The sequence below is a fragment of the Youhaiella tibetensis genome (genome assembly GCF_008000755.1).
In the GTDB taxonomy this organism is placed as follows: domain Bacteria; phylum Pseudomonadota; class Alphaproteobacteria; order Rhizobiales; family Devosiaceae; genus Paradevosia; species Paradevosia tibetensis.
The window spans coordinates 2,420,357-2,478,027 of record NZ_CP041690.1; the positions used below are offsets into that span (position 1 = coordinate 2,420,357).

Annotated in this window: 49 protein-coding genes and 2 tRNA genes (2 of these 51 running past the window's edge); 19 read left to right on the top strand and 32 right to left on the bottom strand. The window is 63.2% G+C overall.

The window, feature by feature from the left end:
* On the bottom strand, nucleotides 1–348 hold the start of the coding sequence (gene cysN, locus FNA67_RS11695) for a sulfate adenylyltransferase subunit CysN (RefSeq protein WP_244616675.1). Its footprint begins 1,560 nt before the window's first position; 348 of the gene's 1,908 nt are visible here — the first part of the coding sequence; it begins with the start codon at nucleotides 346–348; the stop codon falls past the left edge of the window.
* Nucleotides 341–1,255, bottom strand: coding sequence for a sulfate adenylyltransferase subunit CysD (gene cysD, locus FNA67_RS22300; RefSeq protein ID WP_244616334.1), 915 nt, complete (start codon nucleotides 1,253–1,255; stop codon nucleotides 341–343). Before cysD ends, cysN begins: the two co-directional genes overlap by 8 nt.
* A gap of 197 nt (nucleotides 1,256–1,452) precedes the next feature.
* On the opposite strand from cysD, the gene FNA67_RS11705 reads away from it, so the two are divergent.
* The 4 genes from FNA67_RS11705 to FNA67_RS11720 all read left to right on the top strand — a co-directional run bounded on the left by FNA67_RS11705 (nucleotide 1,453) and on the right by FNA67_RS11720 (nucleotide 6,237).
* Entirely contained in the window at nucleotides 1,453–2,865 is a 1,413-nt protein-coding gene (locus tag FNA67_RS11705; protein WP_147656145.1) for a cryptochrome/photolyase family protein, read from the top strand.
* 150 nt (nucleotides 2,866–3,015) lie between these two features.
* Nucleotides 3,016–4,065 (top strand): cysteine synthase A, encoded by a 1,050-nt coding sequence (locus tag FNA67_RS11710; protein ID WP_147656146.1) that lies wholly within the window; start codon nucleotides 3,016–3,018, stop codon nucleotides 4,063–4,065.
* A complete protein-coding gene (gene cls, locus FNA67_RS11715; RefSeq protein ID WP_147656147.1) occupies nucleotides 4,065–5,510 on the top strand; it encodes a cardiolipin synthase in 1,446 nt (481 codons plus the stop codon). Before FNA67_RS11710 ends, cls begins: the two co-directional genes overlap by 1 nt.
* A gap of 13 nt (nucleotides 5,511–5,523) precedes the next feature.
* Complete coding sequence (locus FNA67_RS11720; RefSeq protein ID WP_147656148.1) at nucleotides 5,524–6,237, top strand: alanyl-tRNA editing protein; 714 nt, start codon at nucleotides 5,524–5,526, stop codon at nucleotides 6,235–6,237.
* 3 nt (nucleotides 6,238–6,240) lie between these two features.
* Here FNA67_RS11720 and FNA67_RS11725 read toward each other — a convergent pair whose 3' ends face one another.
* From FNA67_RS11725 to FNA67_RS11745, 5 genes are all read right to left on the bottom strand, one after another.
* Entirely contained in the window at nucleotides 6,241–7,383 is a 1,143-nt protein-coding gene (locus FNA67_RS11725; protein WP_147656149.1) for an amino acid ABC transporter substrate-binding protein, read from the bottom strand.
* A 17-nt stretch (nucleotides 7,384–7,400) separates the two neighbouring features.
* Nucleotides 7,401–8,198, bottom strand: coding sequence for an amino acid ABC transporter ATP-binding protein (locus FNA67_RS11730; RefSeq protein WP_049705283.1), 798 nt, complete (start codon nucleotides 8,196–8,198; stop codon nucleotides 7,401–7,403).
* A 5-nt stretch (nucleotides 8,199–8,203) separates the two neighbouring features.
* On the bottom strand, nucleotides 8,204–9,337 hold the full coding sequence (locus FNA67_RS11735) for an amino acid ABC transporter permease (RefSeq protein WP_147656150.1): 1,134 nt from the start codon (nucleotides 9,335–9,337) through the stop codon (nucleotides 8,204–8,206).
* A gap of 4 nt (nucleotides 9,338–9,341) precedes the next feature.
* Nucleotides 9,342–10,532 (bottom strand): amino acid ABC transporter permease, encoded by a 1,191-nt coding sequence (locus tag FNA67_RS11740; RefSeq protein ID WP_082202115.1) that lies wholly within the window; start codon nucleotides 10,530–10,532, stop codon nucleotides 9,342–9,344.
* Between the two features lie 107 nt (nucleotides 10,533–10,639).
* The gene (locus FNA67_RS11745) at nucleotides 10,640–11,656 is read right to left on the bottom strand and encodes an amino acid ABC transporter substrate-binding protein (RefSeq protein ID WP_049705285.1); all 1,017 of its coding nucleotides are present in this window, start codon (nucleotides 11,654–11,656) and stop codon (nucleotides 10,640–10,642) included.
* A gap of 224 nt (nucleotides 11,657–11,880) precedes the next feature.
* On the opposite strand from FNA67_RS11745, the gene metC reads away from it, so the two are divergent.
* Nucleotides 11,881–13,071, top strand: coding sequence for a cystathionine beta-lyase (gene metC, locus FNA67_RS11750; RefSeq protein ID WP_308499090.1), 1,191 nt, complete (start codon nucleotides 11,881–11,883; stop codon nucleotides 13,069–13,071).
* On the opposite strand, the gene FNA67_RS11755 is transcribed toward metC, so the two are convergent.
* The gene (locus FNA67_RS11755; protein ID WP_147656152.1) at nucleotides 13,053–13,808 is read right to left on the bottom strand and encodes a phosphatase PAP2 family protein; all 756 of its coding nucleotides are present in this window, start codon (nucleotides 13,806–13,808) and stop codon (nucleotides 13,053–13,055) included. The two genes, metC and FNA67_RS11755, sit on opposite strands and share 19 nt — an antisense overlap.
* A gap of 84 nt (nucleotides 13,809–13,892) precedes the next feature.
* On the opposite strand from FNA67_RS11755, the gene FNA67_RS11760 reads away from it, so the two are divergent.
* The 3 genes from FNA67_RS11760 to FNA67_RS11770 all read left to right on the top strand — a co-directional run bounded on the left by FNA67_RS11760 (nucleotide 13,893) and on the right by FNA67_RS11770 (nucleotide 15,317).
* Nucleotides 13,893–13,969, top strand: a tRNA-Pro gene (locus tag FNA67_RS11760).
* 25 nt (nucleotides 13,970–13,994) lie between these two features.
* Nucleotides 13,995–14,300 (top strand): ETC complex I subunit, encoded by a 306-nt coding sequence (locus tag FNA67_RS11765; RefSeq protein WP_049707992.1) that lies wholly within the window; start codon nucleotides 13,995–13,997, stop codon nucleotides 14,298–14,300.
* 141 nt (nucleotides 14,301–14,441) lie between these two features.
* A complete protein-coding gene (locus FNA67_RS11770; protein WP_147656153.1) occupies nucleotides 14,442–15,317 on the top strand; it encodes a TraB/GumN family protein in 876 nt (291 codons plus the stop codon).
* A gap of 57 nt (nucleotides 15,318–15,374) precedes the next feature.
* On the opposite strand, the gene FNA67_RS11775 is transcribed toward FNA67_RS11770, so the two are convergent.
* From FNA67_RS11775 to FNA67_RS11810, 8 genes are all read right to left on the bottom strand, one after another.
* On the bottom strand, nucleotides 15,375–16,520 hold the full coding sequence (locus FNA67_RS11775) for a Gfo/Idh/MocA family protein (protein WP_147656154.1): 1,146 nt from the start codon (nucleotides 16,518–16,520) through the stop codon (nucleotides 15,375–15,377).
* 9 nt (nucleotides 16,521–16,529) lie between these two features.
* Entirely contained in the window at nucleotides 16,530–17,582 is a 1,053-nt protein-coding gene (locus FNA67_RS11780) for a sugar phosphate isomerase/epimerase family protein (protein WP_049705289.1), read from the bottom strand.
* Nucleotides 17,583–17,720: 138 nt separating this feature from the next.
* Nucleotides 17,721–18,866 (bottom strand): Gfo/Idh/MocA family protein, encoded by a 1,146-nt coding sequence (locus FNA67_RS11785; protein ID WP_147656155.1) that lies wholly within the window; start codon nucleotides 18,864–18,866, stop codon nucleotides 17,721–17,723.
* 4 nt (nucleotides 18,867–18,870) lie between these two features.
* Nucleotides 18,871–19,620 carry a sugar phosphate isomerase/epimerase family protein gene (locus FNA67_RS11790; protein WP_147656156.1) on the bottom strand — a complete coding sequence of 250 codons (750 nt, stop codon included), beginning with the start codon at nucleotides 19,618–19,620 and terminating at the stop codon, nucleotides 18,871–18,873.
* A gap of 199 nt (nucleotides 19,621–19,819) precedes the next feature.
* Nucleotides 19,820–20,902, bottom strand: a complete 1,083-nt coding sequence (locus tag FNA67_RS11795; protein ID WP_049705292.1) for an ABC transporter ATP-binding protein — start codon at nucleotides 20,900–20,902, stop codon at nucleotides 19,820–19,822.
* Between the two features lie 3 nt (nucleotides 20,903–20,905).
* Nucleotides 20,906–21,808, bottom strand: coding sequence for a carbohydrate ABC transporter permease (locus FNA67_RS11800; protein WP_049705293.1), 903 nt, complete (start codon nucleotides 21,806–21,808; stop codon nucleotides 20,906–20,908).
* Nucleotides 21,805–22,749 (bottom strand): carbohydrate ABC transporter permease, encoded by a 945-nt coding sequence (locus tag FNA67_RS11805; RefSeq protein WP_244616335.1) that lies wholly within the window; start codon nucleotides 22,747–22,749, stop codon nucleotides 21,805–21,807. The genes FNA67_RS11800 and FNA67_RS11805 overlap by 4 nt, the downstream gene beginning before the upstream one ends.
* Before the next feature lie 69 nt (nucleotides 22,750–22,818).
* Complete coding sequence (locus tag FNA67_RS11810) at nucleotides 22,819–24,069, bottom strand: ABC transporter substrate-binding protein (RefSeq protein ID WP_049705294.1); 1,251 nt, start codon at nucleotides 24,067–24,069, stop codon at nucleotides 22,819–22,821.
* 122 nt (nucleotides 24,070–24,191) lie between these two features.
* Here FNA67_RS11810 and FNA67_RS11815 point away from each other — a divergent pair, with 122 nt between their 5' ends.
* Nucleotides 24,192–25,343 carry a LacI family DNA-binding transcriptional regulator gene (locus FNA67_RS11815; RefSeq protein WP_082202119.1) on the top strand — a complete coding sequence of 384 codons (1,152 nt, stop codon included), beginning with the start codon at nucleotides 24,192–24,194 and terminating at the stop codon, nucleotides 25,341–25,343.
* A gap of 51 nt (nucleotides 25,344–25,394) precedes the next feature.
* Nucleotides 25,395–25,471: transfer RNA gene (locus FNA67_RS11820), tRNA-Arg, on the top strand.
* Between the two features lie 401 nt (nucleotides 25,472–25,872).
* Here FNA67_RS11820 and FNA67_RS11825 read toward each other — a convergent pair.
* On the bottom strand, nucleotides 25,873–26,184 hold the full coding sequence (locus FNA67_RS11825) for a hypothetical protein (protein WP_147656157.1): 312 nt from the start codon (nucleotides 26,182–26,184) through the stop codon (nucleotides 25,873–25,875).
* Between the two features lie 114 nt (nucleotides 26,185–26,298).
* Nucleotides 26,299–26,763, bottom strand: coding sequence for a hypothetical protein (locus FNA67_RS11830; RefSeq protein WP_147656158.1), 465 nt, complete (start codon nucleotides 26,761–26,763; stop codon nucleotides 26,299–26,301).
* 223 nt (nucleotides 26,764–26,986) lie between these two features.
* On the opposite strand from FNA67_RS11830, the gene parE reads away from it, so the two are divergent.
* The 3 genes from parE to FNA67_RS11845 all read left to right on the top strand — a co-directional run bounded on the left by parE (nucleotide 26,987) and on the right by FNA67_RS11845 (nucleotide 31,784).
* Complete coding sequence (gene parE, locus FNA67_RS11835) at nucleotides 26,987–29,017, top strand: DNA topoisomerase IV subunit B (RefSeq protein ID WP_147656159.1); 2,031 nt, start codon at nucleotides 26,987–26,989, stop codon at nucleotides 29,015–29,017.
* A 154-nt stretch (nucleotides 29,018–29,171) separates the two neighbouring features.
* Nucleotides 29,172–30,554, top strand: a complete 1,383-nt coding sequence (locus tag FNA67_RS11840; RefSeq protein WP_049705369.1) for a DEAD/DEAH box helicase — start codon at nucleotides 29,172–29,174, stop codon at nucleotides 30,552–30,554.
* Nucleotides 30,555–30,710: 156 nt separating this feature from the next.
* The gene (locus FNA67_RS11845) at nucleotides 30,711–31,784 is read left to right on the top strand and encodes a GGDEF domain-containing protein (RefSeq protein ID WP_053167884.1); all 1,074 of its coding nucleotides are present in this window, start codon (nucleotides 30,711–30,713) and stop codon (nucleotides 31,782–31,784) included.
* A gap of 238 nt (nucleotides 31,785–32,022) precedes the next feature.
* Here the strand turns inward: FNA67_RS11845 and FNA67_RS11850 are convergent, their stop codons facing one another.
* From FNA67_RS11850 to FNA67_RS11890, 9 genes are all read right to left on the bottom strand, one after another.
* Entirely contained in the window at nucleotides 32,023–33,288 is a 1,266-nt protein-coding gene (locus FNA67_RS11850; protein ID WP_244616336.1) for a 3-phosphoshikimate 1-carboxyvinyltransferase, read from the bottom strand.
* A gap of 235 nt (nucleotides 33,289–33,523) precedes the next feature.
* Nucleotides 33,524–33,904: a HesB/IscA family protein gene (locus FNA67_RS11855; RefSeq protein ID WP_049705371.1), complete on the bottom strand. Its 381-nt coding sequence runs from the start codon at nucleotides 33,902–33,904 to the stop codon at nucleotides 33,524–33,526.
* A gap of 52 nt (nucleotides 33,905–33,956) precedes the next feature.
* Nucleotides 33,957–34,361 (bottom strand): SUF system Fe-S cluster assembly protein, encoded by a 405-nt coding sequence (locus FNA67_RS11860; protein WP_082202124.1) that lies wholly within the window; start codon nucleotides 34,359–34,361, stop codon nucleotides 33,957–33,959.
* A gap of 11 nt (nucleotides 34,362–34,372) precedes the next feature.
* Nucleotides 34,373–35,593: a cysteine desulfurase gene (locus tag FNA67_RS11865; RefSeq protein WP_147656160.1), complete on the bottom strand. Its 1,221-nt coding sequence runs from the start codon at nucleotides 35,591–35,593 to the stop codon at nucleotides 34,373–34,375.
* On the bottom strand, nucleotides 35,590–36,798 hold the full coding sequence (gene sufD, locus FNA67_RS11870; protein ID WP_147656161.1) for a Fe-S cluster assembly protein SufD: 1,209 nt from the start codon (nucleotides 36,796–36,798) through the stop codon (nucleotides 35,590–35,592). The genes FNA67_RS11865 and sufD overlap by 4 nt, the downstream gene beginning before the upstream one ends.
* A 5-nt stretch (nucleotides 36,799–36,803) precedes the next feature.
* Complete coding sequence (sufC, locus tag FNA67_RS11875; RefSeq protein ID WP_147658190.1) at nucleotides 36,804–37,556, bottom strand: Fe-S cluster assembly ATPase SufC; 753 nt, start codon at nucleotides 37,554–37,556, stop codon at nucleotides 36,804–36,806.
* 47 nt (nucleotides 37,557–37,603) lie between these two features.
* Nucleotides 37,604–38,101, bottom strand: a complete 498-nt coding sequence (locus FNA67_RS11880) for a cupin domain-containing protein (RefSeq protein ID WP_147656162.1) — start codon at nucleotides 38,099–38,101, stop codon at nucleotides 37,604–37,606.
* The gene (gene sufB / locus FNA67_RS11885; RefSeq protein WP_145976739.1) at nucleotides 38,101–39,621 is read right to left on the bottom strand and encodes a Fe-S cluster assembly protein SufB; all 1,521 of its coding nucleotides are present in this window, start codon (nucleotides 39,619–39,621) and stop codon (nucleotides 38,101–38,103) included. The genes FNA67_RS11880 and sufB overlap by 1 nt, the downstream gene beginning before the upstream one ends.
* A 24-nt stretch (nucleotides 39,622–39,645) precedes the next feature.
* Nucleotides 39,646–40,788, bottom strand: coding sequence for a cysteine desulfurase family protein (locus FNA67_RS11890; RefSeq protein ID WP_147656163.1), 1,143 nt, complete (start codon nucleotides 40,786–40,788; stop codon nucleotides 39,646–39,648).
* Nucleotides 40,789–41,037: 249 nt separating this feature from the next.
* Between FNA67_RS11890 and FNA67_RS11895 the strand changes: the two genes are divergently transcribed.
* On the top strand, nucleotides 41,038–41,700 hold the full coding sequence (locus FNA67_RS11895; RefSeq protein ID WP_049705375.1) for an alpha/beta hydrolase: 663 nt from the start codon (nucleotides 41,038–41,040) through the stop codon (nucleotides 41,698–41,700).
* 47 nt (nucleotides 41,701–41,747) lie between these two features.
* Entirely contained in the window at nucleotides 41,748–42,998 is a 1,251-nt protein-coding gene (gene tyrS, locus FNA67_RS11900; RefSeq protein ID WP_147656164.1) for a tyrosine--tRNA ligase, read from the top strand.
* A 50-nt stretch (nucleotides 42,999–43,048) separates the two neighbouring features.
* Here tyrS and FNA67_RS11905 read toward each other — a convergent pair whose 3' ends face one another.
* A complete protein-coding gene (locus FNA67_RS11905) occupies nucleotides 43,049–46,468 on the bottom strand; it encodes a DUF3971 domain-containing protein (RefSeq protein ID WP_147656165.1) in 3,420 nt (1,139 codons plus the stop codon).
* A gap of 210 nt (nucleotides 46,469–46,678) precedes the next feature.
* Between FNA67_RS11905 and FNA67_RS11910 the strand changes: the two genes are divergently transcribed.
* Together FNA67_RS11910 and FNA67_RS11915 are read left to right on the top strand one after the other, a co-directional pair.
* The gene (locus FNA67_RS11910) at nucleotides 46,679–47,158 is read left to right on the top strand and encodes a peroxiredoxin (protein ID WP_147656166.1); all 480 of its coding nucleotides are present in this window, start codon (nucleotides 46,679–46,681) and stop codon (nucleotides 47,156–47,158) included.
* Between the two features lie 70 nt (nucleotides 47,159–47,228).
* Nucleotides 47,229–48,383 (top strand): M23 family metallopeptidase, encoded by a 1,155-nt coding sequence (locus FNA67_RS11915; RefSeq protein ID WP_147656167.1) that lies wholly within the window; start codon nucleotides 47,229–47,231, stop codon nucleotides 48,381–48,383.
* Nucleotides 48,384–48,419: 36 nt separating this feature from the next.
* On the opposite strand, the gene prfB is transcribed toward FNA67_RS11915, so the two are convergent.
* From prfB to FNA67_RS11935, 4 genes are all read right to left on the bottom strand, one after another.
* A protein-coding gene (gene prfB / locus FNA67_RS11920; protein ID WP_145976740.1) for a peptide chain release factor 2 occupies nucleotides 48,420–49,533 on the bottom strand; the annotation gives its coding sequence in 2 pieces (ribosomal slippage) (nucleotides 48,420–49,463 and nucleotides 49,465–49,533; 1,113 coding nt in all).
* A 56-nt stretch (nucleotides 49,534–49,589) separates the two neighbouring features.
* Entirely contained in the window at nucleotides 49,590–50,087 is a 498-nt protein-coding gene (locus tag FNA67_RS11925; protein WP_147656168.1) for a peptide deformylase, read from the bottom strand.
* Nucleotides 50,088–52,517 carry a penicillin-binding protein 1A gene (locus tag FNA67_RS11930; RefSeq protein WP_049705381.1) on the bottom strand — a complete coding sequence of 810 codons (2,430 nt, stop codon included), beginning with the start codon at nucleotides 52,515–52,517 and terminating at the stop codon, nucleotides 50,088–50,090.
* 130 nt (nucleotides 52,518–52,647) lie between these two features.
* Nucleotides 52,648–53,889, bottom strand: coding sequence for an N-acetylmuramoyl-L-alanine amidase (locus FNA67_RS11935; protein ID WP_049705382.1), 1,242 nt, complete (start codon nucleotides 53,887–53,889; stop codon nucleotides 52,648–52,650).
* A 588-nt stretch (nucleotides 53,890–54,477) separates the two neighbouring features.
* On the opposite strand from FNA67_RS11935, the gene FNA67_RS11940 reads away from it, so the two are divergent.
* A complete protein-coding gene (locus tag FNA67_RS11940; protein ID WP_147656169.1) occupies nucleotides 54,478–57,174 on the top strand; it encodes an Rne/Rng family ribonuclease in 2,697 nt (898 codons plus the stop codon).
* A 122-nt stretch (nucleotides 57,175–57,296) separates the two neighbouring features.
* Nucleotides 57,297–57,671, top strand: the 5' portion of a protein-coding gene (locus tag FNA67_RS11945) for a helix-turn-helix transcriptional regulator (RefSeq protein WP_147656170.1). It continues 309 nt past the right edge of the window; the window shows 375 of its 684 coding nt (coding positions 1–375); the start codon lies at nucleotides 57,297–57,299; its stop codon lies off the right edge, out of view.

A 57,671-nucleotide genomic window follows, 5' to 3' on the forward strand; every position in this document is an offset into this window, starting at 1 on the left:
ATCGGCAACGATGAACTTGCGCTTGTCGGTCGAGAAGAACCGATAGGCGACATCGATGGTGATCCCCTGCTCTCGCTCGGCCGTCAATCCATCTACCAGGAGAGAGAAATCGATGCCTTCCTCGCCGGTGGTGCGATTGCGGCTTTCCTTGCGCAGGGAGGCGAGCTGGTCGTCCAGTATAAGTTGGCTGTCGTAGAGGAGCCGCCCGATCAACGTGGATTTACCGTCGTCCACGCTGCCGCACGTGAGGACGCGCAGTAGGCCCTTGTCGGTCTGCTGCTGCAGCCAAAGGTCGATATCGGTATCCGGAGTGGCCACGGCCTGGGCAAGCGTACTCAACTTAGAAATAGCCTTCCTGCTTCTTCTTTTCCATCGAACCGGCCTGGTCGCTATCGATGAGGCGGCCTTCGCGCTCGGAGGTTCGGCTGGCCTGCATTTCCATGATGATCGAAGGAAGATCGGCCGCATCGGACCGGATGGCGCCAGTGAGCGGATAACAGCCGAGGGTTCGGAAGCGCACCGTCTCCTGTCGCGGCGTCTCGTCTTTGAGGAGCGGATAGCGCTCGTCATCGACCATGATCAGCGTGCCCGCACGCTCCACCACGGGACGTGGCCGGGCGAAATAAAGCGGCACGATGGGGATTTGCTCGGAATAGATGTAGGTCCAGATATCGAGCTCGGTCCAATTCGAGAGCGGGAAGACGCGCATGCTCTCGCCTGGCGCCAGTCGCGTATTGAACACGCGCCAAAGCTCCGGCCGCTGGTTCTTGGGGTCCCAGGCATGCTGTGCGTTACGATGCGAAAAGATACGCTCCTTGGCGCGCGACTTCTCCTCGTCGCGGCGGGCACCGCCAATGGCGGCGTCGTACTGTCCCGCTGATAGAGCCTGGCGCAGCGCCTGCGTCTTCATGATGTCCGTATAGCGCGCAGATCCGTGGTCGAACGGATTGATGTTGTTGGCCACCCCATCCGGATTGGTGTGCACAACGAGCTCGAATCCATGCTCTTCAGCCATCCGATCACGGAACGCGATCATCTCGCGGAACTTCCACGTCGTATCGATATGCAAGAGCGGAAACGGGATGCGGCTGGGGTAGAAGGCCTTGCGGGCTAGGTGCAGGAGGACCGAAGAATCCTTGCCGATCGAATACATCATGACCGGCCGCTCGAAACTCGCCGCGACCTCGCGGAAGATCTCGATGCTCTCAGACTCAAGAGCCTGAAGATGGGTGAGCCGGGCGGTGGAGACGGTCATCTGTCGATATTTTCCGGTTGCGCGCCGCATCGAAATACGCCCATTCCTACGACGTCACAAGGGCGGGCACACCCGCGGAAGTCCCGGCTTCCGACACGTTTGCGCAGATTTGACGGACAGCGACCATCACGTCACCCGCGACGCTGGTCGGTAGGGATGCCCACCGCCGCGAGGCGCGAACAAAGGAAAACTATTTCATGGCCGATACCGCCATCGTCTGGTTCCGCAACGATCTGCGCGTGCGCGACAACCCGGCCCTGACTGCCGCCATCGCCGAATCCGCTAACGTGGTGGCCCTCTTCGTGCACGAGACCGACAAGGCCCTCCGCCCGATCGGCTCCGCCGCCAGATGGTGGCTCCACCGCAGCCTGCGCGCTCTCGCTCAGGACCTGGCCTCTCTCGGCATCCCCTTGCTTGAGGCGCACGGCGAAGCCAAGGCGTCCGTCTTGCGTGTCCTGCGGGAACACGACGCTCGGGCGCTCTTCTGGAATCGCCGTTATGGACCGGCGGCCCGGCAAATCGATTCCGACATCAAGGCCGAGGCGAGCAAGCACGCCGAAAAGGTGCAATCCTTCTCCGCAACGCTGCTGACCGAACCCTGGGAGCTTACCACCGGCCAGGGCAAGCCTTATTCGGTCTTCACCCCATTCTGGAAGTCGCTGCAACAGCAGCACATCGCGACGCCTCTACCCATGCCCCGCGGCCGCAAGGGCCCGCTCGGACGCGCAGCCCCGGTTGACGCTGACTATCGAGAGCCCACCTGGGCCAGCAAATTCGCTCGCTTCTGGGATGTCGGCGAAGACGCGGCACGGGAGCGTCTGTCGGACTTCCTCGAAGACGAACTGCCTAACTACAGCGAGGGACGCGACATACCTGCAAGGCCCCTCACCTCGCGCCTCTCGCCCCACCTGCGGTTCGGCGAGATCTCGCCTCGCCAGATATGGCATTCGGCTGCAGCCCTGGCACAAAAGGAACACCGGCTGGCCGCCCAGGTCGACAAGTTCCTCTCCGAGCTCGCCTGGAGGGACTTTTCATATTCCCTTCTCTACCACCGGGAGGACATCGCCAACGTCCCCATGCAGGAAAAGTACGCGGGCATGCCCTGGCGGATCGACGATAGCCAGTTCGAGGCGTGGAAACACGGCCGCACCGGCATCCCGATCATCGATGCGGGCATGCGCCAGCTCTGGGCTTCGGGCTGGATGCACAATCGGGTCCGCATGCTCGTCGCCTCGTTCCTCGCCAAGAACCTCCTCATCGATTGGCGGGTCGGCGAGCAATGGTTCTGGGACTGCTTGGTAGATGCCGACGACGCCAACAATCCGGCGAGCTGGCAGTGGGTGGCAGGTTCAGGCGCGGACGCCGCGCCCTACTTCCGGATCTTCAACCCGGTTACGCAAGCCGAACGCTTTGACGCCGCCGGCCAATACGTCCGTGAATGGATGCCGGAGCTGGCGCAATTGCCCGACAAATGGATACACAATCCCGCCGCCGCTCCCGGCGACGTCCTGCGCGCAGCCAAGGTTGAACTAGGCGTCGTCTATCCGCGGCCGATCGTGGACCTCGGCCTGTCGCGGCAACGCGCCCTGGATGCCCTGAAGCAGCTTTAGGTCTTTGATTTTTCGTCCAAAGGCGCGTTTGTAGCCCTTCTTTCCTTCGCTGAGGGAACAAACGGAAAGCCATGGCTTTTAGAAGGCTTGGGCCTTGTTTGGCTCACCGGGCATCCTTACCATCCCACCGTTCAATTACGGCAAAGCCATATGACCAAGCACAAAGATCTGATCGCTGCCATCGGCAACACGCCGCTCATTCGTCTCAACCGCGTATCGGAAATGACCGGCTGTGAAATCTGGGGCAAGGCGGAGTTCCTCAATCCGGGTCAATCGGTCAAGGACCGGGCGGCGCTCTACATCATCCAGGACGCGGTTCGCCGTGGGGCGCTCCGCCCGGGCGGCACGATCGTCGAAGGAACCGCAGGCAACACCGGGATCGGATTGACGCTCGTCGCCAACGCCCTGGGCTACAAGTCAGTGATCGTGATCCCCGACACGCAAAGCCAAGAGAAAAAGGACGCGCTGCGCCTTTACGGCGCCGAACTGATCGAGGTTCCGGCCAAGCCCTATAAGAACCCGAACAATTACATCAAGGTGTCCGGGCGCCTCGCCGAGCAACTGGACAAGGAACTCAAGGGCGGCGCGATCTGGGCAAACCAGTTCGACAACGTAGCGAACCGCCAGGCCCACGTCGAAACCACGGGCCCCGAAATTTACGACGCCTTTGACGGCAAGCTTGACGGCTTCATCTGCGCGGTGGGATCCGGCGGCACGCTCGGCGGCGTCGCCATGGCCCTCAACGAGCGCGACCGGAACATCAAGATCGGCCTCGCAGATCCCGAAGGAGCAGCGCTCTACAGCTACTATACGTCAGGGGAACTCAAGTCCTCCGGCAACTCAATAACCGAAGGCATCGGCCAGGGCCGCATCACGGCCAACCTCACGAACCTCAAGGTCGACATGCCCTTCCAAATCCCCGACTCAGAGGCCCTACCCTACGTCTTCGACCTCCTCGAATACGAAGGGCTGTGCCTGGGCGGATCGAGCGCCATCAATATTGCCGGGGCGGTGCGGATGGCCCGTGAACTGGGCCCGGGCAAGACCATCGTCACGGTCCTGTGCGACTACGGCAATCGCTATCAGTCCAAGCTCTTCAACCCCGCATTCCTGCGGGCGAAGGACCTGCCGGTCCCCGCATGGCTTGAACGCGAACCCACAATCGACATAGCCACGGTATTCGAACCGGTCGAAGCATAATGAGCGGAGCGCCGTTCGCGGTTCTCTTCGAGCACCTCGATATCGTCGCCTGGTTCCTGGCCGCCAACTTCCTGTTGGCGGCCATTTGCGCGATCCGCGAGGTGATGAACTCGCGCACTTCGCAGGGTTCGATCGCGTGGCTGCTGTCCCTGGTCATGCTGCCGTTTCCAACGGCCTTTCTTTACCTCATCTTCGGCTGGAAGCTCTTCGACGACTACACGACCGTCCAGACCCACAGCGGTCGCCGCGCTCGCGCCGAGCGCGCGGCGCAACTCAACATCACGGACCCGCTGACAACCGAGCAATGGCCGGTGCTCGCCAACGTGGCGCAGATGCCCTTCCTGAGCGGCAACCGCGCCGAGTTGCTGATCGACGGGCAGGCCACGTTCGACTCGATCTTCGCCGGCATACGGCGCGCCCGAGATTACATCCTGATCCAGTTCTACATCATTCGCGATGACAGGCTGGGCCAGCAACTGGCCGACCTACTGGTAGAGCGCGCTAGCGCCGGGGTCGCCGTGCGCATCATCTATGATGATGTCGGCAGCAACAGCCTCCCCATCCGCTACGTCCAGCGCCTCCGCGACGCGGGCGTACATGTGGCCACCTTCAACCAGCGCCATCCGTTCCTTCGCATCTACGGCCCAACCCGCATCAACTATCGCAGCCACAGGAAGGTGGTCTGCGTCGATGGCAAGGAGGCCTGGGTCGGCGGGCACAACGTGGGTGTCGAGTACCTCGGCGAGGACCCGCGTTTCGGCCACTGGCGCGACACCCACGTCCACGTTGCCGGACCTGCTGCGCTGGCCGTGGGCCTGGTTTTCCGGGAGGACTGGGAATGGGCGACCGGCCAGCGTCTGCCCGCAGCCCTGCCCGACCATGTCGATACGCCTGGCGACCAGCCTGTCCTCGTGATGCCCACGGGCCCCGCCGACAAGCTCGAGGGATGTGCGATCGCCTTCACCGAGGTGATTTCGAGGGCGCGCCGGCGCCTCTGGATCGTCAGCCCGTATTTCGTACCGGATCTCGATGTTCAGACCGCTCTTTACGCGGCGGCCCTGCGCGGCGTCGATGTCCGTGTCCTGCTGCCAAAGAAGCCCGATCATCTCTTGGTCTGGCTCGCTAGCAACTCGCACGCCGACGCCATGGTCGGGCACGGCATCTCCGTCTATCGCTATCTCGCCGGCTTCCTCCATGAGAAGGTCATCCTGGTGGACGACGAGATTGCGGGCGTCGGGACGGTGAACTTCGACAACCGCTCCTTCGCGATCAACTTTGAGTGTACCTTGTGGTTCACGCACCCCGACATGATCGCCGCAGTCGACAGGATGCTTGACGCCGACTTCGCCGCGTCGCACCAAACCAAGCCCGAGGACGTCCGCAACAAGCCCTGGATCCAGCGTTTCATCGGCCAGGCGGCGAGGCTGTTATCCCCGATTCTATGACTGGACGATCGAGATGACCCAATTCCTGTTCCGCGACGACGCCTACCTCAAGTCGGCTGAGGCCGTCGTGACCGAGGTCACGCCGGAGGGCGGGTTCACACTCGATCGCACGATCTTCTACGCCACCTCCGGCGGCCAGCCGGGCGATAACGGACACCTCGACCGCCCGGACGGATCGCGCATCGACATCGCCACCACCATCCATCCCGAGGGCGACAAGACGCGCATCCTCCACGTCCCTGCCGAAGGGCAACCCGCGTTGCAGGTAGGCGAGCCCGTTCACATCGCCCTTGACTGGGAGCGGCGCTACCGATTGATGCGGATGCATACCGCGCTGCACCTGCTCTCGGTCGCCTTCCCCTTCCCCGTCACCGGGGGATCGGTTGGCTCCGACAAGGGACGCCTGGATTTTGACATGCCTGAAGTCCCCGCCGACCTCGAGGCGATCGAGGCCCGGCTCAACGCTTTCGTTTCGGCCAACCATCCGGTCACCACCGAATGGATTACAGACGAGGAGATGGCGGCAAACCCCGGCCTCATCAAGACCATGAACGTTAAACCGCCCATGGGTCAGGGCCGCGTTCGCCTGGTTCGCATCGGCGATGTCGACCTGCAGCCATGCGGCGGCACCCATGTGGCCGCGACTGGCGAGATCGGTCCGTTGAAACTGGGCAAGATCGAGAAGAAGGGCTCGATCAACCGCCGGGTCAGCCTGCTCTTCGCCTGAGGGTCAGCGCACCGGCGGTGCGTAGAGCAGGCCGCCGTTGGTCCAAAGCGAGTTCTGTCCGCGCGAAAGCGACGCCCCCGTCTGGGGACCGAAGTTCCGCTCGTAGAGCTCCGAATAATTGCCAACCGCCGCGATGACGCGTGACATGAACTTGGGGTCGAGGCCAAGCGGTGTCCCGAAGTCCCCCTCCAGCCCCAGCAACCGCTTGATGGCGGGATTGTTGACGGTGGACATGGATTCGATGTTGCGCGAGGTAATGCCCAACTCTTCCGCCTCGATGATCGCGAACATGGTCCAGCGTACGAGCTCGAACCACTGGTCGTCGCCCTCGCGCACCACCGGCCCGATCATCTCCTTGGTAATGCGTTCGGGCAGGATGCGGTGGGTGGCAGGCTCCGGCAGGCTTCGGCGAATGGCATTGAGCCACCGGGCCGGTGCGGCCACGGCCTGGCATAGTCCCGAACGATAGGCGACGCCAAGATCCTCGAGATCCTGATAGAGGACCTCCGAATAACTCGCCTGGTTCTCGAAGAAGAAGTCCCGCACCGCGATCTGCTCGTCGCTGCCATCGATAAGGCAAACGCTGACGCCATCGAGTTCGTAAGCCGAAACTGCGCCAAGGCTCTGCGGCACCATGAAGGCTTCGCCGTCAAAGAACATCGTCGTGACGTAGCTGGCGCCGAACCCCGTATCGCGCTTGAGCGTCCAGGGCGCATTGCGCGACAGCATGTCGATTTCCCCGGTCTGAAGTTGGGCAAAGCGGCTGTCGCCGCCGAGCGCACGGAACTCGACCTTGTTGGGGTCGTTAAAAACCGCTGCAGCCACCGCTCGGCACAGGTCGACGTCGAACCCGGACCAGGCCCCATCATTCATCTGGGCAAACCCGGGTAACGAACGGCTGGCAGCGCAGATGAGGTGGCCGCGTTCACGCACGGTCTTGAGGGTAGGACCAGGATCGGCGGCAATTGCCAGACCAACCATCGACGCCGATAGCAACAGCGCGCCAAACAGGCGCGCTATGGCAATCCTCAGCTTTGTCCACACTCGAACCAAACAACGTCGGCCGATGGCCGCTCCTGACTTTCCGGCCATATTGGCACGGAGGTCCGGTGGGTCAAGGCGTAACGCCCTGGTCCCCACCGCCATTTGGTCCGTTTTACCCGCTAATGCAGGATCTGGCTCAGGAAGAGCTTGGTGCGCTCGTGCTGCGGATTGGAGAAGAACGCTTCGGGTTCATTCTGCTCGATGATTTGGCCCTGATCCATGAAGATGACCCGGTTCGCCACCTGCCGGGCAAAGCCCATCTCATGGGTGACACAGAGCATCGTCATGCCATCTTCGGCCAGCCCGACCATTACCTCGAGCACTTCCTTGATCATTTCCGGATCGAGCGCCGACGTCGGCTCGTCGAAGAGCATGATCTTGGGGTTCATGCACAGGGAGCGGGCGATCGCCACGCGCTGCTGCTGCCCGCCGGACAATTGCCCGGGGAACTTGTTGGCCTGCTCGGGAATCTTCACCCGCTCGAGATAGTGCATGGCGGTTTCCTCGGCCTGGGCCTTGGGAATGCCGCGCACCCAGATGGGAGCGAGAGTCAGGTTCTGCATGATGGTCAGGTGCGGGAAGAGGTTGAAGTGCTGGAACACCATACCCACCTCGCGCCGCACTTCATCGACGCGCTTGAGATCGGAGGTCAGTTCCACTCCGTTGACGATCACCTGCCCCGTCTGATGCTCCTCGAGGCGATTGATGCACCGGATGAGCGTCGACTTGCCCGACCCGGAGGGGCCGGCGATGACGATCCGCTCGCCTCGCATCACCTTAAGGTTGATGTCGCGCAGGACGTGGAACTCGCCGAACCATTTGTTCATGCCGATGATTTCGACCGCCACGTCCGTGTCGGACACGCTCATGTGGCTGCGATCGACCGGCTTTTCGACGGTCGTTTCGGAAAGGGACATGGGCTTTACCTCTTATGACCCGTGTCGAGCCGCCGCTCCATGTACTGGGAGTAGCGTGACATCGAGAAACAGAAAATCCAGAAGACGAAGGCGGCAAACACGTAGCCGGTGACGGCTTGTGTCGGAGACCCCCACTCGGTCAGCGAAGTCGAGGACTGCACGGCGCGCAGCAGGTCGAACAGGCCAACGATGTAGACGAGCGACGTATCCTTGAACAGGGCAATGAAGTTGTTCACGATCCCCGGGATCACGTGCTTGAGCGCCTGCGGCAGGATGATCAAACCCATCCGCTTCCAGTAGCTCAGGCCCAGGGCCGAGGCGGCTTCGGTTTGCCCGCGGGGAATGGCCTGAAGACCACCGCGCACGGTCTCGGCCAGATATGCCGAGGCGAAGAGCGTCACGCCCACCAGGGCCCGCAGCAGCTTATCGATGCTGGTGCCGACGGGCAGGAAAAGCGGCAGCATGACCGAAGCCATGAACAGCACCGTAATCAACGGCACAGCGCGCCACAACTCGATGAAGCAGACGCAGAGCGTCTTGATGATCGGCAGCTTCGATTGCCGCCCCAGGGCCAGCAGGATGCCGATGGGGATCGAGCAGGTAATTCCCACGATCGAGATGATGAGGGTGATCATCAGGCCACCCCACTTCTCCGTGGTGACCAAGGGCAGCCCGAACACGCCGCCGGTGAGCAGGTAGAAGCTCACGACTGGCAGCACGATGAAGAAGAGAGCGGCGTTGGTCCGCTTGAACGGCAGCCCGGGCCAGAGCAGCGGCACGAGCAGCAGCGCGGTTAGGGCAAAGACCAAGATCGGTCGCCAGTACTCTTCCTGCGGGTAGAAGCCGAACATGAAGAAGTCGAAACGGTCGGCGATATAGATCCAGCAGGCACCGACGTTCTCGAAACGGCAGGCCCCGCCCTTCAATCCCTCTGGATCGGAAAACACGGCATTGCCGATGAAGAAGTTGTAGAGCCCCGGGATGATCCACAGCACGAAGGCGACTGCGACCACGGTCAGGATGACATCGGACGGCGAGGCAAAGAGGTGCTTGCGCGCCCAGGCGATGGCGCCGAGGCCCTGGCTGGGTGGGCGTTCGGGCGCCAGGATTTCGGCGCGGACAAAGGTGGTATCGCTCATGGCCTCATCTCTCCACCAGCGCGACGCGCGCGTTGTACCAGTTCATGATCGCCGAGGTTGTAAGCGAAAGCGTGAGGTAGACCGCCATGGTCAGTGCAATCACCTCCACGGCGCGCCCCGTCTGGTTGAGCGTCGTTCCCGTGAAGACGTTGACCAGCTCCGGGAAGCCGATAGCGGCGCCGAGAGACGAGTTCTTGGTGAGATTGAGGTACTGGCTTGTCAGCGGAGGAATGATCACCCGCATCGCTTGTGGAATGACCACCAGCCGCAGCCGGTCGTTGTCACGCAACCCCAATGCCTCGGCGGCTTCCGTCTGGCCGCGATTTACAGCCAGGATGCCGGCACGCACGATCTCGGCGATGAAGGCGGCCGTATAGATCGAAAGCCCGAAGACCAGCGCCACGAACTCGGGCGGCAGCTCGATGCCCCCCACATAGTTGAATCCCTTGAGGACCGGAGAATCCCAATCGAGGTGAGCGCCACTGACGAACCAAACGATCGTCGGCAGGACGATGAAGACGCCGAGGAAGGTCAGGAACACCGGAAAGCGCTCGCCGGTCGCCTCCATGCGCTTGCGGGCCCATCCGCGCAGCACCAGCCCGAAGACGACGGCGATAAGGGCAGCGATGATCACCCACCAGAAGCGGGCATCGGGCAGTGGCTGGGGAACCCACAGGCCGCGCTGGTTGAGCACAAAAACATCGAAAAAGACGTGGCTCTGCTTGACCGCCGGCATCGTCTTGAGCACGGCGAAATACCAGAAGAAGAGCTGCAGCAGCAGCGGGATGTTGCGCACGACCTCGATGTAGATCGTCGCCATTCGTGCGATGATCCAGTTCGACGAGAGGCGTGCTATGCCCAGCACGAAGCCGATAACTGTGGCGAAGAATATGCCGATCACCGACACCAGCAGCGTGTTGGTGATGCCGACCAGGAACGCCTCCCAGTAGTAGGAGGCCCGATCGAACGGAAAGAGCGAGAAACTGACGTTGAAACCCGAGGTCTTCCAGAGGAAGTCGAAGCCCATCGTCTTGTTCTGGGCCGTCAGGTTCGCGACGGTGTTCTGGATGATCCAGAGGAAGAAGGCGATCACAGCGACGGTGACCACCACCTGGTAGAAGTAGCCGCGATAGCGCGGGTCGTTTAGAAGGTGTGTGCGAGGCGGATCGCTCCGCAGGGGCTCGATAGCAGCCATAGGCGCAAATGTCCTCTCTCGTCGGAATCGCGACAAGCGACGGGTAATTGTCCCATCAGACGCAAGAGCCCGGCCCCTCTAGGCGAGGGGCCGGGCCCAATTGCCGACTAGCGGATCGGAGGGGCGTACTGGATGCCGCCATCCTTCCAGAGAGCGTTCAGGCCGCGAGCGAGCCCGATCGGCGTATCGGGACCGACGTTGCGGTTGAACGATTCCCCGTAGTTGCCGATATTCTTGATGATCTGGTAGGCCCAGTCCTTGGTCAGGCCGATTGGCGTACCGAAGTCGCCTTCCACGCCGAGCAGGCGCTTGATCGACGGATTGTCCGAACCTAGCATTTCATCGACATTGGCCTGCGTGACGCCGAGTTCTTCGGCCTCGAGCAGAGCAAAATAGGTCCAGCGGTTGATATTGAACCAGAGGTCGTCACCCTGGCGCACCACCGGCCCAAGGGGTTCCTTGGAGATGATCTCGGGCAGGATGATGTAGTCGTCCGGGTTTGCGAACTTGGAGCGTTCGGCGGCAAGCGCCGAAGAGTCCGTCGTATAGACGTCGCAGCGGCCATCTTCGAAGGCCTTGACCACTTCGTCCTGGTCCACGAACACGATCGGTTTGTACTCGAGATTGTTGGTCGAGAAGAAGTCGGCCGCATTCAGTTCGGTCGTGGTGCCGGACTCGATGCAGATATTGGCGCCAGACAGGTCCAGGGCCGAGGCGATTCCATCGGCCTTTCGGACCATGAAGCCCTGGCCGTCGTAGAACATCGTGCCGATGAACTTGATGCCCAGTTGCGTGTCGCGGCTCATGGTCCAGGTCGTGGTGCGCGACAGGATATCGATTTCACCAGAGGACAGAGCCGTGAAACGCTCTTGGGAGGTCAGCGGTGTGTAACGAACCTTGGACGGATCGTTGAAGATGGCAGAGGCCACTGCGCGGCAGAAATCGACTTCCAGCCCGCTCCAGTTGTTGTTTGCGTCCGGCGCAGAAAAACCTGCAACGCCCCCGGTCACGCCGCATTGCACGTAACCCTTTGCCTTGACGTCGGAAAGAGTATCCGCATAGGCGGCAGTAGCCGTAACGCTTAGTACGGCCGCTACGGCGGCCGATACGATGTGTTTATGCATCTTTTTGCCTTTGTTTCCTGACCCTGTTCTTACCGTCAGAGCGGACGTTTTGCCCCATCCGCTCCTGTACGCACTGTCCACCTTTGAGGTTGGTTCAGATGCTGATAAGTATCGAAGAGGCATTTTCTGACCGCGTCAAGCGGAATGGCCGCTTTTGGACACACAAAGTGAGCAAACAACACTCACTTGGTGTGAGTGTCTTTTTTTTGTGCAGGAGTTCCCCGGTGATCCGGAAGACTGACAGCGCCTCCCCTAGCCCGGAAACCGTTGAAACCATTCTCACTCACGCAGGCCGACACCCCGACGACCACTTCGGGTTCGTCAACACCCCGGTTTTCCGCGGCTCTACTGTTCTGTTCAAAAATCTGGCGGCCCTGGAGACCGAGCAGCAGCCCTACGTCTACGGACGCGCCGGCAACCCCACGACTCGCCAGGTGGAAGAGCTCATCACCGAGCTCGAAGGTGCCTACGACACCCAGCTCGTGCCCTCCGGATTGGCCGCCATCACCGTCGCGCTGCTGAGCTGCCTTTCGACCGGTGATGAAGTTTTGATCACCGACAGCGCCTACAACCCGACGCGAAACTTCGCCCTGCAGTTCCTCGACCGCATGGGGATCACCCACCGATTCTACGATCCGCGCATCGGAGCGGGAATCGCCGATCTGATCGGCGAGAACACCAAGGCAATCTTCACCGAAAGCCCTGGCTCCATCACCTTCGAGATCCAGGATTTGCCGGCCATCGTTGCCGCGGCCAAGCCTCGGGGCGTCAAGGTACTGATCGACAACACCTGGGCGACCCCCCTCTTCCACTCTCCTCTCAAGCTTGGCGCCGATATCGTCATCCACACCGCCACCAAGATGTTCGTGGGGCATTCCGATGCCTTTGGGGGCACCATTTCGACCACCGCCGAGGCATGGCCGGATGTGGCCAAGACCCGCGCCCTTCTTGGCTTCTTCACCGGCGGTGACGAAGCCTTCCTCATCGCCCGCGGCCTGCGCACACTGGCGGTGCGCATGAAGGAGCATGAGCAGCGCGCCGTCGAGATGGCGACCTGGCTCGAAGGCCATCCCGCCGTTAGGCGCGTCATCCATCCGGCGCTGGAAAGCCACCCGGACCACGCTATCTTCAAGCGCGATTTCACCGGCTCCGGCAGCCTCTTCGCTGCCATCCTGCATCCCCAGCCGCACGAGAACCTGGCGGCATTCGTGGACAATATGGAGCTCTTCGGCATGGGCTATTCATGGGGCGGCTACGAAAGCCTGTGCATCCCGAGTAACCCCACCAAGATTCGGACGGCCACGACCTGGACCGAAGACGGCACGCTGATCCGCCTTCACATCGGCTTTGAGGGCATGAGCGACCTCAAGCGCGATCTCGAGGCGGGGCTCGACCGTTACCTCGGCAAGCGCTGAGGTGGTGGCAGCCCCGCGACCCGTCTGATGGCCATGAGCCGGCGCGGCGCGATCGCGCCGTTCTCGGCGATCGTGAACACCCACCGGCGCCGTGCAAAGAAGTAGCGCACTGCATAGGCGCCAAGCGTGCCCATGACCATGCCACCCAGCACGTCGGTCGGATAGTGCATCCCGACCACGACCCGCGAGACGCCGACAGCGAGGGCCAGCACTATCGCCGGCCAGAACAGGCGCGGCCAGAGAAAGCCGACCACGAACGCGAAGGCAAAGATCGTCGTCGAGTGCCCGGACGGAAAGCTCTGGAACTGCCAGTCCGCTGTGAAATTGTGGAACGCCAGCGGCCCGTTTTCGTCGAACACCACCGGTCTTGCCCGGCCGATGATGCGCTTGAGGATATTGGTGGCAAGCCCCGGCAGCGCCACGCCTGCAAAGACGAAGGCCCACAGCCCCGCCATTTGCCGCGCAGCCAGCTTCTGAGGACGTTCGCGCAAGGCAAGCGACATCGCCCCGAAGATGATGAAGAGGGCAAGCGAGGGCACCAGCACCCACTCGGAGAGCCCGAGACCGGTGAGACCGGCAAAGACGCCGGCATAGGGCTGCGGCCAGGCCTGCAGGCTTTCCGACACCAGATGGTCAAGCGGCGCCAGGAAGGCGATCAGCGCGACGAATGCAACGGCGAAATACGGCCAGTTGCGACGATTGAGCCCCAACGGCAATGGCTTGGACAGGTCGGTCATGGCCAGGATCAAAGCTATTTTGGATCGCGCGTCAACCGCCCTTGCCCTTTGCCCCAAGACCCTGTAACCGGATGGCACGATGTGCGGGGTATAGCTCAGCCTGGTAGAGCACCGGTTTTGGGAACCGGGGGTCGAGTGTTCGAATCACTCTGCCCCGACCATCGCGTTTCATTTGTCGAGGAACAGATGACGGCACGTATTTACCGCCCTGCCCCCAACGCCATGCAATCGGGGCGCGGAAAGTCCAAGCAGTGGGTGCTGGTGTTTGAGCCGGCAAGCCCGCGCGAAATCGAACCGCTCATGGGCTACACGTCCTCCGGCGATACGCGCACCCAGGTGCGTCTGGAGTTCGACACCCTCGAACTCGCCGAGGCCTACGCCCACCGCAATGGCATTGCCTACACCGTTCAGCCGGCGCACCAGGCAACGCCCAAGCGCAACAGTTACCCGGACAACTTCCGCTCCGACCGCAAGACGCCCTGGACGCATTGAGCGTCAGTCCCTTGCTTTAGATGACAAGCGCCGCGCATCCCGCGGCGCTTTTGTTTTGTCCCCTCGTTCATTGCGCCCTTGCCGCCCACGCGTGAGCCGATAAGGTGCAGCCAGTGGCTTTGCTTGGGGGAGAAAGCGCAAATGAACAAATGGCTTAGCGCAAGGGTTGCGCTCGTTGCAGCCTGTATGTGGGTGCTGTTCTCGGCAACGGCTTTCGCACTGCCTGCAATGTGGTTGGCCCACAAGGGCGATATCCGAATCTGGCTGTTCGGTTCAGTCCATCTGCTCCCGCCCGGCATCGAATGGCGCTCCGAGATCCTCGAGTCGGCGCTGCAAAACGCCGACGCCGTATACTTCGAGGCCATAGTTGATCTGGAAGATCCAGGAGCGGACGCCAGGGAGGCTATGGGCAAATACCTGGTCCCGAGCGGATCGCGGTTGCTCGACCTCCTCACGCCCGAAGAACGGGAACTGGTAGCCTGGGCGGCCAAGGAAGTTGGCGCCCCCGTGTCCGGCCTGAATATCTTCAGGCCTTGGGTCGCGGCGGAAGTTCTCACCACGTTCCTCGCCGCCCGACAGGGTTTTGATTTCGCTGCTGGCGTTGATGTCACCCTGCAGGGCGAAGTCTCGCGGAACAAGCTTCGGGCATTCGAGACGCTGGCAGACCAGTTCGCGTTTTTCGACGAGATACCCGACGACCAGCAGATCGCCTATCTTCTGAGTACCGCCAAGGGCATTCAGAAGACCCCCGACGCGCTCAAGGCAATCGTCGCCAACTGGGCCGCGGGCAAACCTGAAGAAATCGCCCACAATGTCGCGGACGATTTGGGGACGGGCGGAAGCACGGATGACATACTGCTCCATCGCCGTAACGCTCGCTGGCTTGAGGAGCTGAAGACTCTGCTCGGCGAGCCCGGCGACACCTTGGTCGTGGTCGGCGCCGCCCATCTCGCAGGGGACGGCAGCCTGTTGGACCTCCTGGAGGCAGAAGGTCTCACCATCGAGCGCGTGCAATAGAATTATGCGAAACGGCCGCGCACGTGGCGCGACCGTTAGCGTCAGGAATGGTCCGGATCAAACGTCCGACAGTTTCGTCCACTTGCCGTCGTTCTTGCTCGACTGCACCGCGGCAGTAATGAACTCCATGCCTTCCACGCCATCGGCCAGGCTCGGCAGAATACCAGCATAGGCCTTGCCATTGCCGCGGATCACCTCGGCGAACTGGCTGTAAAGCGTGGCAAACGCCTCGAGATAGCCCTCCGGGTGGCCGCCAGGGATGCGGACGTTCATGGCCGGCGCCACGTTCCCCGCGATCGAGCCGCCGCGCGTCAGCAACTGCCGGGGCTTGCCGAACTCGGCGTACCACATCTCGTTAGGGTTGGCCTGCACCCACTCGATACTACCCTTCTCCCCATAGACGCGCAGCTTGAGACCGTTCTCGTGTCCCACGGCCACCTGGCTCGCCCACAGCATGCCGCGGGCGCCGCCCTGGAAGCGCAGCAGGATCTGCACGTTGTCGTCGAGCTTGCGACCTTTGACGAAGCTCGTGAGGTCGGCAGAAAGCGCATCGAGCTTAAGTCCGGTCACGAAGCGGGCGAGGTTGTAGGCATGGGTGCCGATGTCGCCGATTGCTCCGCCGGCGCCCGAGCGCTTGGGGTCCGTGCGCCAATCCGCCTGCTTGGAGGATACTGCCTCCGTCAGCCAGTCCTGCGGGTACTCGACCTGGACGATACGGATCTTGCCGAGGGCACCCGACTTCACCAACTCACGCGCCTGCCGCACCAGCGGATAGCCCGTGTAGTTGTGGGTCAGGAGGAACTTCGCACCCTTCTTGGGCTTGATTGTCGCCAGTGCCCGCGCGTCTTCCAGAGTCGAGGTCAGCGGCTTGTCGCAGATCACATGGATGCCCGCTTCGAGGAAGGTCTTGGCCGGGCCGAAATGCATGTGATTGGGCGTGACGATCGAGACGGCCTGGATGCCGTCCTTACGAGCAGCCTCCTTGGCGGCCATCTCTTCGTAGCTCGTATAGATGCGGTCTTCGGCCAGGCGCAGGTTCTTGCCCGATTCAATCGCCACATCAGGGCGCGATGACAAGGCACCCGCCACCAGTTCGTAGTCATCGTCCAGGCGGGCGGCAATGCGGTGAACGTAGCCGATAAAGGCTCCCGTCCCGCCCCCAACCATACCCAGACGAATGCGTGGTTCGCCGTTCTCTGCCATGTTTCCCTCCTAAAGGCCCAACAGCTTGCGGTTGGCCGCCCTGTCGGTGCCGGCGCCCGCAAAGTCGTCGAAGGCCTTTTCTGTCACATTGATGATATGTGCGGCAATGAACGGTGCGCCCTCGGCGGCACCCTGCTCGGGGCTCTTGATGGCGCATTCCCATTCGAGCACCGCCCAGCCGGCAAAGTCGTACTGGGAGAGCTTTGAGAACACCGCTCCGAAATCGACCTGGCCATCGCCCAGCGAACGGAAGCGCCCTGCCCGGTTGACCCAGCTTTGGAAGCCGCCATAGACGCCCTGCCGGCCGGTCGGATTGAACTCGGCATCCTTGACGTGGAACATCTTGATCCGCTCGTGGTAGATGTCGATGTAGTCCAGGTAGTTGAGCTGCTGCAGCACGAAGTGGCTGGGATCGTAAAGCAGATTGGCGCGCGGATGGTTGTTCACGCGCTCAAGGAACATCTCGTAAGTAACGCCGTCGTGCAGATCCTCGCTCGGATGGATTTCATAGCAGACATCCACTCCCACTTCATCGAACGCATTGAGAATTGGCGTCCAGCGGCGCGCCAGTTCATCGAACGCCTCTTCGACCAGCCCTGCCGGGCGCTGTGGAAACGGATAGAGATATGGCCAGGCCAGCGCGCCCGAGAAAGTGGCGTGCTCGGTCAGACCAAGGTTCTGCGAGGCTTTTGCGGCGTGCAGCAGCGTTTGCACCGCCCATTCCTGGCGCGCCTTGGGGTTATTGTGCACCGAGGCCGGAGCGAAGCCGTCGAACAGCGTATCGTAAGCAGGATGGACCGCTACGAGCTGGCCCTGCAGGTGCGTTGAGAGTTCGGTGATCTTGAGGCCATGCTTTTCGACGGTCCCGCGAATCTCGTCGGCATACGCCTTCGAATTGGCCGCCTTCTCGACATCGATGAAGCTCGATACCCAGGTCGGTATCTGCACGCCCTTGTAACCCAGTTCCGCTGCCCAGCCGCAAATCGCGTCGAGCGAATTGAACGGCGCAGCATCGCCGGCGAATTGCGCCAGGAATATCCCCGGCCCCTTGATCGTCCGCATCCTAATCCTCCCTCGTGGCACGTACATCAAGGCTTCGGCCAAGTGTACGCGTGCCTATCAATGAGAACAGCCGGCGGTGATTTCCGCCAGCCGATTGTTGTTGTTCCGGCAATTTTCGCGCCCCCTTAGGGGAATTCGTCATGCCTTGAGCAGAAGCCTGGCTTCGTCCGGCCCGAGCGCCGCGGGACGCTCGCAATAGGTCGAAAGCGTCACCACTTTCCCTGTCTCGCCAGCCTCGAGGATCGAAAGCATCACGTCCACGGCATGGAGGGCCACGTCTAGCCCGCAGCGTGCCTGCTTGCCGGTTTCGATGGTAGCCATCATGTCGGCCAGCCCGGCGGCGCGATAGTTGGCGAAAGTCGGACCGTTCGGGCGCTCCCAATTGGGCTTTCCGAGCGGATGATCCCAGGGCGCCACCGTTTCCTTGACACCTTCCTTGTCCGCAATGATGAGATCGCCCGAGAAGAAGTTCGGGTCAGGCACGTAGAGCGAGCCTTCGGTGCCGTAGAGCTCAATATTGTGGTGGCCGTGGCTGAATACGTCCCAGCTCGCGCCCAACGTGATGATCGCGCCGTTGTGGAACTCCAGCACGGCATGAATGGTCGTGGGCGTACCAACCTTGATCCTGGTCCCACGCAAGGGCGAATCCGGGGTGGTGATCGTGCGCTCGGCATTTGCCGAACCTGTAAAGGCCGTAACGCGCTTGATCGGGCCAACGAGGCTGATGAGGTCGGTGATGTAGTACGGCCCCAGGTCGAGGATCGGGCCGCCGCCGGGCTGGAAGAAGAAATCCGGGTTCGGATGCCAATGTTCCATGCCCCGGCTCAGCACGTGCGTGGTGCCCGAAGCGATGCGCCCCACCTTGCCGCTGTCAATGATCTGGCGTGCCTGCTGATGGACGCCCCCCAGGAACGTATCGGGAGCAGAACCCACCTTGAGGCCCCGTTCGTCGGCCAGCTTCTTGAGCTGCTTGCCATCCTCGACGGAGAGGACGAAAGGTTTCTCCGAATAGGCGTGCTTACCCGCCGAAACGATATTCTTGGAAACCGAGTAGTGCGCCGCCGGAACCGTCAGGTTCACGATGACGTCGATTTCGCTGTTCTTGAGGAGTTCGTCGGGCGTCTGCGCCTGGACGTGGAAGGCATCCGCCTGGCGTTTCGCCGCCTCCGGCATGATGTCGGCGATGGCCCGGACGTCGAGGTTACGGAAGAGCGGCGCCAGCTTGAGATAGGCCGTCGAGATATTGCCGGCACCCATGATGCCGACGCCATATACCTTGCTCATCGGATCACGCCCACTTGCTGGCGGTTGCGATCGAGCGCGACGCGAAACGCTCGATATCGGAAGGATTATCGTGCTCGGCCACGAAATACTGCGCGGCCGTACGCGCCTTCACTTCCTTGATGAGGTTGTCCCAGCCGAGCGTGCCGAAGCCAACGTCCGCCCAGCCATCTTCATTGGCGTTCTCGCCTGCCGGCGCGATATCCTTGACGTGAACGGCGGTGATGCGCTTGCCGTACTTGTCGAACCAGGCGATAGGATCGGCCTTGCCGCGCACGATCCAGGCGACATCGGCCTCCCACTCCAGATTGGGGGCAGTCTCCAAAATCAGGTCGATGGGCAGGTGGCCGTTGGTGGTAGCGACGAACTCGAAGTCGTGGTTGTGCCAGCCGAATCCGTAACCTTCCCTGTTGAACACCTCGCCCAGCTTGCCGAGCGTCTCGGCCAACTCGATCCACTTGGAATCGTCTGCGCTACGATCTTGGGGCGCCAGGTAGGGGCAGAATATCTTCTTGACGCCGAGCTTCTCGGCAATCCTGAGCGCGTTGGACGTATCCTTGAGCTGGTCGAGTCCGAAATGGCCCGTCGGATGGGCCAGGCCATGCGCTTTCAGGCTCGCCGCGAGGCCGTCGACATCGGCGTAAAGACCGCCAAAACCTTCAACCTGCGTGTAGCCAAGGCGCTTGACCATGGCGAGGTTGTTCTCCAGCGGCGGGAAGTTGCGCGCACTGTAAAGCTGGAACGAGAAGTCCTTCATAACTGCCTCTTTGCGAAAGAACCGCGTGACCGGAGGGGAATGCACGCGGAGGTAACCTCAGGGGACGAGCGTCGTCATCTCGCACGGGCAGAAGAAACGCTCGTATGGTAAGAAGCGGCGGCCGCCGGTCGGCGCCTGTCGCGTGGGGGGCAAGCACAGACGCCCGCGGCGGCGGAGCGCCTGTGCCCTTGCCCCCAAACTAGATGCGTTCGCCGCTCTCGGCGTCGAACAGCGACCCGCGGGCGGGATCGAAGCCGATCGTCACCTTCTGTCCGGAGTGCAGCTCGACCTCCGCGGCGGCCCTGAACGTCACCGACTGGCCGCCGAGCTTCGTCCAGGCGATCGTGTCCGCGCCCATCGGCTCAACCAGCTCGATATCGACTTCCGTGCTGAACGGCAGAGCCCGGGCGGCCTCCCCGACGGTTACATGCTCAGGACGGATGCCCAGAACAGCCTTGCCCGTCCTCACAGTGCCATCTTCCCAGCCGTAGCCGCTGAGAGAAATCTTGGTGCCGCCGGTCTCGAAGGTGCCGTCGCTATCGACCTGACCGTTGAGGAAGTTCATCGACGGGCTGCCGATGAACCCGGCAACGAAAAGATTGACGGGCTTATTGTAGATCGCGTGCGGCGTATCGAACTGCTGGATGATGCCGTTGCGCATGATGGCGATGCGATCAGCCAGCGTCATGGCCTCGATCTGATCGTGCGTCACATAGATCATCGTGTTCTTCAGGCGCTGATGAAGGCGCTTGATCTCGACGCGCAGGTCCGAACGCAACTTCGCGTCCAGGTTCGAAAGTGGTTCGTCAAAGAGGAACACATCCACATCGCGTACCAGTGCACGCCCGATGGCGACGCGCTGACGCTGTCCGCCCGAAAGTTCGACGGGACGGCGCTTGAGGAGCGGCTGGATCTGCAGGATTTCCGAAGCGTGCTTCACGCGCGCCTCGATCTCCTCCTTCTTCACCCCGGCCACCCGCAGGCCGAAGGAGAGGTTCTTCTCCACGCTCATCTGCGGATAGAGCGCGTAGGACTGGAACACCATGCCGATGCCCCGGTCCTTGGGCTCGTCCCACGTGACGTTCTTGCCCGAGATGAAAATCTGGCCGTCCGAGATGTCGAGCAGACCGGCGATGCAGTTGAGCAGGGTCGACTTGCCGCAACCGGAGGGTCCGAGCAGCACGATGAACTCGCCTCGCCCGACTTCGAGGTTCAGCTTGTTCAGCACCGTGACGGCACCGTAGCTGAGCGACAGATCCTTGATATCTACACTGGTAGCCAATTGTCAGCCTTTCACGGCGCCGGCAGCGATACCGCGGACGAACCACTTGCCGGAAACGAAGTAAACGATCAGCGGAACAGCGCCCGTAAGCACGGTGGCCGCCATGTTGGTGCTGTATTCGACCGTGCCGGTCGAGGTGCGCACGATGTTGTTGAGCTGGACCGTCATCGGCATGTTCTCGCGCCCGGCAAAGACCAGCCCGAAGATGAAGTCGTTCCAGATGCCCGTGACCTGGAGGATCACCGCCACGATCGCGATCGGCACGGACATGGGCAGCATTACTGAAAAGAAGATGCGCCAGAACCCTGCCCCATCCACGCGCGCCGCCTTGAACAGTTCCACCGGCAGCGACGCGAAGAAGTTGCGGAACAGCAGCGTCAGGATCGGCATGCCGAAGATGGTGTGGACGATCACGATGCCGGGCAAGGTCCCGAAGAGGCCCACGCGGCTCAGCCCGAAGATGATCGGATAGACCAGCACCTGGAACGGCACGAAGGCGCCAAAGACCAGGATGGCGAACATGAACTCGGCGCCGCGGAAGCGCCAGAAGCTCAGCGCGTAGCCGTTGATCATCGCGATGACGATCGAGATGGGCACCGAGAGCACCGTGATCTTGACTGAATTGAAGAACCCGGGCGCCAGACCGGTACAGGCCACGCCCGTACAGGCCGAACTCCAAGCCTTCACCCAGTAGTCGAAGGTCGGCTGGGTCGGCAGCGCAAAGATGTTGCCGCCCCGGATCTCGTTCATCGACTTCATGGACGTCATGATCATGACGATCAGAGGGACGAGGAAGAAGAGCGCGGCGATGAGAAGAAAGGCGTAGATGCCGACGCGCGCTGCGGTAACCTGCTTGGGCCTGGGCCCCGAGGGCTCGATGCCAGCCTGCATTGCCAAGGAACTCATACGGTCCTCCCACGGCGCGAAACGCGCCAACGGTAGATCGCCTGGATAATGATCAGCGCGGCAATCGGGAGCAGCATGCAGGTCGCTGCCGCCATGCCGTGACCGACATTGCGAGAATTGATGTTGTCGATGACGTAGGTCGCCGGCATCTGGGTTGAGATGCCCGGGCCGCCGCCGGTCATGGCGATGACGATATCGAAGGTGCGCACGACATTGACGACGAGCAGCACCAGGGCCGTGGCCACCGCCCCGCGCATCATCGGAACGACGATGCTCAGGTAGGTGCGCCAGGTGGGGATGCCGTCGATGCGCGCCGCCTTCCAGATTTCCTCATCCACGCCGCGCAGGCCGGAGAGCAGGATCGCCATGGTCACACCCACCCCGTTCCAAACGCTGGCGACGACCATGCCGAGCAGCGCGGTATTGGAACTTGCCAGGGGCGCGAAGGTGAAGTCGGTGTAGCCGAGGCTGCGAACGAAGGCCTGGAAGCCCCAGTTCGGATCGAGCATGAGCTGCCAGACCAGACCGGTGATCACCGCCGAGAGCGCGAACGGGTAGAGAAATACCGTTCGGAACGCGTCTTCCCCGCGGACACGCTGGTCGATGGCCACCGCCAGCGCAAATCCCAGGCTCAGGCAAAGGGCGATATGGCCGAAGCCATAGAACCAGATGTTGATGACCGATTGCTGCCAGCGGGGCGTCGCCCACAGGATTTCATACTGACGCCAGCCAACGAAGTTGAAGCTGGGAAAGAGCTTGGAGTTGGTGAAAGAGAGCACCACCGTAAAGATGATGCCGACGACGAAGACGCCAATCGCCACGATCATCATGGGCAATGTCCCGATGATGGCCGAAAGCTTGCCGGCTAGTCGCCGGCGACCGGCTCTCGCTTTGAGCTGACGCTGTGTGAGCGCCTGCTCGGTCGCAACAGTCGTGGTCACGCGCTGATCCCCGCATGCAAAGACACAAGAAGAACGGCGGTCCGGATTACTCCGAACCGCCGCAACAAATCACTCGGCGTTCTTGAGCAGTTCGACGAACTGCGCCTGAGCGGCTTCCGGAGTGGTGTTTGCGTTGTAGATCAGGTCCGAGAAGATGGCGTTCTGGGCCGTAGCGAAGGCCTCGTTGCGCCACACGTTCTGGTCGGGAACAACGGCACCCGGCTGCTTGAGCACGTCGATCGCCTTCTTCATGCAATCGTTGGCCAGCGACAGGTCGACGTCGTCACGGATCGGGGCGGAACCCTTGGCCGTGTTGAACTTCGCCTGCACCTGCGGGTTGACCATCATCGAGGCCAGCGAGAGCTGGGCGCGCTCGACATCCGGGTCGCTCTGCTTGAAGAACACGAAGATGTCGCCGCCAATGCGGACGTTCTTGGCCTCAGGCAGCAGCGGCCCGAGCAGGCAGGCATAGTCCACGCCCGGCTTCTGGCCGGCAACCTGGAATTCGCCCTGGGCCCAGTCGCCCATGACCTGGAGAGCGGCTTCGCCCGAGATCACTAGCGAAGTGGTATCGGACCAGCTGCGGTTCGGCGAACCCGGGTCGGCATAGGTACCCAGGGTCTTGAGGTCGGTGAAGGCCTTGAGCACTTCCGGGCCACCGGCGAGATCGAGATCCTTGTCCTTCCAGATCTTCTCGACCTTCTCGGCACCGAGCTGGGCGAGGATGAGCTGGTTGGCCGCAAGGCTGACCTGCCAGCCGCCGCCGTCGCCACCGATGGCGAAAGGAATGACCCCGGCTTCCTTCAGCTTGGGAAGGTCGGCGGTGTATTCGTCCCAGGTCGAGGGAACTTCGAGGCCGGCCTTCTTGAAGGCGGCAACGGAGGCCCAGGCCCAGTTGTTCATGTGGATGTTGACCGGAACGCACCACCACTTGCCGTCGATCTTGCACGGAGCAACGGTCTCGGCAGGACGGATGAACTTGTCCCAACCTTCCTTCTCGGCAAGCGGCGTCAGATCGAGCAGCAGGCCGGCGGAAATGAGTTCTTCGTACTGACGGCCCGGGTTGAACTGGGCTGCGTCCGGCGGGTCTCCACCGAGGGCGCGCTGCATGATGGCGGCGCGAGCGGTTTCACCCAGGGCAATGGCGTTATCGACCCATTTGTCGCCGGTTTTGTCGAACTCGTTCGCAAAGACCGAAACGGCCGCCTGCTCGCCACCCGACGTCCACCAGTGGATGACTTCAACGTCCGCCGCCTGCGCGATCGAGACATTGCCCAGCACCGCGGCGGCCAGCAAGGCCACCGCCGAAATATTCTTCATAGTGTTTCCTCCCAACGGTCCTTGGAGCAAAACGCTCCACGACGACGGCCGCTGAAAACCTTCCTCAAGGCTCTCCAGCCGACCGAATGTAATCGATTGCAAGGCGCATCCTCTACCGCCTTGTGCAATCGATTGCACTACACTCAGACACTTCTTGCGCGGCTGTCAAGATCGTTTTAGACAAGTCCCATTCGCAATGGCGACGGGAGGAGCCGTTGGCCCCTCAGAAGCCACCCAAAAGCCCAACAATTCAAGATGTTGCACGCAAGGCCGGAGTTTCCGCGGCAACCGTGAGCCGCGCCCTCAGCGCGCCGGAAAAGGTCTCTGGCGACACGCGGGCCAAGGTTTCCGAGGCTGTCGAGGCGACGGGCTACACCATCAACCAGGCGGCCCGCTCGCTGCGCATGCGCGAGGCACGGACGATCCTGGTTGCGATCCCCAACATGGGCAACCCGTTCTACTCGACCATCATGGATGCGGTAGTCGGGGAGGCTGCCGAGCGCGGCTATGGCGTTCTCGTCGCCAATCGCCTGGGCAACGACCCGACCCAATGGCTGCGAGACTATTTTTCGTCCAACCGCGCCGATGGCCTCCTGCTTTTCGACGCCTCGCTCGAACTCGGCCACCTGCCCGAGCCGCCGCGGCAGCGTGGCGCCCTGCCCCTGGTACTCTCGTGCGACGAGATCATCGACGGCGGCTTCAACCTGGTGACCACCGACAATCGCGCCGCCGCAGAACGAGCCACCCGTCACCTGATCGAACTGGGGCACACCCGAATCGGTCAGATCGGCGGCAGGCAGGTCCATCAGTTCCCAAACGAGCGTACGCTCGGCTTCCAGGATGCGATGCGCAAGGCAGGCCTGACGACCCGGCCTGACTGGTATTTTCCGGGCGACCACACCATGGCCTGCGGTATCAGAGCGGCCGACAGCTACCTGGCGCTCGAGGATCGCCCCACGGCGCTGTTCTGCGCCAACGACGAATCCATGATCGGCTTTCTCTCGCGCAGCCGGGCCCATGGCATCGAGTGCCCGCGCGATATCTCCCTGATCGGGTTCGACGACATCAGCATTGCCGAAAATTACTGGCCACCGCTGACCACCATGCGCCAACCGCGCCACGAGTTGGGACGCGTCGCCACTGCGACGCTGCTCGACATCCTGGATGGCACGACCCGGCCCAATCAGGGCCTGCATGTGATCCTGCCGTCCCAGCTGATCATCCGGGGCAGCACCGCCGCCTGCTCTTCACACCGGAAAGCCGTCGGGCAGTAACTTTGTCTTTTGCCCAGGCAACGCTTGCGCTAAACGGGGTCGCGCCAGTGTGGTCCCGTAGCTCAGCTGGATAGAGCAGCAGCCTTCTAAGCTGTTGGTCGCAGGTTCGAGTCCTGCCGGGATCGCCAACCCTCCCTCTTCACCACGACGACAGACCGCCGAGCAAAGGATTTTGCCCGCCGGCTTGGTAACAGCTATGAGAAGTAAAACAGCAGCGAAACGCCAAGTATAACAAACTGACGCGGAGCACAGAGGTGGGCAAGCCGGTACGCGAGACTCAAAAATCCGGCTTGCAACCACCATCGATTGCTTCGCGATCTTCCGGCTTTTACAAACGCAGAACTACTGCCAGCCGCGAACGCCATACGGCAACTCCAGACACATGACCGTATGCATCGCTTTGTATCTGAGCAGGCTTAAAAAAGTGCTGCTGAGAAGCAAACAGAAGGTAAATGGGCGCGAAAACGGCCAAGATCAGGCCGCCGCGCCGAAGTGAAGCGAATGTGATGGCTGCTGGAACGCGGTGCAGCTAGGAGGCGCGACGCAGGCGCTTGGCGCTCACGATCTCGCCGCGGCAGCGGTTGTAATCGATGAGGTACACCCACTTGCCCTTGGTGGCGCGAACCTGGATGTGCCGATCGATTGGTGCGTTGAGGAAGATGTTGGTGAACCCCTCGGCGGCAACCCGCTGGCGAACCTGGTAGTCGGTGAGGCACAGGACCGGTGCGATCGGCCTTCCGAAACCCATGAACATGCCAAAATTATTGGCCTGGGCCGAAGTGGAACTGGCGGCGATCGCCAGCATGAAGAACGCTGCTGCAGTCAGGCTGTGAAGTTTCATGGCCTTCTTCCCCTCCTGGGCGCTTGATTGAAGACCCGCCACGGCGCCAAAGCAATAGGCGCCGGCCCGGATTTCTCCGGGCCGGGTTCCAGCAATAAAGATCGCGGCGGGATCTTAGTTGCCGAAATCGAACTGGAAGCCGAAGCCACCGCCAAAAGCCGGACGGATTGGTTGCACGCGGTCGACATAGCCCGTGCAGCGGTTGACGCGCATGGAATAGAGCCAGCGGCCATAGACACCGTTCACCTCGACCCGGTCACGACCGACATCGCGGCGGATGCGGACATTGTCGAAACCGTAGGAAGCAATGCCGCGCCGGATCTGGCGGTCGTTGAGGCAGAACCGCCCCGGGCGATGGTCGGGAACGATCACCCGCCCCTGGGGACCGAAAGTCTGGTTGCCGTTCCGGCCGCCGTCATTGCCCAGGTCGAGCTGGAAGGTCATGGCCGGACCGTTTCCGCCACCGGGGCCGTGACCGGCCGCCTGTGCCGGCAGCGCCGTCAGCGCACTGGCCCCGAGCGCCAGCGCCACGACGGCAGCACGGCTGGTGTTCTTGACTATGTTCAGGATCGGGGCCATTTGCTCTCTCCACTCACTTGGAAATTCACTGCGCCTCTTCGGCGTTGTGATCACCCTAGAGAGCTCGCGTTGAACGGAACCGGAATTGTCTGTTCATCTGCCGTTCAGCCAAGGCCTGCGCTGAACAAACTGTGGCCGGAAGCCACGGCGCGCCTGAGTTATGATAGGCGCTAAGATGTCCTGATTCGCGGGCGCCACATGCGCCCACCCCCGAAAGGTACATATGTCGCAAACTGACGATCTTTTCGGCGATACTCCGCCACCGGCTCCCGCTCCCGCCTCTCCTGCGCCCGCGGCTCAACAGCCCGCGCGCCCTGCCTCCGCGCCCGCGACGGGCAGCTACTCGGCGGCTGATATCGAGGTCCTGGAAGGACTTGAGCCCGTTCGGCGGCGCCCCGGCATGTATATCGGCGGCACAGATTCCAACGCCCTGCATCACCTCTTCGCCGAAGTGATCGACAACTGCATGGACGAGGCGATCGCCGGTCACGCCACCCGCATCGAAGTCGAGTTCGACGCCGAAGGCTTCGTGACCGTCATCGACAACGGCCGCGGCATTCCGGTCGAAGCGCACCCGAAATTCCCCAACCGCTCGACCCTCGAGATCATCATGACCACCCTCCACGCGGGTGGTAAGTTCGATTCCAAGGCCTACGAAACCTCCGGCGGCCTCCACGGCGTCGGCGTCTCGGTGGTCAACGCCCTCTCGGACGCGCTCATTATCGAAACGGTGCGCGACCAGCAGCTTTACCGCCAGTCCTTCTCTCGCGGGACGCCGACGAGCGGCGTCGAGAACGTCGGCCGCATAAACAACCGCCGCGGCACCTCGGTGCGCTTCCACCCGGACCCGGAAATCTTCGGCGGCCGCGCGCAGCTTTCCGCCCAGCGCCTCTTCAAGATGACGCGCGCCAAGGCCTATCTCTTCGGCGGCGTCGAGCTGCGCTGGTCCTGCGACGAGGCCCATGCAGCCGAGGACGTGCCGACCAAGGCGACGTTCCATTATCCGGGCGGCCTGCGCGACTTCATGGCTTCGCGCATCGAGGGCGAAACCCGCATCGTCGATGACATCTTCTCGGGGCAGGCCGGCAAACCGGGCAGCCACGGCGCCTGCGAATGGGCAATCGCCTGGTCGCTGGGCGACGGCTTCGTCTCGTCCTACTGCAACACGGTTCCCACCCCCGATGGCGGCACCCACGAGACCGGCCTGCGCACCGCGCTGCTGCGCGGCCTCAAGAGCTATGCCGAACTCACCAACAACAAGCGCGCCGCGATACTGACGTCCGAGGACGTGCTGGCCCATTGCAGCGCCATGCTGTCGGTCTTCGTCCGGGAGCCCGAATTCGTCGGGCAGACCAAGGACAAGCTGGCCTCCGGCGAAGCGACCCGCATCGTCGACAACGCGCTGCGCGACGCCTTCGACCATTGGCTGGCCGCCTCCCCGAACCAGGCGAGCAAGCTGCTCGACTGGGCGGTCGACCGCGCCGAGGAGCGGCTGCGCCGCCGCAAGGAAAAGGAAGTCGAGCGCGCCAGCGCCACCCGCAAGCTTCGCCTGCCGGGCAAGCTCGCCGACTGCACGCAGACCGCCGCCCAGGGCGCCGAACTCTTCATCGTGGAAGGCGACAGCGCCGGCGGCTCGGCCAAGCAGGCCCGCAGCCGCGCCAGCCAAGCCGTGCTGCCCCTGCGCGGCAAGATCCTCAATGTCGCCGGCGCCAGCCGCGACAAGCTCGCCGCCAACCAGCTGATCGCCGACATGATCCAGGCGCTCGGCTGCGGCACGCGCGATCGCTACCGCGAGGACGACCTGCGTTACGACAAGATCATCATCATGACCGACGCCGACGTCGACGGCGCCCACATCGCGTCGCTCCTGATCACTTTCTTCTTCCAGGAGATGCCGCAGCTCATCGACCACGGCCACCTTTACCTGGCCGTGCCTCCGCTCTACCGCATCACCCAGGGCGCCAAGACGCTTTACGCAAGAGACGACCTGCATAAGGAAGAATTGATCGCCAGTGAATTCACCGGCAGAGGCAAGATCGAAATCACCCGGTTCAAGGGCCTGGGCGAAATGCCGTTCGCGCATCTACGCGAAACAACCATGAACCCGGTTACTCGGACTTTATTGCAGGTCAAGGTCCTGCAAGATCGCGATGACACCCGATCTTCAGTGGATCGGCTCATGGGCAACAAGCCCGAGAGCAGGTTCGATTTCATTCAGGCCAATGCCGCTTTCGTTACCGATCTCGATATCTAGCGAGTGCAATCGGAAGCATTAAGGTTCCGCCTTGGAATCCCGTTGACTCGCAAGGTCTTTGCGTTATGGTCCCCGCCGTCGAGGACCACTCCGTCGGCCTGCGGTTCTGCTCCCTGCCGACATCCTTCCAACTTCTGAGTGGACGATTAGAGATTTGACGCAAGACTTTTCCGGGCTTGGCCTTAGCAGCAAGGTGACGGACGCTGTTGCCGCTGCCGGATATACCAAGCCCACCGACATCCAGGCGCAGGCCATCCCCCATGTCCTTGAAAAGAAGGACCTGATTGGCATTGCCCAAACCGGAACCGGCAAGACGGCATCGTTCGTCCTGCCCATGCTCACGCTTCTCGAAAGCGGCAGGGCACGCGCGCGCATGCCGCGAACCCTGATCCTTGAACCGACGCGCGAACTCGCAGCGCAGGTGCACGAGAATTTCGAGAAGTACGGCAAGAACCACCGGCTCTCCGTCGCCCTCCTCATCGGCGGCGTTTCCTTCGAAGAGCAGAACAAGAAGCTCGACCGCGGCGCCGATGTGCTGATCGCGACACCCGGCCGCCTGCTCGACCAGTTCGATCGCGGCCGCGTGCTGCTTACGGGCGTGGACATCCTCGTCATCGACGAAGCTGACCGCATGCTCGACATGGGTTTCATCCCCGATATCGAACGCATCATCTCGCTGCTGCCGCCGCGCCGCCAGACGCTGTTCTTCTCGGCCACGATGCCGCCGGAGATCCAGAAGCTGACTGCCCGCTTCCTGCGCGATCCGGTCAAGGTCGAAGTGGCTCGCCAGAACTCGACCGCCGAGACCATCGACCAGCGCCTGGTCAAGACCGGCAACAAGCCCGAAGACAAGCGCGAGACGCTGCGCCAGCAACTGCGCGCGGCCGAGAATCTCACCAACGCGATTATCTTCTCGAACCGCAAGCGCGACGTGGCGACTCTCGCCCGCTCGCTCCAGCGGCACGGCTTCTCGGTTGGCGCGCTGCATGGCGACATGGACCAGAAGAGCCGCATGGAAACGCTCGACCAGTTCAAGTCAAACAAGCTGACGCTGCTGGTTGCTTCGGACGTCGCCGCTCGCGGCCTCGACATTCCGGCGGTAAGCCACGTCTTCAACTTCGATGCGCCCACGCACGCCGAGGACTATGTCCACCGCATCGGCCGCACTGGCCGTGCGGGCCGCTCGGGCGTGGCGATCACCCTGGTGGCGCCATCCGATGCCAAGCACATCGACGCCATCACCAAGCTGATTCAGCGTGAGATTCCCTATGTGAGCGGCAAGCCTGCCGCCGCTGAGGAGACTCATGCCGAAGAGACCGCCAAGCCGTCGCGCTCGCGTCGCGGCAAGGCGGAAGCCAAGTCCAAACCAGACCACGGCGAACGCGCCGAGCAACCGGCCCCCGCGGAGCAGGCAGCCAAGCCCGCCCGCAAGGCAAAGACCCCTCGCCCGGACAAGGTTACTGGCATCGACGCCAGTTCGCCTTTCGGTGCAGACGGCCCGGTTCCGGCATTCCTCCTGCGCCCCACCGGCCGGTAATTAGTATTACTTCGAATACGCTTGGCGCCTTCATTTTAAGCGCCAAGACAGACTACTTGTGTAGACTAGTTTTAGGGGGCGTCTTTACGCCCCATTAAATAGATAGCGGAACAATGGGCGCTCTTTCAGGGAAAGCGTCCAGAAGGGCGAGGGGCCGTGTCTGAACAGGAATTCAAGCGCGCGTTTGGCTATGCCAACACTGCACTCGACCTGCTCCACCGCGGGCAGATTCCGCCCTACCCCCAATTCTATGAATTGCTCTACACTTACGCCACCGGCGTCAACCCTCTCCTGAACGCGCGGATCAACGCCATCTTCCAGGGCGGCGAAGCCCCTGACAGCGACCTGGCGGCCAAGCTCTACGACGAGTTTCTCAAGGCCCACGATGCCAACGAGCGCATCAACAGCGTTTCCGAGCGCATGTCGCATCGCATCGAGGCGGTGCACGATGCCATCGACGCGGCGATGGTGACGGCCAGTTCCTTTTCATCGACCCTCCAGACCGCCACCGGCGACCTGGAGGCCGAAATCTCGGCGGCCGAACTGCGCGCCATGGCCCAGCGCCTCCTCAAGGAGACGCGCCGCATGCAGGACACCAACCGCAAGCTCGAGCAGAAACTCGAGGCGGCGCGCGACGACCTCTCGGCGCTCCAGCGCGACCTCGACGAGGCGCGCAAGGAGTCCATGCTCGACCCCCTTACCAAGATCTTCAATCGCAAGTGCTTCGATGAGGGCCTGGTCAAGGCCATGAGCGAAGCCGCGACCTATGGCGAGCCGCTCTCGCTGGTGATGATCGACATCGACCAGTTCAAGCAGTTCAACGACACCTACGGCCACCAGACTGGCGACCAGGTACTCCGGCTCGTCGCCATGACGCTCAAATCCAACATCAAGGGCAAGGACCTCGCCGCCCGCTACGGCGGGGAAGAGTTCGCGGCTATCCTGCCCTCGACCGACTACGCGGCGGCCCTCCACGTGGCCGAGAACGTCCGCAAGGCCCTGCAGGCCAAGGAACTGCTCAAGCGCTCGACCAACGAAAAGCTGGGACGCATCACCGCTTCGTTCGGCGTCGCCAGCTATCGCCCCGGGGATACGCCATCCTCGCTCCTCGAGCGCGCCGACCGCTGCCTCTATGCCGCCAAGCATTCAGGCCGCAATTGCGTGGTCGGCGAGATCGGCCTCGCCGCCCCCGAGCATTCCGGCAAGCGCGATCCGCAAGAGGCTGCTTAGTCTGCGGCGTGACGGATAACCGCCACAGCGTTCGCGCGGATTCTCTGCGGCAAGATTTTTCTGTAAAGCATTGATATACAACGTGCTTTTGGCGATACGCCAGCCCGCCAATCGTTAAAATTTGACTCAAATTTCGGGGGGTCGAGCCGGACTTTGCTGGCACGGCTTGCCTATTCGGCAACAAAAAAGGCGCGCCGGAGCGCACCTCTTTTCTCTTTGCGAGGGGGCGAAACCAGCACTAGGCCGGGTCGACCTCGACATCGAGCGATCGCAGCGCATCCCAATAGCCCGGATAGGTCTTGCCGACGCAGTTCGGGTCCAGGATCGTGATGCCGTTGATCTTGAGCCCCGCCAGCGCAAAGCTCATGGCGATCCGATGGTCGGCATAGGTTTCGATGTCTGCCGGCAGCGTCTGGCCGGCGAGCGCGGGATCGGCAGCCACGATGAGATCGTCGCCATCCTCCGTACCCAGTCCCGGCCGGATGCGCGAGAGTTCGGTGGCGACCGCCGAGATGCGGTCGCATTCCTTGACCCGCAGGTTCGAGATGCCCACGAAACGGACCGGCTTGTTGTTGAAGGCCGCGAGCACGGCAAGCGTCGGCACGGCGTCCTGTATCTGGGAACCATCGATGACGGGCGGCAGATTGGGGAACATCGAGATGTAGCGGGCTGCCTCGGCGTCGGGCTGGGTGAAAGCGTCCATGGGCACGCCCAGGTCGATATCGCCGCCGGTGAGCGCGCTGGCCGCCCACAGATAGGTCGCAGCCGAGGCGTCGGGCTCGATGGCGAAGTCGGTGGCGTGGTAACCGGTGGGCAGGACGAACCAGGTGGCCTCATCCTTCTGGTCGACCTCGGCGCCAAAGGCCTTCATGGCGGCGACCGTGAGGTTCACGTAGCCCCGGGCGCCGATATCGGGGCCGGTGAGCGCGATCTCGATGGGGCCATCGCCGAGCGGGGCAGCCATCAGGAGCGCGGAAACATATTGGCTGGAAAGACCGGCATCGATCTCCACCCTGCCCGAGCCGAACGAACCGCGGCCCTGGATGGTGACGGGCGGGCAATCGGTGGGCGCGTTGGCGACGATGCCGAGCGAACGCAGGGCGGCCACCAGCGGGGCGATCGGGCGCTTGCGCATGTGCTCGTCGCCATCGACGATCACCGCGCCATCGACGGTCGCGGCGGCAGCGGTGAGGAAGCGCACGGCCGTGCCGGCATTGCCGAGGAACAACGGCTGGCTCGGCGCCTCGAGGCGGCCGGAACCGATGACTTCAAAGGTGGTCGCGTCCGGCTCGTTGACCTCGACGCCCATCTGCCGCAGCGCGGCGGACATCAGGATCGTGTCCTTGCTCTTGAGCGCACCGGTGAGGACCGAGCGGCCCTTGGCGAGGGCAGCGAGCAGCAGGGCGCGATTGGTGATGGACTTGGAGCCCGGCGGGGTGACGCGCCCGTAGAGCGGGCCCTGCGGCGGAACGATCCTCACCGCGCGCAAGCTGTTCGTCGTCACTTCGTTTCTCCCGATTTCCGTTTTGAAAAGCGCGCCGGACTATTGGCACATTTCGGGCAGGGCAGAAAGGGCCGAGGGTTGGGGGCCTCAACTCTTTGGACTTCCCCGGCGCAGGCCGGGGCACAGCAACGAACCCGGAGTCAGGTGAGAAATCCATCGGCCCCGGCTTTCGCCGGGGAAGAACGTCCAGAGGTCGGGAACAAACTGAGCCTGGGAGGCCTGGCCCCGCCCCAAATCAGACGTGAGCGCGAGCCTCGGCCAGGGCCTTGAGATCGGCGGGCTTGAGCTGGACGCTTTCGCCGCAACCGCATTCGCCGGTCTTGTTGGGATTGTCGAACGTGAACCCGGAGCTCATCTTGCTCTCCTTGTAGTCCATCACCGTTCCGAGGAGGAACAGCGTGGCCTTGGGCTCGACATAGACATCCACGCCCTTTTCGGCGACGTGGTCGTCGCCCGGCACGGGTTCCTTGAGGTAGTTCAGCGTATAGGCCATGCCGGCGCAGCCGGCGTTCTTGACGCCGACGCGCACGCCGATAACCGGCTCATCGCTGTCTTCCATGATTTCACGGATGCGCTCGGCAGCGGCATCGCTCAGGCTCATGATCTTGAAGGGCATTCAGTCACCATCCATCGTTAGATGACGATATAGCACGTCCGACGCGAAATGCCTACCACCAGTTGAGGGCGACCTGGGCTTCCTCGCTCATGCGGTCGGGCGTCCACGGCGGATCGAAGACCATGTTGACGGTCACGTCCTGGATGCCTTCCACGGCCCGGGCCGCATTTTCGACCCAGCCGGGCATCTCGCCGGCAACCGGGCAGCCCGGAGCGGTCAACGTCATGTCGATCGTGAGGTTCCGGTTGTCATCCAGATCGACCTTATAGACGAGGCCGAGTTCATAGATGTCGACCGGGATTTCCGGGTCGTAGACGGTCTTGAGAGCGCCGATCAGGTCGCCCGTGATCCGCGCGACCTCGTCCTCGGGCAAGCCGGCGCTGGTATGCACCGTCTCGATCCGCACCGGAGCCTCGCTGGCGTTCGCCTCGACCTTGGTTTCAGCTTCTTCAGTCATCGATTATCGCCTCAAGCGAAGAAAGTACGCGCTTTTTCGATGCCCTCAACCAGCGCATCGACATCGTCCTTGCCGTTATATAGGCCGAACGAGGCCCGGCATGTAGAGGTGACGCCAAATCTGTTGAGTAGCGGCATAGCGCAATGGGTCCCTGCCCGCACGGCGATGCCGTAGCGGTCGAGGATCGTCGAAATGTCGTGGGCGTGAGCGCCGTCGATGGCGAACGAGAAGATGCCGCCCTTGCCCGGCGCGGTGCCGATGAGACGCAGCGAGTTGATTCTCTGCAAGCGCTCCTGGGCGTAAGCCGTTAGTTCTGCTTCATGTTCCGCCACGGCATCGCGACCGAGAGCATCGACGTAGTCGATGGCCGCGCCAAGGCCGATGGCCTGGACGATAGGCGGGGTGCCGGCCTCGAAACGGTGCGGCGGCTCGTTATAGGTGATGCCGTCGACGGTCACCGTATCGATCATCTCGCCACCGCCCTGATAGGGCTGCATGTCCTTGAGCAGGTCGAACTTGCCGTAGAGAATGCCGATGCCGGTGGGGCCATAGAGCTTGTGGCCGGTGGCGACGTAGAAATCGACATCGAGGTCCTGCACGTCCACCTTGAGGTGAACGGCGCCCTGGCTCCCGTCGACCAGCACCGGAATGCCGCGGGCATGGGCGATCTCGATGACGTCCTTGATCGGCGTCACCGTGCCCAGCACGTTCGACATATGCGTCACCGCAACCATCCTGGTCTTGGGGGACAACGCCTTCTCGAAGGCATCGATATCGAAGCTGCCGTCGTCGCGGACATCGACGAACTTGAGCACCGCGCCCTTGCGCTCCCGATGGAAATGCCAGGGCACGATGTTGGAATGGTGCTCCATGATGGTGACGACGATCTCGTCACCCTCGGAAATGCGCGGGCCCGCGAAGGACGACGCGACGAGATTGATCGCTTCGGTCGCGGACTTGGTGAAGATGATCTCTTCGACCTTTTTCGCGTTCAGCAGGCGCCGGGCAGCCTCGCGGCCGCCCTCATAGGCCTCGGTGGCCCGGTTCGCGAGCGTGTGCAGCCCGCGATGGACGTTGGCGTATTCGTGCCGATGGGCATAGTCCATCCGGTCCAGCACCTGCACCGGCTTCTGCGCCGATGCACCGCTATCGAGATAAACCAGCCTTTGCCCGTGGATCTTCTCCGAAAGGATCGGAAAATCCGCTCGGACCTTTGCGAGGTCGAAGCTCATTTGCCCAGCAGCCAGCTATCCACGATCGCCTTGAGCGCCTCGTTGAGAGCCTCGTCCTCGATCGGATCGAGCAGTTCCTCGAGGAAGCCGCGGACCAGCATGGTCTCGGCCTCTTCCTTGGGGATACCGCGGCTGACGAGGTAGAACAGCCAGTCCTCGTCAAGCTTGCCGCAGGTCGAGCCGTGCCCGCAGACCACGTCGTCCGCATAGATTTCGAGCTCGGGCTTGGAGAGGATCTCGGCTTCGTCCGAGAGCATCAGGCCCTGCATCATCATCTTGGAATCGGTCTTCTGGGAATCCCGCTCCACCACGATCTTGCCCTGGAACACGGCGCGCGAACGCCCGCGGGCGATCTGCTTGTAGAGTTCCTTGCTGGCCGTATTGGGCACTTCGTGGTTGACGTTGAGCGTGATGTCCCCGTGCTGCCCATCATTGACGAGATTGAGCCCGGTGAAATCGGCATAAGCCCCCTCGCCCGCGAAGCGCGAGAAGATCTGGGTACGCTCGAGCGCGGCGCCGGCATGGATCACCAGCGAGCGCAGCTTGGCGTTTTCGCCGATCTGGTACTCGACGGTGGCAAAGTGGGTCGAAGCCTTGGCCGATAGATCCACCGTGATGTGGGTCACGTTGGCGTTCGCGCCGACATCGAGATAGGTCGCGTGGTTGGCGAGATGCGCTTCCTGGCTGCCCGAATAGGTCTCGATGATGGTCGCCGAGCCGTTGTCGGCCACGAAGATGCGAGCGGAGCTGGAAGCATGCGCAGCGGCACCCTCGGTGCGGCGATCGATCTGGATGACCGGATCGACCGAGCCGTCGAGGTTGAGCACCAGGCTTTCCTTGGCGAGCGCGGTGTTGAGCCGCACGATCACGTCGTCACGGGTGGTGAGCGCCGAGCCCTCGGCCTTGCCGACGATGACGCCGGCTGGAGCCGTGCCGTGCGCCTGCACCTGGCCGTTCGCGATCATGAGCTGGAAGGCGCCGGGAACTTCGAGCGCCGGAGCGCTGGCGGAAGTCGCGGCCCCGGCCAGCGGCGGAACGCTGCGCAGCAGGGTCTTGAGGTCGGTATAGTGATAGGTCTCGACGCGGCGCGTCGGCAGGCCTGCACCGGCCAGGCGCTCGGCCTGGTCAGCGGCGCCGGCAGCGTTGAGCTGCTCGATCAGTGTGTTTTCAGCCGGCCCGAGCCGGACGGGGAAAGCTACATTCATCTGGTTCAAGCCGCCGCGTCTTCGTCGAAATCGGCATAGCCCTTGGCTTCGAGCTCGAGCGCCAGTTCCTTGCCGCCGCTCTCGACGATCTTGCCGTCCGAGAAGACGTGCACGACATCGGGAACAATGTGGTTGAGCAGGCGCTGGTAGTGCGTGATGACGAGCATGGACCGCTCGGGCGAACGCAGCGCGTTGACGCCTTCCGAAACCACCTTGAGCGCATCGATGTCGAGCCCGGAATCGGTCTCGTCGAGGATGCACATCTTGGGCTGGAGCAGCGCCATCTGCAGAATTTCGGCGCGCTTCTTCTCGCCGCCCGAGAAACCGACATTGAGCGCACGCTTGAGCATGTCGCTGTCGATATGGAGGCGGCTGCCGGCTTCCTTGACGGCCTTCATGAACTCGGGCGTCGAAAGCTCGCCTTCGTCGCGCGCCTTGCGCTGCGCGTTCATAGCAGCCTTTAGGAAGGTCATGGTGGCGACGCCCGGAATTTCGATCGGGTACTGGAACGCCAGGAAAATGCCGGCGGCAGCGCGCTCGTCGGGCTCCATCTCGAGGATGTTCTCGCCATCGAGCAGGATTTCGCCGCTCGTGACTTCGTAGTCTTCCTTGCCGGCCAGCACGTACGAAAGCGTCGACTTGCCCGAGCCATTCCGGCCCATGATGGCATGCACTTCGCCCTTGGGCAGCACCAGGTTCACGCCCTTGAGGATTTCGCGCTCTTCGATGCGAACATGCAGATCGCGGATTTCAAGCATCGGGGTGGTCATTTCGGTCTCCAATGGTAGTCGCTGCGATCGGCGCCTCAGGCGCCAGGCTCGCCGTCCCAGTAGTCAAGATTGTGTTCGCCGGCGCGCCCGATGTGGCGTAACCGCTCCGTGCCAGCACGACTGCTGACCAGGAACTTGCCGGAATCCGGATATTCACAGACTTCCGTGGCAGCGACCGTTGATACACCCAGGTATCGCAACGCGTTGCTGCCTGTATTGATGATCTGGTGGGCAGTTTCACGCCCACCGGCCGGCGCGCCGAGCACGTCGCCCGCCTTGAATGCGTAGCTTGCCGGTCCGAACCGATATGTCCCTTCACCCTCAAGGATGATGAACATTTCCTCTTCCACGTGATGATTGTGAAACGGACAAGACGACATGCCGGCCGGCACTTCGTTGTATCGAATGCCGAGGCCGCTGAGCCCGAGAAGCGACGCGAACGACGCGTCACTCCCCCTGTAGAGGCTTCCTTCTTCAAAGGCCTCCAGGGCCAGGTCGCCAATGGAGGCAATCGGGCGGGCGGGATTGCTCATCATCCCACGCTGCCTTCGAGGCTGATCGAAATGAGCTTTTGCGTCTCGACCATGAATTCCATCGGCAGGTGCTGAAGCACGTCGCGCACGAAGCCGTTGACGATCAGCGCCACCGCTTCTTCTTCCGAAAGCCCGCGCTGCAGGCAGTAGAACATCTGGTCGTCCGAGATTTTCGAGGTGGTTGCCTCGTGCTCGAAGACCGTGGAAGCGTTCTTGCTCTCGATATAGGGCACGGTATGCGCGCCGCACCGGTCACCGATCAGCAGGCTGTCGCACTGCGTGAAGTTGCGGGCGTTCTTGGCCTTGGCATGCGCCGAGACCTGGCCGCGATAGGTGTTGTCCGAGAAGCCCGCCGCGATGCCCTTGGAAATGATCCGGCTCGTGGTGTTCTTGCCCAGGTGCAGCATCTTGGTGCCGCTGTCGACCTGCTGGTAGCCGTTGGAAATGGCGATCGAGTAAAACTCGCCGCTCGAACCGTCGCCGCGCAGGATACAGCTCGGATACTTCCAGGTGATGGCCGAGCCGGTCTCCACCTGCGTCCAGGAAATCTTGGAACGGTCGCCACGGCAATCGCCGCGCTTGGTGACGAAGTTATAGATACCGCCCTTGCCGTCCTTGTCGCCCGGATACCAGTTCTGGACCGTCGAATACTTGATCTCGGCATCGGTGAGGGCAACGAGCTCGACCACGGCGGCATGGAGCTGATTTTCGTCGCGCGAGGGCGCCGTGCAGCCCTCGAGATAGCTCACATAGGAGCCTTCGTCGGCGATGATCAGCGTGCGCTCGAACTGGCCGGTCTTCTTCTCGTTGATGCGGAAATAGGTCGACAGCTCCATCGGGCAGCGAACGCCCTTGGGGATGTAGACGAACGATCCGTCCGTGAAGACCGCCGAATTGAGCGTGGCGTAATAGTTGTCGGTCACCGGCACGACCGAGCCGAGGTACTGCTTGACGAGATCGGGATATTCGCGAACCGCCTCGGAGATCGAGCAAAAGATGATGCCGTGCTTGGCCAGTTCCTCGCGGAACGTGGTGACCACGGAAACCGAGTCGAACACCGCATCGACTGCCACGTTCGAGCCGAACGGGGTCTCGGCCGCACCCTCGACGCCAGCCAGGATCGCCTGCTCCTTGAGCGGGATACCGAGCTTTTCATAGGTGCGCAGCAATTCGGGATCGACTTCCGCCAGGCTCTTGGGGCCCGTCGTGCTCTTGGGAGCGGCGTAGTAGTGGATCTCCTGGAAGTCGATCTTGGGATAGTGAACCTTGGCCCAGTTCGGCTCGGCCATGGTCAGCCAGCGCCGATAGGCATCCAGGCGCCACTCCAGCATCCATTCCGGCTCGTTCTTCTTGGCCGAGATCAGGCGAACGATGTCTTCGTTGAGCCCCTTGGGCGCCAGATCGGTCTCGATCTCGGTCTCGAAGCCGTACTTGTACTTGTCGACGTCGAGAGCCAGGACCTTCTCGACCGTATCGTGGTCGATGTTTTCCTTGAGCGTCGGAATATCGAACGCAGCCATTGTTCTTCTCCTACCTGGCGGCCGCTACGCCGCCTGTCCCTGCCGGCGCCGGTGCCGGTCCAGGACCTGTTCAAATCCCGAGAGAAACGCCGAGACGTCCTCTTCGGTGGAATTCCATCCCAGGCTGGCGCGCAGCGCGCAGTCTGAAAGTTCGGGGGCAACACCCATCGCCGCCAGCACGTGGCTCGGCCCGACCTTGCCGGACGAACAGGCAGAGCCCGAGGAGACGGAAATCCCCATCAGGTCCAGACCCATCATCGCCACGGCGTTCTTGAGGCCGGGCACCGCAAAATCGACGACGTTACCCACTCGCTGAGCTTTTTCGCCGAATACGACAAGATCACCATTCAGCTCACGCAGTCTATACATGAGTTCGAATGTCAGCTTTGCAACCAGCGCGGCATCGTAGTGTTGGGCAAAGGCTTCGGCTGCCGCGCCGAACCCGGCAACCAGGCTAGCCGATTCCGTGCCGCCGCGCCGCCCCTGCTCCTGCCCGCCGCCCGGAATGAGCCGCACGGTATCGGCATGGCTCTTGACCAGCAGCGCGCCGATTCCGACCGGACCGCCGATCTTGTGGGCGCTCAGCGCCATCATGTCGGCCGGGCGCGCGGCAAAATCGAGATCGAGCTTTCCGAGAGCCTGTACAGCATCAATGAAGAGATAATGCGGCGTCGGGCCCACCAGCGCTTCGATCTTTGCGAGCGGCTGAACGACACCGGTCTCGTTGTTGACCGCATGGACGGCCACCAGCGCGATGCCATCCTGCTGCAAGGCAACCGCGATCTCATCGGTGCGGATAACGCCATCGGCATCGAGCCCGACCACCACTACCGGCAATCCGGTCGCTTCGGCGGCCTTGCCGACAGCGGCATGCTCACCCGCACTGATGACGATCCGCTCGACCTTGAGGGCTTTGGCTCCGCCGACGATGGCCTGGGTGATGGCCTCGGTCGCGGAACCAGTAAAGACGACCTGCTTGCGCTCGGCTCCGGCTAGCCTGGCGACCTGATCCCGGCCGGTTTCGATGAGGTTGCGCAACGCCCGGCCGTGGCCGTGAACGGAGGAAGGATTGCCGACCAGATCGAGCGCAGCAAGCATCGCCGCCCGCGCCTCCGGCAGCAGCGGAGCGGAGGCATTGTGGTCGAGGTAGATCGCCGATCGCGTCATCAAAGCCACATGTGGCGCCCGTGCGCCCGCTCCTAGCCGAAACAATTCTTGAAATCGGACGCTCACTTTCTCTACAAGGAGCGCTCGCGTGCCCTATATTAAGGGCGAAACCGAGTTTCGAACAATTCTAAACTGGTTTTTTCACGCATGTTTTAGGCAGCGCCTGCGCTTTCGTCAAGCCGCGCAGCCGGACCTGTCGTGGAGAATTCCGCACAAACCGGGCCACATAAGCTCACGGGAAACGAACACATGCCAGAAGTGATTTTCAACGGTCCGGAAGGACGCATCGAGGGCCGCTACCAGCCAGGTAAGGAACCGAACGCGCCTATCGCCATCGTGCTGCATCCGCACCCCGAATTCGGGGGCACGATGAACAACCAGATCGTCTACAACCTCTTCTACATGTTCGCCCAGCGCGGCTTCTCGGTCCTGCGCTTCAACTCGCGCGGCGTCGGCCGCTCGCAGGGCGTCTTCGACCACGGCATCGGCGAACTTTCCGATGCCGCCGCCGCCCTCGACTGGCTCCAGACCCTCAACCGCGAAAGCCGCGGCTGCTGGATCGCCGGCTTCTCGTTCGGCGCCTGGATCGGCATGCAGCTGCTGATGCGCCGTCCGGAAGTGGAAGGCTTCATCTCGGTGGCGCCGCCGGAAAACCTCTACGACTTCTCGTTCCTGGCCCCCTGCCCGTCTTCGGGCCTCATCATCCATGGCGACAAGGACCGCGTGGCTCCGCCCCAGTCGGTCCAGAAGCTGGTGGACAAGCTCAAGACGCAGAAGGGCATCACCATCGAGCAGCAGATCGTGGAAGGCGCCAACCATTTCTTCGAAGGCAAGATCGACGAGCTGACCGAACGTTCGGCCGAGTATCTCGACCGCCGCCGCGCCGAGATCGCCGCCGGCAAGGGCCGCTAAGGCCCTTCCTCTCCCCCTAGACCACCAGAACCATCAGAGCCTGAACCATGGCCTTCAAGTCCGACTTCCTGAACGTCCTCGACGAGCGCGGTTTCATCCACCAGATTTCCGATCCGGAAGGTCTGGATGCGCTGGCCCTCAAGGGGCCGATCACGGGCTATGTCGGCTATGACGCCACGGCGACGAGCCTGCATATCGGCAATCTCATCACCGCCACCATGCTCTACTGGATGCAGGCGACCGGGCACCGCCCGATCGCCCTGATGGGCGGCGGCACCTCGATGGTGGGCGACCCGTCCTTCCGCGACGACCAGCGCAAGCTCCTCACGGTCGAACAGATCGAAGAGAACATCGCCGGCATCAAGAAGATCTTCGCCAAGATCATGACGTTCGGCGACGGGCCGAACGACGCCATCATGGTCAACAACGCCGACTGGCTCCTCAAGCTCAACTATGTCGAGTTCCTGCGCGACGTTGGCCGGCACTTCTCGGTCAACCGCATGCTCAGCTTCGACAGCGTCAAGCTGCGCCTCGACCGCGAGCAGTCGTTGAGCTTCCTCGAGTTCAACTACATGATCATGCAGGGCTACGACTTCACCGAGCTCAACCGCCGCTACGGCACGGTGCTGCAGATGGGCGGCTCGGACCAGTGGGGCAACATCATCAACGGCGTGGACCTGAGCCACCGCATGGGCGGCCCTCAGCTCTACGCGCTGACCACGCCGCTCCTCACCAAGTCCTCGGGCGAAAAGATGGGCAAGTCCGCCTCGGGCGCCGTCTGGCTCAACCCCGAGAACTTCTCGCCCTATGACTTCTGGCAGTACTTCCGCAACACCGAAGACGCCGATGTCGGCCGCTTCCTCAAGATCTTCACCCGCCTGCCGCTGAGCGAGATCGCCAGGCTCGAGGCACTGGGCGGCAACGAGATCAACGAAGCCAAGAAGGTGCTGGCAACGGAAACCACCGCCATCGTCCATGGCCGCGCGGCAGCCGACGAGGCCGCTGAGACGGCCCGCGCTACCTTCGAGGCGGGCGCCATCGACCTGTCGCTGCCGACCGCCGAAGTCGCGCGCGGCGAGCTCAATGCCGGACTGGGCATCCAGGCGGCGCTGGTGGCGGCAGGCCTGGCCGCCTCGAACGGGGAAGCGCGCCGCCACATCACCTCGGGCGCCGTGCGCGTCAACGACGAGCTGGTCGAGGACGAGCGCGCCACCCTGGGCGAGAACAAGGTCCTGCCCGAAGGCGTCATCAAGCTCTCGGTCGGCAAGAAGCGCCACGCGCTGATCAGACCGGTCTGATCCCGATCACATGAATTGAGGAAGGCCCGGTCCAGCGACCGGGCCTTTTTCTATTCCCGCGGCAGTTCCTTGGCGCGGAATTCGAAGAGCGAGCGGAAGGCGCCGACGGCAAGCAGCGAGGCCGGATTGATCTTGAAGTCCGGGTTCTCCAGAGCGCCGCGAATGGCGAAGGTGACCCCGAACATGCCCGCCCCGTCCGGGCCCGCCAGGAGCGGGCCGAAGAGCGGCACCTTGGCAAAGGCGCTGTTGAGCCCGAAGAGCGGCACGTAGGTGCCGGCCAGATCGTACTGGCGCTTGTCGGTATAGATGAAGCCCTTGAGCGTGCCGCCGACCGCATCGCCCGCCAGCATGGCGTCGGTCACCTCGATGCGATCCGAACGGCGGATGAAATTGAGTTCGGCGCTGCGGAAAGCCAGCTTGTTTTGCTTGGCGATCAACTGGCGCGAACCCTGGTGGTTGCCCAGGACCTCGGCCACCTTGTCCTCGTCGATCAGCGAGAAGTTGCGCAACCGCACCTGGCCGTTACCGACCTTTTCCTTGCTGTTGGTCGCCAGCACCAGGCTGCCTTCGCCGCCCTCGACGCGCGGGTAGACACCGATGAGGCGCAGCAGCGTGCCGAAGTCGTTGAACGCCACCGAGATCGAGTTGCCGTCCGGCGTCGGATTGGTGGTGACCGAAATGGCGTTGTCGTCGCCCAGCTGCGCCTGCATGCTCACCCGCTGCAGGTCGCTGCCGCGCAGCTTGAGGCTGAGCTCGAGGTTATAGGCGGTGGTGAGATAGAAGCCCACGGCCCGCTTGAGGCTCACGTCGAGCGCAATGGTCTGGTTGAAGCTGGTTGAGGCCACACTGCCCAGCGAACCCTCGCCCAGGCCGAAGAAGCGCTGCAGCATGGGCTTGAGATCGAGCTGATCGCCTTTGATCGAGACCGAGTAGCCGCCATCGATGGGCGCGAGCGCCACCTGGGCGCTATCGCCCGGACTGAGGGCAAAGGTATCGAACTTGGCCGAAGAGAGCTGCTTCTTTTCGCCATCGAACACCAGGTTGCCCATGAGGTTGACGTCGCCGAAGACCAGGGACACGTCGTTGAGCTCGGTCAGCTTGCCATCCTGGCGCACCGTAGCCTTGAGCACGCCCTTGACGCCCTTGGCCTTGCGGATGCCGAGATCGGCGATATCGAGCGCGGCGTTTTCGAGATCGACGCCCATGGCGATCGAGCCATCGCTCAGCGGCGAGGCCACGAAGCGCACCTGCCCGGAAAGGAACTGGGAGGCATCAAAGCCCATACTGGCCAGTTCCTTGACATCGAGGGTCGAGCCCAGCTGGAAGACCGGGTCGCTGGTGGGCGTGCCCTCGACCGAAAGATCGGCCGTCATGCCGTCGATATCGGCCGACCCGGTGACGTGATAGCCCGCCTGCGTGGCGCTGAAGGCCAGTTGCCCGTTCTTGATGGACCGGTCCTGGATCGGCTCGGTGCTCACGAAATTGCGGACCGCGCCGTTGAGCACGTAGTCGATCTGGTTGATGGCGTTCGTTTCCCCCACCTGCACGGTGGCCACCACATCGATGGAGACGTGGCCGCCCAGGGCATCGAGCTTGATCGGCAGGTTGGCGCCCGCCACAGCCTCCGGCTGCTGGTCCTTGGCCAGCGCCAGGAGCGCCTTGATCTCGCCCTGCACGTCGCCCGATATTTCGAGCGTGCGGACCTTTGGCACGCTGCTGTCGATGACGAGAGCGGCATTGGAAACGGTGATGTCGCCGCCCGCCGTTGGGATCTTGCCGCCGTCGGCGGAGATGGTGACGTCATTGTCGCGCACGTTGAGGCGGGTGTTCCCGTCGATGGCCACCGGCTGCATGGTCTCGGTGGCGCGCACCACCACGCCCTCGCCGACCATGTCGATGGACATGGCGCCCTGCGGGATCGGCTTTTCCTCGCCTGCGACCGCCAGCGTTCCCACCGGGAAGTTGAAGCGCATGTTGGCGCTGGCGACCTCTCCGTCGGCGACATTCTTGACGAACCAGTCGCGCGAGTCCTCGGCCAGGAAATAAGGCCAGAGGCGCTTGGCGTCGTCGGCGGACATCTTCTCGCCCGCCAGCGTGATATCGAGCCCGATGCCGGCCTGGAGCATGTCGAGCCGTCCCTTGACCGCCACGCGCCCGTCGCCCTTCTTGGCCGCGAGCTGGTCGATGCCCAGCGCGCCATAGAGCGGAGCCGACCAGCCCGTGAACGAGACTTCGTCCAGCGGCACGGCGGCCGCATCCATGTCGTCCGGATGCAGGCTGACGTCATGGGCCGTGATGGAAATCCCCACGGTCGGCCCGTAGGTGTCGTCCAGCCCCAGCTTGAAGAGCCCCGCGATGTGGGCAGAGCTCTGCCCGACGCGCAGTTCAGAGTCCGCCAGCTCGAAGGCGCCGGTCTCGGGCGTCCAGGTGACCTCCATGATGGAGCTGGCGATGGGGAAGTAGTCCTTGCCCACTCGCAGGTCCGTGCCGGTCATGTCGATATGGAACTTGCCGCCCAGGACCTTGCCGGTGGCCTCGTCGAAATTGACGTTGATCGAGAGCGCCCCGGCGCCGCGGATGGCCATCACGCTCGCCGGATCGTCGATGAACGGCATGATCGAGGCGAAGTCGATATTGGCGATATCGGCATTGATCTGTGAGGTGCCGTCCTCGTTGAGGACGCGCGAGATGCTGCCCGCCATCTTGCGCCCGCCCAGCGACGCCGAGAAATTGCCGACCGTCTCGCGCCCGTTCGCCTTGGGGGCGACATCGAGCGTGATGTCCTTGAACTGACGATAGAGGCCGTAGACGGAATCGTTCATATCCAGAACGCCGTCCTTGATGATAAGGCGCGAGAACACCCCGTCATCGGCCTGCTTGACCACGTCGCGCAGGCTCGCCTCGGCCGCCTCCAGGTTATAGATCAGCCAGTCGTTGTCCGAGCGCAGGCCGCCCTGGACGGACGCCGGGATGTCGCCGCGCACGTCGAGCCCGCTCGATGAAATCGCGACCTTGGGAAAAGCATCGGTGCCCTCGAGCACGCGCACGGTGGCCGTGCCGCCCTCGGCATCCTCCACCACCTCGAACGTGCTCAGGCGCGGACCCAGGAGATCCTGCACCATCTGGATGTGCGGCCGGACCATGGTGATGCTGGCGCCCGGTTGCCCCAGCAGCGCCCGGAACGGGGAGAAGCCCACGTCGAGCGCCTCCATGCTCACCCTGCCCCCGCTCTTGCTGTCCTTGTAGGTGACCGGCGTGAACTTGAGCACCGGAACCACGGCGTTTTCGAGCGCCAGGGACATGTCGCCCAGCTCGAGCGCCACGCCTTCGGGGAGCGATGACGTGAGAGCAATGCGCACCGGCTCGCGCGCGAACGGCAGCGGAATGGGCGTGACCAGGAGGACCAGATAGAGCAGGATAAGCAGCGCAAGCGGAATGCCGACGATCCAGGCGCAGACCTTGGCCGCCAAACGCGGTACCGACCGCGAGCGCGGGGGGCTTGGCTCACCGATTGCGTTCACTGGTTTCCGACTCAATGCCCGGCCGCTAGTGCGTGAGGATCTGGGACCACCGCCGAGAATCAACCGGTGCAAGCCGCCACTTGCTCCATGATACTGGCTCGAATATGGCACCAACACCCCGTTTTGACTGTCTTCAAGGGGATTTAGGACAAATTGACCATGACCGCGATCGCACCTGGCACCCCCGCTCCCGATTTTGAAATAGAAACCGATAGCGGTACCCCGTTCCGGCTCTCGGCGCAAAAGGGTAGCCCAGTCGTTCTCTACTTTTACGGTACAGACGATACCGAAACCTGCACCAATGAGAACCTCGAGTTCAGCCGGCTCTCTGCCGAATTCGCCGCGCTCGGTGCGAAACTGGTCGGAATCTCGGAGGATTCGGTGGCCAGCCACGCCCGGTTCCGCGCCAAATACGACCTGGCGCCCATTCTCGGCGCCGACCCCGACCACAAGGCCATCGCCGCTTTCGACCTCTGGCAACCCAAGAAGACTTTCGGACGCGAATACCTGGGCCTGGTGCGCACCACCATCCTCGTCGCCCCGGACGGCACCGTCGCCAACATCTGGACGGTCAAGCGCGTAAAAGGCCACCCCGAAGAGGTTCTCGAGGCGACCAGGGCATTGATGGCAAAGGCCTGATTGGCCTTTCATTAACCATGATTTGTCATCCTGCCGCAATGTACATGGGGTGCGTGCGGGAGATTGGCGCGTGCGTGATCAGGCCAAGGCCAAGCGCTTCGGACAGACGAAAGCCGATACCGGCACAAGCAAGCCGAGACCCGGAATTCACCCGGGTCTTTTCTATGGATTGTTCGCCGGCCTCGTCGCCACGAACGCGCTGACCCTCGTCGGCTTCCTGATGAGCCCGGACATCGCCGGCATCATCAACGGCCAGAACAACCAGGTGATCTCGGCCTACGAGGATCGCGTCGCCCAGCTCCGGCTCGAGGTGGACCGCCTGCATTCGCGCAACTATGCCCAGACCGGCGACATCAACCTGCAGTTGCACGAGATCGCCCAGCAGCAGGAAGTGCTTTCCGAGCAGCACCAATACGTCAAGGCACTGGCCGAGAAGGCCTCCGAACTGGGCCTCGCCACTGCCCCGATTGCCGCCACCGCTTCGCCCGGAACGCCCCCGCTTCTGCTGGGAAGCGCCGACGAACAGGTCGCCGCGGCGGCCGCCGGCGTCAGGCAGATGATGGATGAATCGCGCTCGGCCCTCGCTTCCATCTCCCAGTCGGCGACCCAGTCCACCGACGCGATCCTGACCGAACTGAAGGGCATCGGCATCCAGCCGCAAATGCCCGACACCGCCGACGCGGTGGGCGGCCCCTTCCTGCCGCCGGTCGAAGGTGCCCAGTCCGACGATCTGGTCGAGGACGCCAATACCGTCATGTCCGCGCTCCTGCGCTTCAAGGCCGCCCGGCAGGCCATCGACACCGCCCCGGTGCACAAGCCCTTCGACGGCGCCTTGCGCCAGAGCTCGAGCTTCGGCAACCGGCGCGACCCCTTCACCGGCCGCGCCGCCTTTCACTCGGGCATCGACTTCCCGGCCCCCTCAGGTACGTCGGTGCTCAGCGCGGGCGCCGGCACCGTCACCTTCGTCGGCCAGCAATCGGGATATGGCAATGTGGTTGAGGTCGACCACGGCAACGGCCTCGTCACCCGCTACGCGCACCTCTCGGCCTTCCTGGTCAAGCAGGGCCAGATGGTGGCGACAGGCACGCCGATCGCCAAGGTCGGCTCGACCGGGCGCTCGACCGGCCCGCACCTCCATTTCGAGGTGCGCCGCAACGAGACGGCGGTCAATCCGCAGCAATTCCTGAATGTGGGAACCCGCCTGCAGCAATTCGCGGCGGTGTAGGACGCCCCGACCCCTCTGGGGCCGGAGCCGTCGAAATCAGGCCTCGGCCTGCCCGCCAAGGCGGGCCGCGAGCGAAGCTTCCATGAACGGATCGAGATCGCCGTCCAGCACCACGGCGGGCTGGGAGCTTTCCACGCCCGTCCGCAGGTCCTTGACCATCTGGTAGGGCTGCAGGACGTACGAGCGGATCTGGTGGCCCCAACCGATGTCGGTCTTGCTGGCCGCCGCGGCATTCGCCGCTTCCTCGCGCTTCTGCAACTCAAGTTCGTAGAGCCGGGCCTTGAGCATGTTCATGGCCGTCGCACGGTTCTTGTGCTGGCTGCGTTCCTGCTGGCAGGCCACCACGATTCCCGAGGGAACGTGGGTGATGCGGATGGCCGAGTCCGTCGTGTTGACGTGCTGGCCACCGGCGCCCGAGGAGCGATAGGTATCGACCTTGAGATCGGCTTCGTTGATCTGGATGTCGATGGTGTCATCGACCACCGGATAGATCCACGCGCTCGAAAAGCTCGTGTGGCGTCGCGCCTGGGAATCGTAGGGCGAGATGCGCACGAGCCGGTGAACCCCACTCTCAGTCTTGAGCCAGCCATAGGCGTTGTGACCGGTGATCTTGAGCGTAGCCGACTTGATGCCCGCTTCTTCGCCGGCATGGAATTCCATGGTCTCGACCTTGAATTTCCGGCGCTCGGCCCAGCGGGTGTACATGCGCAGCAGCATCGAGGCCCAATCCTGGCTCTCGGTGCCGCCGGCCCCGGAGTGGATTTCCAGATAGGCGTCGTTGCCGTCGGCTTCGCCCGACAGCAGCGTCTCGATCTGGCGGCGATGGGCGGTGTCGCGCAGCGCCAGCAAGGCCTTTTCGGCCTCGCTCACGATCTCGGCGTCGCCTTCGGCTTCGCCCATCTCGATCAGTTCGCTGTTGTCGCGGATGCCGCTCTCGAGCTCCTTGACCGCCTTGATCTGCACGTCGAGCTCATCGCGTTCGCGCATGAGCTCACGAGCCTTCTCAGGGTCGTTCCAGAAGTCGGGGGATTCGGATCTGGCGTTGAGTTCGTCTAGGCGAGGCTGGGCAGTATCCCAGTCAAAGATGCCTCCTTAGCAGGCTTACCACCTGCTCGATCTCGCCGATGACCTTTTCGATTTCCGCGCGCATAAGCATTTTCCGTTCGTAATCTTCGAGCAGTCATCTAGGCGAGACTGCCGCTTCGATCAACCCGCCCGCTGGCGCTTGAGAAATTTCTTGAGCGTCATTTCCCGCTTGAGCCGCGAGACGCGCTCGAGAAAGAAGATGCCGTTCACCTGGTCGATTTCGTGCAGGGCGCAGCGCGCCACGAACCCTTCCATGCGCTCGGTGTGCGAGGCGCCCTCTGCGTCCTGGAAGGCGATCTCGGCCCAGACGGGGCGCTCCACGGCAATCTCGACGCCCGGCAGCGACACCGATCCTTCCGTGCCGCTGGCCACTTCGCTCGCGACGGCGAGAACCTTGGGATTGAAGAAGAGCCGGTAATCGGCCACCGGCGCTTCGGGCGTGACGTTGAGGACGATCACCGGCGCGGCCTCCCCGATATGGGCGCCTGCCAGGCCATAGGCCCGTGCCTCGACCGCCGCAGCGCGCAGGCGCTCGCCTACCGCGAGGAGAGCGCTATCGACATTGCCTTCGGGCGCTACCTGCGCCAGGACGGCATGGGGGTAGGTGACGAAGGGCACTCAGAACATCCCGCCGCCCTGCGCCACCGGCTGGTTCGGATCGAACGCCCCCGGCTGGGCTTCGCCGGTGACCTGCTGGCTATAGTCCATGCCCAGGCCGATAACGGACGTCTGCAGGTTCGGCCCCGTGCCGGGCTTGAAGGCCTCGAGTACGCCCCCGCCCCCGCTCTGCACGCCGGTCGCCTCGTCGATCCAGACCTCGTGCATGCCGGGAGGCTCGTTGAACGGCGTCGGCGGCGTACCCTTGAGGGCCTTGTCCATGAACGAGGTGAAGATCGGCGTCGCCACCTCGCCGCCCGTGGACGCACCGCCCATCGAGCGCGGGCGGTCGTAGCCCATGTAGACGCCGACGGCGAGCTCGGGCGTGAAGCCGACGAACCAGGCGTCCTTGTAGTCGTTGGTGGTGCCGGTCTTGCCGGCCACCGGGCGGTTGAGCCGCTTGGCATAGGTGCCGGTGCCGCGCTGCACCACGCCTTCCATCATCGAGGTGATCTGGTAGGCGGTCATCGGATCGATGACCTGCTCGCGGTTGTCGGTGATCTGCGGCTCGGCCTGCCCTGCCCAGCTCGTGGCGACACAGCCCTCGCAGATGCGCTGGTCATGCCGATAGACGGTCTTGCCGTAGCGATCCTGGATGCGGTCGATGAGCGAGGGCACGATCTTGCGCCCGCCATTGGCGATGGTGGCGTAGGCGGCGGTCATGCGCAGGTCGGTGGTTTCGCCGGCGCCCAGCGCCATGGCGAGGACCGGCGTCAGGTTGTCATAGACCCCGAACCGGCGCGCGTACTCGGCAATGAGCGGCATGCCGATATCCTTGGCCAGCCGCACCGTCATCACGTTGCGGCTGTTCTCGATACCGCGCCGCAGCGTCTGCGGACCGTAGAAGCGCTGCGCGTAGTTTTCCGGGCGCCAGATCGTGCCGTCGCCATTGACCACCTCCACCGGCGCGTCGAGCACCACGGAGGACGGCGTATAGCCGTTGTCGAGCGCGGCCGAATAGACGATGGGCTTGAACGAAGAACCCGGCTGGCGCAGCGCCTGGGTGGCGCGGTTGAACTCGGACTCGGCAAAGGAGAAGCCGCCCACCATGGCCAGCACGCGGCCGGTGCGTGGATCCATCGCCACCAGAGCGCCCTCGATTTCGGGCACCTGCTCGATCTTGTAGCTGCCCGGCTTGCCTTCGACCGGGGAGACGTAGACGACGTCGCCGACCTTGAGGATGCTCGAGAGCTTCTTGCTGATCCACTTGGTATCGGGCCCAGCCAACTCCCCGGTCACCCGGTCCGGCAGCATGCCGCCATCGATATTGGTGCCCGGCCGCAGGCCGATGCTGGCCTGGTTGTCGCCCAGTTCCAGCACCACGGCGAGCTGCCATTCGGGCACATCGCGCAGCGGGGTGATCTTGTAGACATCGGCGCCCCAGTCGCCCTCGAGGTCGATGCTGGCCACCGGGCCGCGGAAGCCCTTGAGATGGTCGAAGCCGACGAGCCCGTCCATCAGCGACTTGCGGGCATATTCCTGGAGCTTGGGCACCAGTGTGGTGCGCACCGAAAGCCCGCCGCCATAGAGCTGTTCCTCGCCATACATGGAGGCAAGCTGACGGCGCACTTCCTCGGTGAAGTACTCGGCCGAATAGACCTGGCTGCCCGAGGCGCGCGGCACCACGTCGAGCGGGTCCTTCTTGGCCTCGGCCGCTTCGGCGGCGGTGATGTAGCCGTTCTCGGCCATGCGATCGAGCACCCAGTTGCGGCGCTCGATGGCCTGCTTGGGCCGACGGAACGGATGGTAATTGTTTGGCCCCTTCGGCAGCGCGGCAAGGTAGGCGACTTCGGAGAGCTTGAGGTCGTAGAGCGCCTTGTCGAAATAGTTGAGCGCGGCGGCTGCCACGCCATAGGAGTTCAGCCCGAGGAAGATCTCGTTCAGGTAGAGCTCGAGGATCTTGTCCTTGGAGAAGGTGGATTCGATCCGGACCGCCAGAATGGCTTCCTTGATCTTGCGGTCCCAGGTCTGCTCGGTGGTGAGCAGGAAGTTCTTCGCCACCTGCTGGGTGATGGTCGAAGCCCCCACCAGCGGGCCGCCAGCGCCATCCACCTTGGCCATGATGTTGTCGCGCATGGCGCGGATGATACCATCGAGCGCGATGCCGTTGTGGTAGTAGAAGTCCTTGTCCTCGGCCGAAATGAAAGCCTGGATCACCAGCGGCGGGATCGTCTCGATCGGCTGGAACAGGCGCCGCTCCCGGGCATATTCGGCCAGCAGCGTGCCATCGGCGGCGTGGACGCGCGTCGTCACGGGCGGCTGGTAATCCTTCAGGATCGTGTAGTCGGGGAGATCGTTGGTCAGGTTCTGCAGATAGACGACGCCGACCACGATCAGGCCGAACGCGCAAAAGACCGCAAAACCGAACATCCAGCCGAGCAAGCGGAGCATCAGTACCTTATCCGCATAAACGCGACTCTGGAGCGAGCCGCTTGATTCAACTCACAATTGATAGCAGACGCCCTGCCCCGTCCGCTGTGGCAATTGTGTAACGACCCGTCCCGGCTCCTGCGGGCCGCCATCACTTTTCCGCGCTCGCCTGGTCGTTGCCCTGCTGCATCTCGTCGAAGAACGCCGAAATGCCGCGGGCGATGGCCTCGGCGGTGCGGTCCTGCCAGCCGGACTGCTTGAGGTTGGCGATATCGCTCGAATTGGAGAGGAAGCCCAGCTCGACCAGGATCGAGGGCACGTCCGGCGCCTGGAGCACGAGGAAGTTCGCCTGCCGCACCGGGAACTTGCGCAGCGCCACGCTGGGTTCCACCTGGTGGACGATCGACTGCGCCGCCTCGTAGGACTGCCGTCGCATCTCGCGGCGCATGAGGTCCACGAGCAGGTCGACGACCGATGTCGCCATCTGCGGCGGCGCCAGGCCCGCGATGATATCGGCCTTGTTCTCCTGGTCGGCCAGCACGCGATCGAGCGCATCGGTGGCGTTCTCGTCGCGCGTATAGACGCTCAGGCCCCGGATCTCGGGCTGCTGGAAGCTGTCGGCATGGATGGAGATGAAAAGATCGGCCTTGTTCTGGCGCGCCAGGGCCACCCGGTCCTCGAGCTTGAGGAAACTGTCGTCCTCGCGCGTCAGCGCCACGTCGAACCGCCCCGATTGCACCAGAAGGTCCTGCAGTTTCAGGGCGAAGGCGAGGACGATGTCCTTTTCCATCACCCCACCCGGACCGCGCGCACCGCTGTCGACCCCGCCATGGCCCGGATCGATGACCACGAGCGGGCGCGTCTTGGCCTCGATATTGGAGCCGCCCGGCTGGGTCGGCGTATCGGCCATCGCCGCCTGCTGCTTGACCGTGGAAGCGGCCAGGTCCGCAGCGACCTTGCCGGCAAATCCGGCCGGGTCCATCGGAATGATGTCGACCACCAGTCGCGCCGGCTGGTCGGCGAAGGGATCGAGGATATAGGCCTGCTGCACCTGCGCGGTGGCGGCCAGCGTCAGCGTCGTGCGGGCCCGGCCGGACTCGGCCATTTCCACGTTATAGGCCGAGACCAGCCCCTCGCCGGCCACCGGCGTCAGCTCGGTGAACTCGAGGCCCGACGCCTTGACGTCGATGGCGATGCGGTTGGGATTGTCGAGCGAGACGATGGCGAACTGGGTCGGCCCGGCCAGATCCAGCACCAGGCGGGCACGCTGCGGCGTCGTGGAGACGCGCGCGTCCAGAACCTCCGGAAGCGGGTTGGCGGGGAGTTCCTGCGCAACGGCCGAAATGGCGGTGATCAGTAGCGCGACAGCCGCGATAACGGCGGATTTGAACAAGTGGGCAAGGCTCCCTAAATACAGGCGATGACATCGCCCAAGGGAAAGGCGATTCTGCGGCGTTAGGGCTTGTTATGCGTCTTTTTAAGCCCTGTGCAACAGAATGGCTGGTGGAAAGTCTCGGTTTCCCGCCGTTTCGAGTTTCCTGTTGCCAATTGGTTGCAACACCCCTAAAGGCTAGTCACTGAAGCGAGTGTTTCATCCGGCTGAACAATGCGGGTCGAATCGCCCCTGTTGTCTCCGGTGTCCCACTGAAAAAGCGGCGGCTTTTGCTTCACTTACCGAATTTCGGTTCCCAAGCGGACCGGACGGCGGCCGCGACCGGTGACAGGTCGAAGGCTTGCCCACTAGGAAGAGGTCAGATGGCCATAGGGCGGACAGCACGCGACGCAATCACCGACAACGGTTGCGCACTTGTCACGCCTCTCTTTTCGGCTTTGACCATCCGTCAAACCAGCGGTGCCAGACTCAATCCGATATTTGGCGCTACACCCCCAGAAGAACCATTCGCCTCGCACGGCGCTGCACGGAGGTTGCCGGCACGCCGGCCCTACGCTGTTGGCGCGCGAAGGCGCGGAGCTACACTTTATGCCAACCAAGAGAATGCTGGTGGATGCCATCCACCCGGAAGAAACGCGCGTTGTAGTCACTAGCGGAAATCGGCTCGAAGAGTTCGATTTCGAGTCTGCCCAGAGGCAGCAGCTGCGAGGCAATATCTACCTCGCCAAGGTTACCCGAGTGGAGCCGTCCCTGCAGGCGGCGTTCGTTGAATACGGCGGCAACCGTCACGGTTTCCTCGCCTTCAGCGAAATTCATCCCGACTACTACCAGATCCCCGTGGCCGACCGCGAAGCCCTGCTGCGCGACGAAGAGCACGACGACGACCACCACGACCACGAGCCCTCCGCCGCAGCCGCAGAGGCCGCCGCCGAGACGTCCATCAGCCTGCCTGCCGGTGTCAGCGAGCCTGACGCCGAGGCGGACACGCAGGACATGGAAGGCGCGCACAGCCACATCGAGGAAGCTCCCGTCTCCAACGAGCCGGTCGAGAGCGTCGGTGGCGGTGACACGGTCGAGGACGAGGTCCCCGAGCGCCGTCGCAGCAACAACGCGCGCAAGTACAAGATCCAGGAAGTGATCAAGCGCCGCCAGGTGATGCTGGTGCAGGTCGTCAAGGAAGAGCGCGGCAACAAGGGCGCGGCCCTGACCACCTATCTCTCGCTCGCCGGTCGCTACTCGGTGCTCATGCCCAATACCGCCCGTGGCGGCGGCATCTCGCGCAAGATCACCAACGCGGCCGACCGCAAGCGCCTCAAGGAAATCACCGCCGATCTCGACGTGCCCCAGGGCATGGGCGTGATCCTGCGCACGGCCGGCGCCTCGCGCACCAAGGCCGAGGTCAAGCGCGACTACGAATACCTGCTGCGGCTCTGGGAGAACGTGCGCAACCTGACGCTGCGCAGCCAGGCGCCGAGCCTGGTCTACGAGGAAGGCTCGCTCATCAAGCGGACCATCCGCGACCTCTACAACAAGGATATCGATGAAGTCTGGGTGGCGGGCGACAACGCCTACCGCGAAGCCAAGGACTTCATGCGCATGATCATGCCCTCGCACGCCAAGAACGTGCAGCAGTACAGGGACGACCAGCCGCTGTTCTCCAAGTACAACGTGGAGAACCAGCTCGACGCGATGTTCTCCCCGCAGGTGACCCTGCCCTCGGGCGGCTACCTGGTGATCAACCCGACCGAAGCCCTGGTTTCGATCGACGTGAACTCCGGTCGCGCCACCAAGGAACACAATATCGAGGACACCGCGCTCCAGACGAACCTGGAGGCGGCCGAGGAAATCGCCCGGCAACTGCGCCTGCGCGACCTGGCGGGCCTGATCGTGATCGACTTCATCGACATGATCGAGAACCGCTCCAACCGGGCGGTGGAGCGCAAGCTCAAGGATTGCCTCAAGAACGACCGAGCGCGCATCCAGGTCGGCCGCATCAGCCATTTCGGCCTGATGGAAATGAGCCGCCAGCGCATCCGCTTCGGCGTTGTCGAAAGCTCGACCCACAAGTGCCCGCTCTGCGAGGGCACGGGCCTCATCCGCTCGGTGGAAAGCGTGGCCCTGATGGTCATGCGCCACGTGGAAGACACCGTGCTGCGCCGCCCCGGCCAGTCGATCAATGTCCGCGTGCCGATGGACGTGGCGCTCTATATCCTCAACACCAAGCGCGACACGCTGACCGCGCTCGAGGAAAAGTATCGCCTCTCGATCACCATCACGGCCGACGCCAAGCTGACCGGCACCCAGTTCAATATCGAAAAGGGTGAAACGCGCGTCCATCACTACAGCGAGCAGACCGCGACCAACACCGACCATGTGCGCGTGGACACCGCCGCCATGGACGAGGTCATCGAGGACGAGGAAGTCGAAGAGACCGAAGGCGCCGAGGAAGAAGTCTCCGCCCGTTCCAGCGAGAACGGTGGCGAAGGCGACTCCCGCCGTCGTCGTCGCCGCCGCCGCCGTGGTGGCGAGCGCGGCGAGGGCGAGCGCCATGCCCAGCCCCAGCAGCGCCAGGCGCCCGAAAGCGACGCCGAAGGCGATGAGGACGAAGGCGACGAGGAAGCTGCCGGCGAAGAGGCCAATGCCTCCCAGCGCGACGAGAACGGCGAGCCGCGCAAGCGCCGCCGCCGCGGTCGCCGCGGTGGCCGTCGCAACCGTCGCGAGAACGGCGAGCAGTTCGAGAATGCCGAGAACGGCGAGGCTCCTGCGGCAGAGGCCGTAGCCGAGGCCGAGCCGGCTGAAGCCGCCGCCGAGGCACCGGTCGTGGAAGCAGTGGCCGAAGCCCCTGCCCCCGAGCCGGTGGTTGCCGAGGCCGAGGCCGCCACGCCCGCCGAGGAAGTGGTTGCCGAAAAGCCCAAGCGCACCCGCACCCGCAAGAAGGCCGCTCCGGCCGAGGAAGCCCCTGCCGCCGAGGCCGTTGCTCCCGCAGCGGAAGCTGTCGCCGAGGAGCCGGCTGCCGAGGCCAAGCCCAAGCGCACCCGGACGCGCAAGAAGGCGGCCGCCGCCGAGGAAGCCGTTGCCGCTCCCGCCGTGACCGAAACTGCGCCCGCAGCCGAGCCGGAAGGGGCCGCCGAAGCGCCGGCCGAACCGGAAAAGAAGAGCCGCAAGAAGGCCTTGCCGCCCGACGAGATCATCGTGAGCTCGACGTCGGCACCGGAAGCCCCCGCCGCCGAAGAGCAGCCCAAGAAGAAGGCCGGCTGGTGGCAGCGCGGTTTCCTGGGCAGCTGAAACGATAAAATTTGAATGAAAACGGGGCGGGATCACACGATCCCGCCCCGAACTTTTGGGCCAGGGATCGCCAGCGCGCACCAGCGTGTTATCGTCCCGACGAACATCGAGATCGCATCCCCTTGTCCCGCACCGAACGCCTGCTCGAACTGCTGCAAATCCTGCGCCGACACCGCAACCCGGTTCCCGGCCATGCCCTGGCGCAGGAACTTGGCATCTCGATGCGCACCTTCTATCGCGACATCGCCACGCTCCAGGCGCAGGGCGCCGACATTGAGGGCGAACCCGGCATGGGCTATGTAATGCGCCCTGGCTTCACCCTGCCCCCGCTGATGTTCTCGGTCGAAGAACTCGAGGCGCTGGTGCTCGGCTCGCGTTGGGTGGCGCGCCGCGCCGACGACCCGAGCCTGGGCTCGGCGGCCGCCAATGCCCTGGCCAAGATCGCCGCCGTGCTGCCGGGCGAACTGCGCCGCGAGGTCGAGGCCGCAACGCTGCTC

Excerpts from the sequence above, each read along its gene's own strand:
- cysD (WP_244616334.1), bottom strand. The coding sequence starts at position 1,255 with ATGACCGTCTCCACCGCCCGGCTCACCCATCTTCAGGCTCTTGAGTCT.
- FNA67_RS11705 (WP_147656145.1), top strand. The coding sequence starts at position 1,453 with ATGGCCGATACCGCCATCGTCTGGTTCCGCAACGATCTGCGCGTGCGC.
- FNA67_RS11710 (WP_147656146.1), top strand. The coding sequence starts at position 3,016 with ATGACCAAGCACAAAGATCTGATCGCTGCCATCGGCAACACGCCGCTC.
- cls (WP_147656147.1), top strand. The coding sequence starts at position 4,065 with ATGAGCGGAGCGCCGTTCGCGGTTCTCTTCGAGCACCTCGATATCGTC.
- FNA67_RS11720 (WP_147656148.1), top strand. The coding sequence starts at position 5,524 with ATGACCCAATTCCTGTTCCGCGACGACGCCTACCTCAAGTCGGCTGAG.
- FNA67_RS11725 (WP_147656149.1), bottom strand. The coding sequence starts at position 7,383 with ATGGCGGTGGGGACCAGGGCGTTACGCCTTGACCCACCGGACCTCCGT.
- FNA67_RS11730 (WP_049705283.1), bottom strand. The coding sequence starts at position 8,198 with ATGTCCCTTTCCGAAACGACCGTCGAAAAGCCGGTCGATCGCAGCCAC.
- FNA67_RS11735 (WP_147656150.1), bottom strand. The coding sequence starts at position 9,337 with ATGAGCGATACCACCTTTGTCCGCGCCGAAATCCTGGCGCCCGAACGC.
- FNA67_RS11740 (WP_082202115.1), bottom strand. The coding sequence starts at position 10,532 with ATGGCTGCTATCGAGCCCCTGCGGAGCGATCCGCCTCGCACACACCTT.
- FNA67_RS11745 (WP_049705285.1), bottom strand. The coding sequence starts at position 11,656 with ATGCATAAACACATCGTATCGGCCGCCGTAGCGGCCGTACTAAGCGTT.
- FNA67_RS11755 (WP_147656152.1), bottom strand. The coding sequence starts at position 13,808 with ATGACCGACCTGTCCAAGCCATTGCCGTTGGGGCTCAATCGTCGCAAC.
- FNA67_RS11765 (WP_049707992.1), top strand. The coding sequence starts at position 13,995 with ATGACGGCACGTATTTACCGCCCTGCCCCCAACGCCATGCAATCGGGG.
- FNA67_RS11770 (WP_147656153.1), top strand. The coding sequence starts at position 14,442 with ATGAACAAATGGCTTAGCGCAAGGGTTGCGCTCGTTGCAGCCTGTATG.
- FNA67_RS11775 (WP_147656154.1), bottom strand. The coding sequence starts at position 16,520 with ATGGCAGAGAACGGCGAACCACGCATTCGTCTGGGTATGGTTGGGGGC.
- FNA67_RS11780 (WP_049705289.1), bottom strand. The coding sequence starts at position 17,582 with ATGCGGACGATCAAGGGGCCGGGGATATTCCTGGCGCAATTCGCCGGC.
- FNA67_RS11785 (WP_147656155.1), bottom strand. The coding sequence starts at position 18,866 with ATGAGCAAGGTATATGGCGTCGGCATCATGGGTGCCGGCAATATCTCG.
- FNA67_RS11790 (WP_147656156.1), bottom strand. The coding sequence starts at position 19,620 with ATGAAGGACTTCTCGTTCCAGCTTTACAGTGCGCGCAACTTCCCGCCG.
- FNA67_RS11800 (WP_049705293.1), bottom strand. The coding sequence starts at position 21,808 with ATGAGTTCCTTGGCAATGCAGGCTGGCATCGAGCCCTCGGGGCCCAGG.
- FNA67_RS11810 (WP_049705294.1), bottom strand. The coding sequence starts at position 24,069 with ATGAAGAATATTTCGGCGGTGGCCTTGCTGGCCGCCGCGGTGCTGGGC.
- FNA67_RS11825 (WP_147656157.1), bottom strand. The coding sequence starts at position 26,184 with ATGAAACTTCACAGCCTGACTGCAGCAGCGTTCTTCATGCTGGCGATC.
- FNA67_RS11830 (WP_147656158.1), bottom strand. The coding sequence starts at position 26,763 with ATGGCCCCGATCCTGAACATAGTCAAGAACACCAGCCGTGCTGCCGTC.
- parE (WP_147656159.1), top strand. The coding sequence starts at position 26,987 with ATGTCGCAAACTGACGATCTTTTCGGCGATACTCCGCCACCGGCTCCC.
- FNA67_RS11855 (WP_049705371.1), bottom strand. The coding sequence starts at position 33,904 with ATGCCCTTCAAGATCATGAGCCTGAGCGATGCCGCTGCCGAGCGCATC.
- FNA67_RS11860 (WP_082202124.1), bottom strand. The coding sequence starts at position 34,361 with ATGACTGAAGAAGCTGAAACCAAGGTCGAGGCGAACGCCAGCGAGGCT.
- FNA67_RS11865 (WP_147656160.1), bottom strand. The coding sequence starts at position 35,593 with ATGAGCTTCGACCTCGCAAAGGTCCGAGCGGATTTTCCGATCCTTTCG.
- sufD (WP_147656161.1), bottom strand. The coding sequence starts at position 36,798 with ATGAATGTAGCTTTCCCCGTCCGGCTCGGGCCGGCTGAAAACACACTG.
- sufC (WP_147658190.1), bottom strand. The coding sequence starts at position 37,556 with ATGCTTGAAATCCGCGATCTGCATGTTCGCATCGAAGAGCGCGAAATC.
- FNA67_RS11880 (WP_147656162.1), bottom strand. The coding sequence starts at position 38,101 with ATGAGCAATCCCGCCCGCCCGATTGCCTCCATTGGCGACCTGGCCCTG.
- sufB (WP_145976739.1), bottom strand. The coding sequence starts at position 39,621 with ATGGCTGCGTTCGATATTCCGACGCTCAAGGAAAACATCGACCACGAT.
- FNA67_RS11890 (WP_147656163.1), bottom strand. The coding sequence starts at position 40,788 with ATGACGCGATCGGCGATCTACCTCGACCACAATGCCTCCGCTCCGCTG.
- FNA67_RS11895 (WP_049705375.1), top strand. The coding sequence starts at position 41,038 with ATGCCAGAAGTGATTTTCAACGGTCCGGAAGGACGCATCGAGGGCCGC.
- tyrS (WP_147656164.1), top strand. The coding sequence starts at position 41,748 with ATGGCCTTCAAGTCCGACTTCCTGAACGTCCTCGACGAGCGCGGTTTC.
- FNA67_RS11910 (WP_147656166.1), top strand. The coding sequence starts at position 46,679 with ATGACCGCGATCGCACCTGGCACCCCCGCTCCCGATTTTGAAATAGAA.
- FNA67_RS11930 (WP_049705381.1), bottom strand. The coding sequence starts at position 52,517 with ATGCTCCGCTTGCTCGGCTGGATGTTCGGTTTTGCGGTCTTTTGCGCG.
- FNA67_RS11940 (WP_147656169.1), top strand. The coding sequence starts at position 54,478 with ATGCCAACCAAGAGAATGCTGGTGGATGCCATCCACCCGGAAGAAACG.